Raw genomic sequence first — 57,671 nt, 5'->3', positions numbered from 1 at the left:
CATCGTTAAAATCGACGACTTAGGCTTGCATATGATGCAAAAAGACGGCGATTTTACCCAAAAAACCGGTAAGGTCTTATTTGCGGCAGCCCCCAAACTGATGAAGTTTTTATCAATCGCTGGTACTTTAGCCATGTTTTTAGTCGGTGGCGGTATTTTGGTACACGGCATCAACTTTTTGCACCATGAAGTTGAAGATATTGCGCATTTGACTGGCATATTTGAGAGCTTTACCACTGCCTTATTAAATGGCGTTATCGGTTTTATTATTGGCGCTGCGATTGTTGCGCTATTTACGGTTATCAATAAGATACGTCATAAAGACGAGCCTTCTATCCATTAAGTTTGTTTTTCAAAGATTAGGATTATCAAAACGTGGCATTGATATATAGTGAGTGAAAAGTAATATTGATACATCACGCACTGCTGATATCAATTTTTCTTGCTTGCTGTGTCTGCGCAGACAGAGGCTACAAAAAATTGATATCAGCAATACCGTCGCGTTTTTAGGATATTTTGACTTTAAAAGATCTTTATAAAGCTATATTCATAGAAAAGCCCCAAAGTTGCTAACAACTTTGGGGCTTTAATATTTTTTAAAAGATTATTTATGACGGCTATTAGCTTTCGCTATCAGAATCGTCATTTTCTGATTTTTCCGCTTGCGTCGGCTTTTTATGCTCCGCTTTCGGCTTACGCGTCCGCGCTTTTGGCACTTTTGGCGTCGTTAAATTAAACATGCCTTTTTGTGGCAGTAGTTGCTCGGCCACATTTTCGATCATGTTTTTATAACTGGCGATGGTCGTTTTTGACTTCGCCGCCTGGATTTCCTCTTTCGTCGCTTGCTCTGATAGCTGTTCAGTAGACTCAGACGCTTGCTCGTTTTCGCTTTGCTCGACATCAGAGTCAGCATCTTTAGCTTCAGTATCTGCTACTTCAACGTTGTCCGCTTCTACAGCATTAACCTCAGGTTGCTCAGCGTTCTCTGCTTCTAGTGCTTGCTCTACTTTTAGCAGCTCGTCACTATCAGCGCTGACATCTTCTGTCTGACTTTGATTGGCCAGCGCAGTCGCATCTACATTCTGAGCGTCAACGTTAATGTCAGCGTCAGCATTGCTGTTGGCCGCTAAAGCGTCTTTTTTGGCCGCTTCGGCGACTGTGGTTGCAGCTGGCTCCTGATAGTCAGGATGCTGACCACGTGGGTCGTTGCTCGCCCGCTTGCTAATAGGGCGGGGCTGAACGGCTGTTTTACCCTGCGCTGCGGCAAATTGACTGACGGCTTGCGTCATCGCCTCAAAGCGTGCGAGATAGTCCGCTGCTAAAGGCTCATAACCATAGTTACTGAAGTCAAAATCTTGCTTGGCAGTCTTGCCAGTCTCGACTTTAGACTCGTTGTTACTATCTACCTTTACGTTAACAGCGTTAGCTTGCTCTAGATGCAAAGCGATAGCCGCATTAAAGCAATTAATCACGCCTTCAGCGGCTAAACGCGCTTGCGCCTCTGGCAAGGTTGCGCGGATAAACTCACCAACCGTACCGCGGATAGCTGGAACGTTCACAGCGCGTTGCTCATTTACCACAGGCGTTTGCTCATTCGACGTTGTAGTTGACGAGACTTGAGCCTGCTGACGACGAACTACGCGAGGATCATTGCTGGCTTGACCGAACTTTTCAGCCGTTACATAACGCTTGGCAAATAAAGCTTCATGGTCAATCTCAAACGCTGCTTGATTGCTACTATCAGTATTATCTGTATTAGCATCAACATCAGCAGCAGTTTTCTGCGCTTCGGTAGGTGCTACATCATCAGCTTTGTCGCTAGTTTTGACAGCACTACGACTTTTAGAGGTCGATTGCTCATCCGCTGCTGGTTTCGTAGCCTCGACATTACGCTCGTCTACAGAGTTAGCGTCAGACTTTTGTACTTTGTCTTCAGTGGTGCTTGTCTTAGCGTCGTCCATTTTTGCTGCCGCTACCACCGCATCGGCACTTGCAGGATTGTCACTTTTAGCAGCGTCGGCAGTCACAGTTTGCGTACTGGTTTTTGGACTACTATCAACCGAGTCACGGCTGTTTTTAGCAGCTTGACTGTCAGTCATTTGCTCAACGGCTTCCTGCTTATCCGCTTTAGCAGCGTCGGCAGTCACAGTTTGCGTACTGGTTTTTGGACTACTATCAACCGAGTCACGGCTGTTTTTAGCAGCTTGACTGTCAGTCATTTGCTCAACGGCTTCCTGCTTATCCGCATTTTCCGGAGTGCTGTCTTCCTTACTTGCTTTCTGCTTATCAGCTTCATTGCTAGCTTTCTCAGCGCTTTGCTTTTCAGGCGCTTGGCGCGTTGCTGTTACCGATTTGCTGTCATCTAAAGACAAATGCACAACTTCGGGTGACTTGAGCTCCGTAGCCGCTTCATTGACCTGTAACACCACTTCATTAGGGTCTTGGTTGCGGCGGGTACTGGTCTGATTTTTGTCATTGCTATGACTGGTCTCTTTATTGCTGTGCTCGTTATTCGCACTTAACGTCTCACCGCGCTCAATTTTTCCGCGTGAGGAGCGCTGGCTGTTTGATTTACGCTTGGCACGCGTTTGCTCATCTGTTGTATTAACGTCTTTTCTAGCAGCGTCATTGTGCTCGGTATTACTATTTCCATTTCCATTACGACCGCTGTCTTGACGGTTGTTGCGATTACGGTCATTAGGGCGTCGATTATCATGCTGACGTTTATCTTGGCTGTCAGCTTGCTTGTCGTCAGTACTAGTTGAGCGGCTGTCTTCTACATTGTTGCTAGCAGCATTACCATTGGGCTCATCTGACGGCTCTTTTCTTTGACGCATTTTAGAGGGTCTTGATTTACGCGGCTTGCGTCTTCTTCTGTCTTCAGCGTCGTTGCTATCATCAGTATTGCTATTAGCGGCTTGCTGAAGATTAGTATTCGGCTGTTGCTCAGTGTTCTGCTGATTGCTCGACGTTTGCGGCGCTGCTGCGGCTTGAGTGTTAGTGTCTAAGGCGCTGTTGTCGATTTGTCCAAACGAACCAAGGCTTTGAGCGCCAGTATTTACCAGTGCTTCAATCGCTTCGGCGGCATCATGGCTACTGACTTTAGGCGTCGTCGATGCTTGTGGCGCTTGGGCAAATAGGTTGGATAACCAAGCGACTGCTTGAGGTTGGGCGGTAGTCGCGTTATTATTTTGCGAAGCTACTGGCGCCGCGGTAGTCGCAACAGTTGGCGTACTTTGTGACTGAGTTTGAGGTTGGGGTACACGTGTTGCTACATTGCTAGCGCTAGCATTGGCATTGCTACGATGGTCATTGCTATGACTGGTCGTGCTTTGCTGCTGTTGCTGTGCATGCTGCTGACTATTGGCACGAGGAGTCGCTTGGCTGTTTTTATTGCTGCCATTATCAGCTACTTGACGGGGCTGGCGCGTCGGCTGCTGCTCAGGGCGCACTGAATCAGCCGTCTGCCAATCGACGTTATAACCTAGGTCGCTATGCTCTTGTTGCTGGGTATCGGTAATACGCTCATAGCTCGATGGGGCAAAACCATCACGATTAAAGTGCAGCTTAAAGTTTGGCGATTCTAAATGCGCGTGTGGCAAAATCGTGATACGCGTACCACTGTCTTGCTCAAGGTAGACCAAGGCATCACGCTTTTCATTTAATAAGAAAGCAGCGATATCAGTCGGTACTTCTGCCTGTACTTCACCTTGACGTTCTTTTAAGGCGATTTGCTCAATTTGACGCATAATCGATAGTGACAGCGAACGCAAATCACGAATCATGCCGTTACCATGACAGCGTGGGCAGATATAGCCAGTCGATTCTTCTAGTGATGGGCGAAGACGCTGACGGCTCATCTCCATCAAGCCAAATTTAGAGATATCACCGAACTGTACGCGGGCGCGGTCATATTTGGTAGCATCAACTAAACGTTTTTCAACTTCTTTTTGGTGTTTATTGTCATTCATATCGATGAAATCAATGACAATCAAGCCGCCCATATCACGCAAGCGCAATTGACGGGCAATCTCATCGGCGGCTTCTAAGTTGGTATGATAAGCAGTTTCAGCAACGTCTGAGCCTTTGGTTGACTTGGCTGAGTTAATATCGATAGAGACCAAGGCTTCAGTTTGGTCAATAACGATTGAGCCACCTGATGGCAAACGTACTTCACGCTGATAGGCCGTTTCGATTTGTTTTTCGATATTAAAGCGCGAAAACATCGGCTCATAATCGGTGTATTTACGTAGCTTTTCAGCTTGTTTTGGCATCACCGCGTCGATAAAACCTGCCGCTTCGATATAAGCGTTTTCGTTATCGATCCAAATCTCAGCAATATCATCACGTAGATAATCACGCACGGCGCGCGTCACGACGCCAGCTTCTTGATGTACCAAACGCGGTGAAGGATATTTTTGATTTTGTTCTTGGATGGCTTGCCAGATATTAAGCAAGTGATTTAAATCGTGTTGCAAGTCTTCTTGGGTTTTGCCAATACCGGCGGTACGGATGATAACGCTCATGCCTTTTGGCAAATCTAAGCTGCCAAGCATACGCTTCATATCTTCACGCAATTTACCCGAGATTTGACGTGAAATACCGCCGCCACGAGGGTTGTTTGGCATTAACACCAAATAACGACCTGCTAGTGACACGTAAGTTGATAAAGCCGCGCCTTTATTACCACGCTCTTCTTTTTCAACTTGGACGATGAGCTCATCGCCTTCTTTGATCAGTTTTTTGATGTTTTCATCGCGTGGATTGCCGCTTAAATATTCAGCAGAAATTTCACGAATCGGTAAGAAACCTTGACGCTGTGAGCCATATTCGACAAATACCGCTTCAAGCGATGGCTCGACACGGGTCACATGACCTTTATAAATGTTGGATTTTTTTTGTTCGCGGGTACGGTTTTCTAAATCGAAATCGTAAAGATGATTACCTTTACAAAGGGCAACGCGAATTTCTTCGTTTTGAGTAGCGTTGATTAAAATGCGTTTCATGTTTGAATCCTATGAGTACGCATAACAACGACGGGGCAGGCTTTCGGGCAAGTGAGCAAGTGAGGTTAAGGGTAAATCAACCTGAGTAGATGTTAATGAGCGGTAGAACGTAAAGCAGAAATGACGGCAAGCACATGAGCTTTTCGTAACTGCTGTTAACCTAAAATGTATTAGCCATTTATCCTGCTAATGTCGGTAACGTTCGTATAGACAAGGTAGGGTGTAAAGCTACTATCTATATCATATTATGAGTAGGCCTGGTCTAACGATTAAGGCACGCGCGGGTTTGTGGTCTTTTTGACAGCCATTTATCCAAGTTTAATTCGCACACCTTGTAAGGGCGGCGATGGATAAGGACTGAGATTTAAGAGGTCACAATTACCAAAAAAGCATCGTGTTGTCACAATTAATCAATCAAGGTCTAGCAATCATAGCGCTGTTAATAAAGAACTGTTTTATCGGTAAGTGCTAGTGCATAAAACAGTGCCGTGCAGCGGTTATCCTTTTAGGTAAAGCAATTGGTCATTCTTTATTTATCGTTCTTTTGGCTATCACGTCAAAAATATCTGGGGTAACTCAAAGCTAGGTGGCGCTGCTCTAATCATCAGCGGGGCGTACTTGGCAAACAGAATAAATGACCGGCTTATCGGCGCGGTGTCTCTTGTCTATCCTACTTCGCGTGCTCTGTTTGACCACCAATACTTAGGCAGCTATCGATAATCAATCAATGATGCTCGATTCTGGCTCTAAGCGACCCATACTTGCTCAACTGTGCGCTAAAGGACTGGCTGATAATTAGTTATGCGTGATAAATAATTATCAAAATAAGTCGTGGTTAGGCGGTAGTGAGTAAATGTTATGTTGTTATCGCGCGATAAAATGGTTATTAGCCAATTCATCAAAGCGATGTCGTTTAATATCAGCGTGTTTTGTCTTGATAAAAAACTATATTACTAAAAAACGTTGTACTAAAAATTTTGGGTACTGATACATTCTATATATAGATGATTATCAGCGTTGTTCTTACAATTTATGGGGCATTATAGGGTATATCAAGGGATATAACACCCTTAAAATCAGATGAAACGCACAAGTTTGGCAACCTTTATAACAGCTATTGCCTGACTAACCAGTAGTAGCAAAGGCGTAATATTGTCTGTAACAACAAGGAATTATTGTCGCAGCCTCTGCTTAATTGGCGCTCAACATGCTAAACTATAGCAAATCTTTGTGTAAATACCTAACTAAAAATGACAAACTCAAAAATGCCAACCGAACAGCCTATCCACGAAGCGCCCGCTATCTTTAATAGTAAAACGCGCCCGCAAAGTGCCGACGACGAAATCAGTAACTTTGAAAAGGTCAATTACCTTGAAGTCACGCGCCATCAGCACGACCAGCGCTTAGACAACTTTTTGCTCAATCGCCTAAAGGGTTTGCCAAAATCCCACATCTACAAGATGATTCGCTCAGACGAAGTGCGCGTTAATAATAAACGCTGTAAAGCGCATGACAGATTGCAACGTGAAGACGTGGTACGTATAGCGCCTGTACAGCTGGCGACCCGTGATAAACCGATTATCAGCGCTGAATTTGCCAATAGCTTATTGGCGCGAGTGGTCTACGAAGATGAGGGTCTAATCGTACTTAATAAGCCTGCTGGTATTGCTGTGCATGGCGGTAGTGGTTTAGATTTTGGCGTTATTGAAGCCATGCGCGAAGTTACAGGTAAAAAATATCTCGAGCTGATTCATCGTATCGATAAAGATACTTCAGGTCTGCTGATGATTTCTAAAAAGCGCTCAACGTTGAAAGTGCTCCAGCAGCATCTTGTCGATAGAACCATTCAAAAGCATTATCTTTGCCTAGCGAAAGGTCAACCTGCGCTCAATGAGCAGCGTATCGACGCGCCATTACTGCGCTATACGCTGGCTAGCGGTGAGCGCCGCGTAAAAGTAGATGCGCAAGACCCACAAGCCAAAGAAAGCCAGACCGATATCATTGTGCATGGCCGCTTTACGCTGAACGATCAGCCAGTGAGCCTGCTTGAAGCAAAACCTTTGACCGGTCGCACCCATCAAATTCGCGTACATTTGGCGCATATCGGTCATGCTATTTTAGGTGATGATAAATACAATGTGCATGACAAATCGGGCGTGCATCGTTTGTGTTTACATGCGTGGCGTTTAGATATTCCTGGCTATGAAACCATTACCGCGCCATTACCAGATGAGATGAAAGATTGGTTACCAGCAGATATGCAGCTGCCTGAATAAGTTTTAAAAATTTCTTTTTAAAGGCTGTTTAAAGACTGATAGTCAATGCAGTTTTGAAATGACTATTTAACACAATCGTCACAGTTGCTTATTTGCGCATACATTCGCCAAATAAGGACCTGTGACATTTTTATATTTGCCATTTGTTATTTGTAAAGGGTTAGTCCATGACAGCATCTAGCGCTAACAAAACAGCGCCAACCAATACTTCTGAATTAGCAGCTGAGCATCATTTAGCTGATAAAACGCTGATTATTTTTGATTGGGATGGTACCTTGATGGATTCGATTGGCCTAATCATTGAGTCGATGCATGTAGCAGGCGAGGCGCATGGCTTTACGACTACCGATCAGGCCGTCAAAGACATTATTGGGCTAAGCTTAATGCACGGCATTGAGATTTTATATCCGCAAGCAAGCGATACGCAAAAGCTTGCCATTCAGCAAAGCTATGCGGATTATTATATTCCGAACAGCCATCGTACGCCGTTTTTTATGCCGATAGACGATATGCTCCTGACGTTAAAGCAGCAAGATAAACAGCTTGCGGTCGCTACCGGCAAAAAAAGAAAGGGGTTAGATCGAGTATTAGAGGCTTCTGCTAGCCATCACTATTTTACCATCACGCGCTGTGCTGATGAATCCGGCTCCAAACCTGATCCGCAAATGCTGAGCGATATCTTAGACTACACCAAGCAGTCAATCTCGCAGGCAGTATTTATCGGTGACAGTATCTACGATATACAAATGGCCAATCGTTTGGGCATGACCAGTATTGCGGTCAATTATGGCACAGCGTCAAGCAGCGAGCTTGCTGCCGAGCAGCCAACTTATCAAGTGGACACGCCGCAAGAATTAGTGGCATTGTTATGTGCATAAATTAAGTGCTTAACCAAAACCCCATTTAATCTTAACAAATAGATTTTTCAAAAAATACCCATAAAAGAAGGGTTTATCGTTATAAATGATAAACTCTTCTTAATTTCTGCTTAGCGTTTGCAAAAGCGGCGGTCTTTAAATCAGGTTAGCCTTTAAATAAGCCTCTAAATCATCAAATACGATAATTTATTCAGTACCTTTTTGCTTATCAGCGCTTTGGTCGCTAGTTTCTATTCTATTTTCTTGGTTTTCAATAACAGACGCTTCAGCATTTTTATCCTCCCTGGCCTGATATTGATACCAATTACCCATGACGCCTGCCAGCTCATCAAGACCTTCTTTTCTTAATGCGGAAAACAACTGTATCGTGCAGTCTAAACCCAACTGCTTAAGTCTTTTACGGGTATTAAGCAGCGCAGTTTTAGACGCGCCATATTTAAGCTTATCGGCTTTGGTGAGCAAAATATGCACGGGTAACTCGCCATCTTTTGCCCAATGCAGCATTTGCTCATCAAAGAATTTAAGCGGATGACGGATATCGGTCATCAGTACCAAACCTGCCAAACTTGAGCGTGAGACCAGATATTCTTCAAGCTCAACCTGCCATTCTTTTTTCATCTCAAGTGGCACCGCCGCGTAACCATAACCCGGCAAATCAACCAAACGCGTATCGGTATCGCCGATACTAAAAAAGTTAATCATTTGCGTACGCCCAGGCGTTTTAGACGAACGTGCCAGTTGGCGCTGATTGGTTAGGGCGTTGATAGCGGACGATTTTCCCGCGTTCGAGCGACCAGCAAAAGCGACTTCGAGCCCTACATCGGGCGGACAAAGGCGAAAAGTCGGCGCTGACGTCATAAATTCAGTTTGCTGAATGCGCTGACGGGCTTTGGTATTAAAATCCGCATGTTCGGCGGCGACATCTTTAAACGGGGTACTCATAAATGACTCATTAATCTTAAAAAATTAGATACGGTAGTGAAAAGTTTGTGAATAAAGCAGAGCGCTGAGCGATGCCTAAAATAGATGAATGGTAAAAATCGGTAGTTAATAATATAAGTGTTTTAGGATAATGCCTATTCTATACTATTACATCGCTTAGTTATTGAAATAAAGGCAATTACCCTCATATTAATGACAACATAACCGTAAATAAAATCGTGTTTGAGTGGAAGTTTTTATTTAAATAAACGTTGTTAACAAAGCTAAACCATATTTATATATATTAATATGACATATATTGTTACAATATTTAGTCAGATAAAGTGAATGATCATTGCACGATAACCGCTTAATAAAATTATGGATTAAGCGAACGAAAAAGATATGAGGTGTCTTATGTTCTCAATCACCGACATTTTTGCCAAAAGCTATCGTTTCTTAGCTGCCAGTAGTGCTGCTTTAATCATTGGTATGGCGACGATCAGTAGTGCAGGCGCCGCCGATATTGCAACATCCTATAATAACTCATGTGCCGCCTGTCACGATAGTGGCGCACTTAATGCGATTAAAAAAGGCGATAGTGCCAAATGGCAACAGCTTATCAAACAAAAAGGTATGCCAGCGCTGGTTAAGTCTGTCAAAAATGGCATGATTCAAATGCCAGCGGGCGGCTTATGCCAAGACTGTAGCGATGACGATTACCGTAAGCTTATCGAGTATATGAGCAAGTAGTAAATGAATAATAAATAGCCAAGCAGTAAGTAGTTTTGTATGGCTAAATAAATGTAATGATAAATGATACGAGGCGCAGGGTGAGTAAACCTATTGCGCTTTTTGTTTTTTTATTAAGTGAATAAATATCGAACAGCCAGAAAAAATAACCAATGCTACGATTAAGTAGGCAAATAGTAAAAAGTCTTGCTATAATAATCCAAAATAAACCCTGATATTAGTAAGTACTTTCGGGCTGCTTGTGATAAAGACCGCGTAATACATAGCGTAGCTGATTAGATGCTATCTTTGTAGTGGGTGCGGCTTTTGATAATGCAATCACTCTAAATAATGCTTACGTCGAGTTAGTAGGATTTGTATCAATGAAAAAGTTAATCGCTGCCGCCAGCTTATGTGTTGCAAGTTTCAGCGTACAAGCTGCTATTATTGTTCCTGAACATGACGTCAATGCAGGTAAGCAAATTGCAGAAACCGTTTGTGCGGCTTGTCATGGTGTTGATGGTGTCAGTCCTGTGCCAGCCCAGCCGAATCTTGGCGGTCAAAACGTAAAGTACTTATATAAGCAATTGGTCAATTTTAAATCAGGCTACCGTAAAAACGGTATCATGCAGTCACAAGTTGCCAATTTATCTCAGCAAGATTTAGCCAACGTCGCAGGCTATTATGCCAGCCAAAAACCTTGGGGCGTCGCATTTGGTAATCCTGCGACGACGCAAGAAGCGACTAAGCTGTTTTTAGGTGGTGACAAATCCCGTGGCGTGATCGGTTGTGCAGGCTGTCATGGTCCAGATGCTGCGGGTAACGTTTGGGCTGCATTTCCGCGTTTAGGCGGACAGCACGCTGAATATATTGCCACTCAGCTAAAGCTTTTCCGTGCTGCTGGTCGTGTTGATGATATCGATAGCGATGAGCAAAAACGTGTTAACGATGCGGAAAAAGAAGGCGAGATGGGTATGATGCAGATGGTTGCGGCAAAACTATCTGATCGCGATATTCGTATCTTGTCAGATTATGTGAGCGCGATTCACTAATCTGCTACCTATGTAGCGGCTCGCACTTTGACGCGCTTAGTGAGATTATATAATAAGTGAAGCAATTTGCTGCCGCCGTTATGATTTAGCTCTTAAACCCCGATTTCGGGGTTTTTTTATAACTGTTAGTCCTTATATAATTTGCATAAGCTTTGATAACCCTTATAAGAATTAAGCGCTTTCATATGACGCTATCATAGAAAATATAGATGTCTATCAGTACTTTATAGCCTTAACTATTATTCACTTTGAATCGCTTGGATTTAGATTATGATGATTCGCTATGCTTCTTACTTTATCGCCGCGTTGCTACCGCTATTGTTATTTCGCTGGTTTGCGCCCGCATCCATAGGCGAGATTGACTTTTGGTTGCTGTGGCTTGTGGCGATGGTATTGGTTTCGCTGCCCGTTGTGTATGCGGAAATTGCGTTGGCTTATCGTAGCGCTGAAGCACCTTTAGCGGGTATGCAAAAGCTTACGCGTGAAGCCGATGCCAGCACCTTTTGGCGCAGTTTTGGTTGGCTCGCGGCACTGGTTTCTATCCTCATTGCGGCGCTTGTCATATCGGGAGCAAGCACCGGCATTTTAGCCGCCTTGACGGAGCTCAATAGCGTACCTAATATACCAAGCTTCGCCATTGCTGCAGGATTGATGGTTATCGCCGTCTTATTAAGCTTACTAGGCGTGGCACCGTTACCAATAGGCTTGGGTTTAATGCTGGTCGGTTTATTATTGGGTGTGGCCAACGGTCTGCCAAATATCGCTTTTGCCATGACCGATGTCAGCTTGAGCGAGTGGGCGCGCGCCGTGGCGTTGGCATTAGTGAGCGTCGGTGCGGGTACAGGTTTATACTGGTTTGGTCAACACCTAGTGAGCAAGCAAACGGTCACGGCGGTAAGGGCTGATAATCACAATGCGCAAACCACTCGTAATAGTGCCGCGCAAGCATATCGCGCAACCAAGCTGGTATTACCGATTTGGATATTACAGCTAGTGGTTGGTGTGGTCGCTTTATTTATCAGTGGCATGGCGCTACCACCGATTGGGCAGTTACTTTATTGGGTTGGGGTGCTGTTTGTGGTCAGCTATTTGCTCCATTATAGTACGCAGCAATTGGCGCATAAATTTGGTTTGCTAGTCAGTGTGGTGTTAACGTTTGTGCTAGCGCTATTGTTAGTTGTCGCCATACCGACCAATTGGCTAGTCGGTATTTTGGTGATTATCAGTAGTATCGCCGTGCTGTTATTGTCCGTCTTTGCTGGTTGGCAGATGAAAATTAGCCACTTGCGTAAGTCTTTAAACTTTGGCAATGAAGCTTTTTATAACTTGTGGCGGGTGGCGATACGCCTTATTGTGCCGCTGGCATTACTGTTAGCGTTAATCGGTTGGGTGATGCAGTGGTTAAGCTGAGGACTGCTGCTAACCATAGTACAGCTGATAAAGATGAGGTTAACGTTAACCTAACTCAGGCTGAGCAGAGTGATTTGATAACAGTATTTCTGGCGTATGCAGAAGAGGCGACGCGTCAGCATTATCAAACTGTTCAAGTTAGGCAGGGCACAACTTTGTATGAGGCCTTGGCTCAGGCAGGTTGGCTAAAACAGTTTGAAGAGCTAGCAAGCTGGTGCGAGCAGGTTGCCAATACGATGACGCCAACGGCTAAGCGCTGGCATGTTGGGGTATACGCGCAAAAGCAGCCACTCAATTATATATTGCAGCCGTCTGATCGGGTAGAGGTATATCGCAGCTTAAGCGCTGATCCCATGTCTCAGCGCAAAAATAAATCTCGCGGTTAGTTTTTAGAAATTTCTATCAGACTTATGATGCAGGCAGGCTATCGATACCTTCAATGCGGGTCACTATACCATTATCATCGAAATAAACAATCAAATGCTGGCTGGCATTTTTGACATCGGCGATACCTTTACGGCGACCTTCTGTTCCGGCTTTATAGTCGTAAATGTAGTCCCAGCGTTTTGGCGCGAGCGTGTCTCTGATTGCTGGGCTACCAAGAATATAAAGCACCTGATTTTGATTCATACCCACTTGCACTTTTTGCGCTTGCGCTTGGGTAATGGCAGTGCCTTGGGGCAAGTCAATCTTATAGACACTCAGTAACGAGCAGCCAGACATAGCCACAGTAGCACCGAGCATAGTCGTCATGGCAATCTTACGTAATGCGTTTGCAGAGCTTAACGAACGAAAATTAAAGGTCTTTATCATGGTAAAATGACTCATAAAAAATGGGTTAGGCGCCGCTAAAAACCGATAATGTGGGTCTTGCAGGCAATCTTGCACAAATGATACGTCATTTACTTGCAATTGCCTACCACTTACGACATTATTTACCAAGTGCTATTTTACCGCCTTTATTATTTATATTTTAAATTCAAACACTTGGCAGCGATTTTTCGCAAAAAATGCTCTGCATAATCGTTCATTTTTTATTGTTTTTATATTTTATCAGCACTTATTATTAACTATTGATGTTTATTTAACTCCTGTTTTTTGAATTCATTTGCTAAGACTTTCATAGTCAGAAGGGATATTATGGCTTCTTTTACCAATCAAGATTTACGTAAAGCGGGTTTAAAGGTAACGTTACCACGTATCAAAATTTTAGAGCTGCTCGAAAGTGCGGAGCTGCATCATATGAGTGCTGAAGAGGTATATAAAGCACTGATTGACCAAGGTGAAGATGTGGGGCTGGCAACCGTTTATCGCGTATTAACCCAGTTTGAGCAAGCGGGTATCGTTGAGCGCCACAACTTTGAAAACAATTTATCAGTGTTTGAGATTACTCAAGAAGAGCATCATGACCATTTGGTTTGTGATGTCTGCGGCAAAATCGTCGAGTTCCATAACAAAACCATTGAAGAAGAGCAGACCAAAGTAGCGGCAGAGCATGGCTTTAAGCTATCTGGTCATTCTTTGGTGCTGTACGGTATTTGTGATAATCAAGCCTGTAGAGACAACGCTAAGTAAGCGTTTTAGAAAAAAAATTATCTGATATTGATAATTTATAGTCTATTACTATTCAAGTATTAACTTAAACGCCAAAAAAGCCCTCACATTTGATGAGGGCTTTTTTATGGGGAATTCTAGGTAAGTAGTGCCATATCAAGTGATATCTAACGATAAACTATCGGCGCCTTCATCTAAGTTGACGTTGCCATTTTTACCACTTAACTTAATCTTTAAGCGTAAATCGTTAGGGGAGTCAGCGTGCAGAATGGCTTCTTTATAAGTGATTTCACCATTTTTATATAAATCAAACAGCGCTTGGTCAAAGGTTTGCATGCCGCTATCACGTGAGCGCGTCATGACATCTTTGATTTCGTGCACCTCGCCTTTACGGATGTAGTCGCTGATCAGCTGTGAGTTTAATAAAATCTCAATAGCGGCGCGGCGTCCTTTACCATCAGGCGTTGGAATCAATTGCTGAGCGATAATAGCTTGCAAGTTTAATGATAAATCCATAAACAACTGATTATGGCGACTGGTTTCAAAAAAGTGAATGATACGGTCAATCGCTTGGTTGGCGTTATTGGCGTGTAAAGTTGCAAAGACCAAATGCCCCGTTTCAGCGTATTGAATCGCGTAGCTCATGACTTCGCGGTTACGAATCTCACCAATCAAAATCACATCAGGCGCTTGGCGCAAGGTGTTTTTAAGACCTGCCTCAAAAGAATGGGTGTCGATACCAACTTCGCGCTGGGTAATGATACAACCGCGGTGCTTATGCACAAACTCAATCGGATCTTCGATGGTAATAATATGACCGTGTGAATTCTGGTTACGATGGCCAATCATCGCCGCAAGGGTAGTTGATTTACCCGTACCTGTAGCCCCAACCAACAAAATAATACCGCGCTTTTTCATGGCCAGCTCTTTTAGCGCTGGGGGCAGGCGTAGCTCTTCAACGGTCGGGATTTTATTTTCGATTTTCCGTAAAATCATCCCTGCCATGTCGCGCTGAATAAAAGCACTTACCCGAAAGCGCGCTTGCTGCGCTTGATCTGAAATCGCAAATTGACACTCGTTGGTTTCGTCAAATTCTTTTTGCTGGCTTGGGGTCATCACCCCTTTGACCAATCTCATGGTTTGCTCAGCGGTTAACGGCGTTTTACCCACCGGCAAGATTTTGCCATTGATTTTCATGGACGGCGCGACATCAGCAGTAATAAAAAGGTCAGAGCCGTTTTTATTAATCATTAATTGTAAAAGCTTATCAATGTCCATAACGTACCTACATTTGGAATATATAGTTTAAAACTGCTGCAATAAACTTTTAAAGCGGGCAATAACAACAACCGTTAAAATAAATAAAGCTGAGTAAGAGTTTTTCATCGTTTACCTATAACTTTAACAAAAATTTATATTAAAACTTTTAATACTATGTAAACCCATACTAAATAAAGGCTTCAGGCTGCTTGGCATAAGGGCGAGCGACATCTTTACTGATTGTGCCTTTTGAAACCAAGTTTTTAAGCGTTTGATCAAGAGTAATCATGCCTTCACCAGCACCAGTTTGGATAGCAGAATACATCTGCGCGATTTTATTCTCACGTATCAAGTTACGAATCGCAGGCGTGCCCAGCATGATTTCATGAGCAGCAATACGTCCGCCGGTTTGGCGGCGTAGTAGCGTTTGTGAGATGACCGCTTGTAGCGACTCTGAGAGCATCGCCCGTATCATATCTTTTTCGGCTGCAGGGAAGACGTCAATCACGCGATCAATGGTTTTGGCAGCAGAGCTGGTGTGCAAGGTGCCAAAGACCAAATGCCCTGTTTCAGCGGCGGTCAATGCCAAGCGAATGGTCTCAAGGTCACGTAACTCACCAACGAGGATAACGTCTGGATCTTCACGTAGAGCCGAGCGCAATGCTGGCTCGAAACCCAAAGTATCGCGGTGGACTTCACGTTGGTTAATCAAGCTCTTTTTAGACTCATGAACAAATTCAATCGGGTCTTCGATGGTTAAAATATGCTCTTTACGGGTTTCATTGATATAATCGATCATGGCAGCAAGCGTGGTAGATTTCCCTGAACCCGTTGGCCCCGTGACCAGTACCACACCGCGTTTAAAGTCGGATACTCGTTTAAAGACGTCACCCATACCTAAGTCTTCCATAGTGAGAACTTTAGAAGGAATGGTTCGAAAAACAGCGCCAGCGCCGCGGTTTTGATTAAAGGCGTTGACACGAAAACGTGCTAGATTTGGAATCTCAAAAGAGAAGTCGGTCTCAAAGAACTCTTCAAAGTCAGCGCGTTGCTTATCATTTATGATGTCATAAATAAGCTGATGCACCACTTGATGCGTCATTTCAGGCATATTAATACGGGTCATCTCACCATCGACACGAATCATCGCTGGCATACCGGCTGAAATATGTAAATCCGACGCTTTGTGCTTAACGGTAAAGCGCAACAAGTCTTCGATGTTTAAACGATGCTTTTCAGCCATAGTGGAATATCCCTATTGATAGACAAAAATGAGCCAAACAAGAATGGACAAAGAAACGCTTAGAAATTATGATACTTTACGATTCTATGCCACTATTTAACCATCTACTATATGCATAAAATGTAAAAATAATCCAAATATACTTTGTTTTGTTAATATAAGTTTATGTCTGTTTTTTATCAAAATTTTAACTGCTTAATTTCATAGCTCCTTCTATTTATAATTAATAAAATAATCACCTAATATTTCTGTGAGTTTTTTATGAACACTACCTCTACACCACAAAACAACGCTACGAGTTTAGCTGATAAAAAAAACAATGAAGATGATTTTGATGCGGCAGAATTGATTGCAAATTGGCAGCAAGTAAGCGAGCAGGTGGCGCAAGCATCTGTACAGGCGCAAAGGCAGAAAGACGAGATCACTTTATTAGCAGTGTCTAAAACCAAACCTGCTGAGATGATTGCGACGTTGGCGCGTCAAGGGCAACGAGATTTTGGTGAAAACTACTTGCAAGAGGCTATTGAGAAAATACAAGCTTTACGACAACAGCCACAATGCGAACACATCGTTTGGCACTATATTGGCAGTATCCAGCGTAATAAAACCCGTGATATTGCTGAGAATTTTGATTGGGTGCAAACGCTTGAGCGTGAGATTATCGCCAAACGTTTACATGAGCAGCGCCCAGCCGAGCTGCCAGCGCTTAATGTGTTGATACAAGTCAATATTGATAACGAGGACAGTAAGTCAGGATGTTTGCCAGCTGAGCTGCCAAACTTGATAAGCACGATTAAAGATTACGAGCGCTTGCAATTGCGCGGGCTGATGATTATTCCAGCGAAAGCTAATACCGACGCCTTTGCTCGAACCAAACAATTATTTGACAGTATCAAGCGAGAATATCCGGAATTAAAGCAGTGGGATACGCTGAGTATGGGCATGAGTGATGATATGAGCGCCGCGATTGCCAATGGTTCTACGATGGTACGCGTTGGCACAGCCATATTTGGCGCGCGTGGCTGATTATTCTAATGTCATTAAATCCATTAATTGAGGGTCAAACTACGCCAATCTCAACTTATCGTAGGCCTTTGATTTTTATAGAATTTAAAATTTTAATTGTTTTAACTGAAATTTTAAAAACTAAGTAAACCAATACCTTAGAAAAATAAGTTGAGAGTGGGGTTCAAACTCTCTAAATTTATACGGTTATTTATCGTGAAGTGCACTTTAAAATGCAGCTTTTACAAAACTTTTTCTTCAAGTTTAGTGACGAGTAGCTGGGTAATTTTCAGATTGTCAGTCGCGATTATCTCAAAGCGATAGTTGGCGTATTCGATGGTATCGGTTTTTTTAGGGATTTTACGCAGCATATACATCATAAAGCCGCTAATGGTTTCATAGTTTTGACTGTGCGGTAAATTAACGATATCGAGCGCGCGAACCACATCTTCAATGGGCGTCATACCATCGATGAGCCAAGAATTATCAGTACGTTGCACGATAGGCTGCTCCTCAACCGTGACTAGCTCACCCATGACAATACTCATCACATCGCGTAGGGTAATGACACCAACTACCAAGCCATATTCATTGACGATCACGGCAAAGTCAGCGCCGGTCGATTTAAACATCTCCAACACTTCAAACAAAGACAAGGTGTCAGGTACAAATAACGCCGGTTTTAATAGCGCTTTATCGGTTAGGCTAACTTCTTGCTGATTGAGCACCAAAGCTAGAAAGCTGCGCGACTCTACATAGCCGATAATTTGCTCTAAATCGTCTTCCTCGCAGACTAAAAACTTATTATGTGGCTGGGCAATCATTACCTCAACCACTTCTTCGGTGCTGGTTTTGCTATCAAAATAGACGATATGCTCACGCGGATTCATGACCGAAGTAACGGTACGTTCTTGCATCTCAAAGATATTTTCAATCAAATGATGTTCTTGTTTTTTAATTACCCCAGCTTCGGCGCCCGCGTCCATCACCGCATAGATGTCTTCTGGCGTCATATCATCTTGGCGTGTGGTTGAGATACTAAAAAACTCAAAAATCAGGTTTGCTGCGCCATCAAAGACCCAAATAACGGGCTTAAAAATAAATGTCAGCGCCATCATAGGGCGTACCAGCCGCACTGCAAAAACTTCTGCATTAGACATCGCCAAACGTCTGGGCATCAAATCGGCAAGTAGGGAAAATAAGCTGGTAATCACGACGAAAGAGATAACCGATGACACCGCTTCATTCTTGACTAACAGCTGTAAATACGGGCTAATCGCCGACTCACCAACCGCACCAGCTGAAATGGCGACAGCATTAAGCACGACTTGCACTACCGTAATAAATCCACCAGGATTTTCTTGCATATGCAGGACATCAAGGGCGCGGACTTCACCTTCTTTTGCCATGATTTGCAGCTTAATCTTGCGACCAGCAGCGATAGCAATTTCTGCCCCAGAAACAAAGGCACTCAAAGCCAGTAATAATAAAAGAAAAATACTAGCGGTTAGCAAACTCATGACGGACTCGGATAACGATAGGTAGGGTAGTTAAATTGAAAGTAGTTGAAATATAGAAAAGTAGAGAACTGGGTTTAATTATTTATTCAAAGAGTTTTATATAAAGAAAACTTTATCAATAAAAACTAAAAAAGCTGGGTAAGTACCCAGCTTATTATAAAACATTCTGATTATATTATATCAAATTATATAGAAACGTAAAGTTATTCAACCTTTTAGCCTTTATCTAAAGGATAGTGTATTCAGACTACAGAGACATCTAAAAGATTGAAATAGCAACTTTAGTCGTTGACGCTTAGCCTTTTATCGACCATTTATTGACTAAAGGAAAACGGCGTTCACGGCCAAAGGCTTTATGGCTGATTTTAGTCCCAATCGGCGCTTGAGCACGTTTGAATTCGCTATTATCAACCATCTTAATCACCTTAGCGACCAAATCGGCATCAAATCCTTTATCGACAATATCTTGATAGCCCATATCTTCGTCGATATACGACATCAAAATACCATCTAGCACGTCATAGTCTGGCAAGCTGTCTTGGTCTTCTTGATCAGGACGTAGCTCAGCCGATGGCGGACGTATGATGACGCGCTCAGGAATAACTGGCGTGTCTTCTAAACGGTTGCGGTAGCTGGCAAGCTTATAAACTTGCGTTTTATAAACGTCTTTTAGTACGTCAAAACCACCTGCCATATCACCGTATAAAGTCGAGTAACCAACTGCTAGCTCTGATTTATTACCCGTAGTGATGACTAAATGCCCAAATTTATTAGACAAGGCCATTAGTACCACACCGCGAGCGCGCGCTTGGATATTTTCTTCGGTGGTATCAGCAGGCGATTTGTTAAATAATGGCGCTAAAGTATGACGGATGCCTTCAACGGCATCAAAAATCGGGCAAACCGTATAAGAAACGTTTAAGCGGCGCGCTTGCGCTTGCGCGTCCTCTAAACTGATTTGAGAAGTATATTCGTACGGCATCATTACCGCATAAACTTTATCAGCGCCCAGCGCATCGACAGCGATACACAAGGTTAACGCAGAATCAATACCGCCCGACAAGCCAACGATAATACCAGTAAAGCCGGATAGGTTGACATAATCACGCAAACCGACGACCAACGCTTGGTACATCTCCGACTCGCGGCTCAATGACAACGGCGCTTTTGTTTGCGTATCGAATTTTGCGGTTTTTACGTCAAACGTCGTCAGCATAAGCTGATTCATAAAGCGCGACGCTTCATGAGCAACGCTGCCGTCAGATTGGATGGCCATAGAGCCGCCGTCAAATACCAAATCATCCTGCCCGCCAACGGCATTAAGATAAATAATCGGCAAGTTATTTTCGCGGCTACGTTTGGCGAGCATGGTTTTACGATTGTCTTGTTTTTCAATTTCAAACGGTGAGGCATTTAAGCAGGCCACAAGGTCAGCACCTTGTTTTTTAAGCTCGGCAATCGGACCTTTTTCCCACAAATCTTCGCAGATTAGCAGACCAATGGTGATGCCTTTATAGTCAAATAAGACTTGATTGCGACCTTTATCAAAATAACGACGCTCATCAAAAACGCCATAATTTGGTAAGATTTGCTTATGATAAAAGCCTTTTTGATGACCGTTATGCAAAATCGCAGCCGAGTTAAAGGTACCATGATGATCGACATGCGGATAGCCCACGATCATCACGATATCATCGATATCACTCAGGCTAGACAGCGCGCTTTTGACACGGCCAGATAGGCTAGGACGTAGCAGCAAATCTTGCGGAGGATAGCCTAATAAAGCAAGCTCTGGGAAAATGATGACATCAGCGCCTTGCTCACGGGCTTGTAGGGCAAGGGCGCGCATTTTTTCAGCATTGGCGGTGATATCGCCGACCAAAAAATGCGATTGTGCTAACGCAAAAGTAACGCTGTCTTGCGATTTAGAGCCTGTATTGGCCTCGTTTGACGAATTAAAGTTGGGATTGTCAGTATCTTTGGTGGTGTCTTTTGACATTGTTATTGTTCCTATCAATAGGTTGTGTAAATGTATTGAATCTAGCTGGGTTTTAAATAAAACCAAAGCAAAATAGGTTATGAAAGTAATGCAAAATATGAGTATGCACTTATGCCCCCATATCAAGGCTCATAAATCGTGAGCCTATGCTGAGCGCGGCACTTGGATAGCCATTAATACAATGAATATCGGTATTACTAAAATATGCGGCGCTGCTCTAAATGGTAGTGCTTAAAACCGCTTAGAATAGGGCAATCAATAAAGGTTTTCAGAAATAGTGTTAATAACGCTAGGGCTGATTTTGCTATAAACCAATAACAGCAAACCTGCTTAACAGCGTTTAAATGTGCAAATTAATCCCTTTAGTATAACATCAATTGTCTGCACAAATAGAACTGCACAGTGATTTAGCGCGCAAGTTGTCAGCGTACAAGTAATTAAAAAGCAGATAAATAACTATTGTTTTAAAGCAATGATTCTAATAAGGTATTTTTGAAAGTACCTATTAATACTTAATAATATTGGTGCCGATAGCGTGCAGGTAATTGTAAGTAAAGATTACAACATAGCCTTATTTATTTGGCAGGCTTTGAGGCATAATAAGCCGTTATTATGTTTGGGCTTACTCTTCTAAATATAGAGAAATGGCAAGTTAAGAGCGATTTTATGAATCACAATTATTTTTATAGATGAATACTGTTTTTTATAACCAAATAACATGTTTATAAAAGCGCGCTATGGTACGGTAGCGCTATTATTAGACTTATTTTCCGCAATGATTTCGCCTAATTTATGAAGCAAATATCTCGCAAAGCTGACAACGTAGAATTTATAACGCAACACACTCGCTAAGGGATATAAATAATGGACACGGTCTGTGATTTTTATCCACCTATTTATAAACGTTACAGCAGCGCCAAATTGGCTGTCTGCTGCCCGCTCTTGGTTTATACGCTATGATCGAAAACTGGACAAAAGAATTTATTATTCAGCGCTTATTGGCTATTACTTTGCTGGTGGTGCTGATTGTATTGTGCTTTCAAGTCGTACAGTTTTTTATTGTACCGGCACTGTGGGCAGCGATTTTGGCGTACGTCACCTTTCCTATTTATAATTTTTTTCATCAGCGCGTTCGCTTTAGCTCAAACTTTAGCGCTGCTATTATGACGGTGAGCATCACATTGATGATAGGTCTGCCGCTCGTTGCTGGTATCTTTATTTTGCAGCAAGAAGCCTTAAGCCTGATTAGCAACTTAATTTATCGTATCAAGGTTGGCTATTTGGATGTGCCAGACTCTATCAAGGACTTACCCGTCATCGGACAGCAAGTCAAAGATGTGTTGTGGAGAATTAATAAAAACCCAGAAGGCACGCTAGAGGCCTTTCGTCTGTGGGTACAGTCGCATCTATATTATGGCAAAGTCGCGTTCGATGTCGTTTTCAGTGGTCTTGCCAAAATGGGGATGGCGCTGATGACGCTGTTTTTCTTTTATCGCGATGGTACCAGTTTGGTACGTCAAATCCGCCAAGCCTTACGCAATATCATTGGCAATCGCATCGATGGTTATATTGATTCGGTCGGTACGACCACGCGCGCGGTAGTCTATGGCATTGGTTTGACCGCATTGGCTCAGGCTTTGCTCGCTGGTATTGGTTATTATTTCGCTGGTGCACCAAGTCCTATTCTACTGACCATTGTCACTTTTATTATCGCTTTAATCCCATTTGGTACGCCATTTGTTTGGGGCGGGGTATCGATTTGGTTATTAAGCCAAGGTCATACCGTAGAAGGGATTGGTTTGGCGCTTTGGGGTATACTGGTTATCAGCTGGGTTGATAATCTTATACGTCCTATCGTCATCAGCGGTGCGACCAAAATTCCTTTTATTATTATTTTCATCGGAGTATTGGGCGGTCTGACGGCGTTTGGTTTTGTCGGCTTGTTTATTGGTCCTGTGGTATTGGCAATCGGCCTTGCAGTATGGCGTGAATGGATATCGCAGCATAAGAATGATTTATTTGCGCAGCACGAAGATATGCTTGCTGACGCCCAGCTGCAACCAAAAGTTACGGCACAAAATAATAAAGACGAAAATATTGTTTCTACGGATTAGGGTATGTGCTTAATTTAAACAGCAATTTAAAAACTATTAAAACCAACCTATAAAAAATACACCTTGCTAATCCAGCAATCATTGATAATAAACCTTTAGAAATAGGGATGTTTAAAAATGCCACATGCGAGCGCTTCAAATAATGAAAATATGCGTCCTCTAACTATCGTTGCTGATAGCAATATCGCTAGCCTTGATGAGTTTTTTAATGCGTCGACGCTTGGGCAACATAATAAACGACCAGTAAATATTATTAGCGTTGCTGGGCGCGCGATCAATGCCGATTTGCTTGCAGAGTGTCAACCTGATGTGCTGTTGATACGCTCGGTGACGCCAGTAGGCGAGCCGCTATTGGCAAACAATAATAGCGTTCAATTTGTTGGTTCGGCGACGATTGGAACCGACCATGTCGATCAAGCCTATTTGGCAGCGCGCAATATCACCTTTGCCAATGCCGCAGGTTGCAGTAAGCACTCGGTTGCGCAGTACGTATTGACCGCTATCTTAACTTTACGTCCGCAATATTGGCAGCAATCGACGCCGCCCGCGACCTTGGGCATTATCGGACTGGGTAATATTGGTAGTACTCTTGCGCAATATGCCCATGATTTAGGCTGGCAAGTATTGGGTTACGATCCGCTACTGCCTGCATCGAACATCAATAACGCCAGCTTTGAGCAAGTATTGAGCCAAAGTAATGTAATTAGCTTGCATGTGCCGTTAACCGATAAAAAAGATGCCACTAATCCTAATGGTAGCGACTATCCAACTCGTCATTTAATTGATAAAGAAGCATTGGCTGCGATGCCAGTAGATACTTTGTTGATTAATAGCGCGCGTGGACCAGTGATTAATGCCGGTGATTTGCAGGCAGATATTGCCCGTACTGGACGCCAAGTGGTGCTTGATGTGTTTGAGCATGAGCCTGAGATAGCGGAAAGTTTGCTATCGAAACTTGCGATTGCCACAGCACATATTGCTGGCTATACCTTGGAGGGTAAGCTCCGCGGTACGCAAATGATTTATGATGCGCTGTGTGAAAAATTAACAGTGACCCCTGTGCAAACCATGCATAAATTGCTGCCACTCAATATGTTTTTATGGTCTGAATTAAAGGCGCATCCAGATAGATTGGTGAAATTTTATGACATCATGGCAGATGATGCGGCACTGCGAGATAAATTAATAGACGGACAAATAAAGGGTACTGACTTTGATCAATTGCGCCGAGATTATCATTTACGTCGCGAATGGCAGTTTTAGAAGACAACCAGCTTTAAAGATTAAAACTCAATTTCAAAGCCTATTTTAATTATTTGATTTTTTATTCGAAAACTACAGTAGAGAGTAATGACCCAAGCAAATAACCTTTCCTCTAAACCCAGTTATGCGCCAACGATGACATTAGCGATGGCACAAAGGCGCGCGCAATTTATCAATGCTATTCGGCAGTTTTTTGCCAGTCGCCACGTGCTTGAAGTGCAGACGCCGTTGCTCTCACAAGCGGGTAATACCGATACCTTTTTACAGTCGGTAGCGGCGCAGGTCACGTATCAAGATAAACCTTGTACCTATTATCTGCATACGTCGCCTGAGTTTGCCATGAAGCGCCTACTTGCCAGCTGGCAGATGCCCATTTATCAGATTTGTCCGGTATTTCGTGATAACGAGATAGGCGTGCGCCACAATATTGAATTTACTATGCTTGAGTGGTATCAGCCGAACTATAGTCTAGAGGACATGGGCACTGAATTGGGCGAGCTATTGGAAGCGCTTTACGGTTATCCGATTGTGCTAAGCCATTATCGTTACGTCGATGCCTTTATGGATTTTGTGGGTATTCATCCCTTAACGGCGAATCTTGCCGCGCTACAAGCGGTGGCAGAAGACAAAGGTTTAACAGGGTTTGATTTTAATAGTGCAGAAAATGGTGCCAGCAATAGTGAAGAAGATATTCGCCAAAGTTGGTTAGATTTATTGTTTAGTCATGCCGTCGAGCCAAATTTGGGGCACGATTTGCCGACATTGATTATAGAATATCCGCCTGCGACGGCAGCACTAGCAAAGACGGCCATCGATAAAGACGGTAATACAGTGGCCAAGCGCTTTGAGCTGTATATTAACGGTATTGAAATTGCCAATGCTTATGATGAGCTGGCGGACGGGCAGGCGTTAAGAGCGCGATTTGAGCGTGATAATCAATTGCGCAAGCAGCATAATCTGCCGCAAATGCCAATCGATGAGCATTTATTAGCAGCATCTGATGACTTAATACCTTGTAGCGGTATCGCTGTCGGTATTGATAGATTACTGATGGTCATCACAGGCGCTAGCAGCTTAGAAGACGTCATTCCATTTCCAAGTGGCCTAGCTTAGTTGCTTGCTAGTAGATTTTGACATAGTCGCCAATGATTAAAAAACCCATAAGAAAAAAGCGCGTAAACCAGGGCTTACGTGTTTTTTTATTTTTGTACTTTTTATTACACTACAAACTACTTATTATTTGTTATAGCTTTTACTTACTAAAGTTTAGCCAGCGCTGCATCGATGGCAGTCTCACCATTATGCATACTAAAGACTTTTTTAATCGTATTATCAGCATTAAGTACCGCTGCTAACGTCATGGCCACATCTTCAATAGCGTTTTCGCCCGCATTATCATCATTAATAATGATTTTACCCGTACCAGCGCGTTCTTTTAGCGCACCTGCTTGTACAATGGTGTAATCAAGACTGCTATTCTTAACCAACCACTGATCGGCGTAATGCTTAGAGATATAGTATTCTTTTAAATCGGCAATACCAGGCTGGTTCCATTTACTGGTATCTAGGGAAAATACCGTGCTTAGCATGATATAGCGTTTGATACCTTTATCTTGAACCGCTTGCATCGTCTTAACCGCGCCATGCAAATCGACTTCTAAGACATCTTTCCCACCAGAGCCGGCAACAAAATAAACCGCATCGATATCTGATTTAATTTGCTGTTGAATGGCGTCTTTCTCAGCAGTAATATCTAAATCTAACTGACTATAATTGTTATCGCTAAATAATTTTTCATCTTGACGGGTTGTGCCAATCACTTGATGGTTATCCGCTAATAGTTGTTTAACCAAATCAGAACCCACTCGACCGCTAGCGCCAATTACTAATATTTTCATTATCATTCCTATTATTATATGAATTTTATATGCTTTATCTTTATTTAAAGATTTATGTTTTAAAACTGATTATTCAAGAACCGTTTAATCAAAAACTATTTTTTTAAAATAATTTGTTTTAAGAGCTGCATATAGCCTAACAATAATGACGAGCACACTTCGTTATGAAGCGTGCTGATTGCATAGTGTTTGGTTATGGAGTGTATAGGGTTTGCAAGAATGGACTTTGTGAAGGTTAATATTTAGAGAGATAAGAAATTTTTTAAGAAGTTTTAAAAAGTAGGGTTTTCAAATTGATAAGTAAAAGAAATGACTGCACCAATTAACGAACCAAGCGATTAAGACCATCGGCAAAGGCTTTCTTGTCGCGGTCGCCGTAAGGTTTATGCCCGCTCATTTCTTGCAATTCAAGCACGCCTGTACCGCGCATGGTATCCATAAAGTCGCGCATATTGAGCTTTTGCTTGATATTGTTTTTATCATAAACCACACCGCGGGTGGTCAAAACCATACCGCCTTTATCCAAAATGTCATTGGCCAAAGGAATGTCGCTAGTAATGGCCAAATCACCTGGCTGGATTTGCTCGACGATATAATCATCAGCTTTATCAAACCCTGACGGCACCACGGTCATGACAAGCAGCGGTGATTTGCGCAATTTAATCGGCTGATTGGCAACAAATATCGCCATCGTTTGGGTACGTTCAGCCGTTTTGATGATTAAGTCTTTAGCAATCAATGGCACCGAATCGGCATCTACCCAAATCTGCATTATTTCTCAGCCTTATCGGTCTTTAATAATGCCTCTGCTAAGGCATCTTTTTGACTACCTTTCACGTCACTTTTAGTATTTTCTAAAGTACGCTCAGTTTCGGCATTGGTAGATTGCTCTGGTACAGATACAAGTGCTTGCTTATCGGTCATGGTTGGCGCCAGTTTTTTATCAAGCCCCACTTTATTTGGTAAGACGGCAACCAGTTTTGCTAGCGCAGGTTCTAAATCCGCCACGTCATTTGGCATCAAGGTGATATGGGCAATTTTACGGTCTTCGCGCTCAGCCTTATGGTAGCTATGATAATGGGCGCCATCGATATTGAGCACCGCGCTGATATCAGGATATTGACCTAAGACGTTGAGCATAATTGCTGGATGGACGTTGTCGGTATCGCCTAAGGGCAGATTGACCACCGCGCGGATATGGTTTTCAAATTGACTGGTAATCGCACCTTCGATACTCCAGTGTCCAGAGTTATGGACGCGCGGAGCAATCTCGTTGGCTAGCAGATAATCGTTACCGCGCGCATCTTTACTCACAAACAGCTCAAGCGCCATCACACCGACATAACCCAAGTGATTCATCACCGTGGTAATGGCATCGGTTGCTTGCTGAAATAAATGGCTGGTACCAACGGCTGGGGCGCGAGTTTTGGCTAAGATACCATGATGATGGTGATTTTCGACCAAATCATAGCAGCGCACCTGACCATTTTGCGCGCGTACGGCAATGATAGACACTTCACGGCTAAAGTTAATAAAGCCCTCTGCAATTAATGGCGCAGGCGTTGGGGTTAATGAACCTTTACCGCTAACCGCGTCTTTTAGCTCATGCCAAGCGGCTTTGATATCGCTGTCTTCTTTGATGACAAACTGACCCTTACCATCATAACCGCCGCGGCTGGTCTTGAGCACTATCGGCAATCCTAGCTCAGCGCAAGCTTGCTTCAATTCAGCTTCAGAATTGACCGCCATAAATGGTACGGTGGCGATATCAAGCTCATTAAACATGCCTTTTTCTTTTAAGCGATCTTGGGCGATATCAAGGGCAAGCGGTGGCGGAAACATGCCTTGTTTGCTGCCTGATTTTGATAGATGCGCTAACTGCTCGACAGTCGCCGTTGGCGTGTTTTCAAACTCTAAAGTAAAGACGTCAGCTGCCGCGATAAATTCATCTAATTGCTCGCTAGAAAAAACTTTTCCGTAAAGGCTGGCAGGGCAGTCGGCGTTGTCTTCTAAAAACACGCACTGATAACCGAGCGGCAGGGCAGCTTGGGCGAGCATCATACCAAGCTGACCGCCGCCTAAAATACCGATGGTACGGATGGTTTGGGTAACAGGATAAGCATTGGCGGTAGTCATGGCAGGCTCTTTACATTTAAAATGAATAAGGATTTTTAGTAAATGATTGGCTAAAAATTAAGGTTAGAAATAGGAAAAGGTGCACCGTATGCACCTTATCTTTAGTAAAACTCATTTGGCTATAAATATCAAGTTTAGCGCATGGTAAGTATCAAATATTACTAGCAAGAGTATTGATAACAGCAGTTTTTGCTAAAAGGTTAACTCATCTTGCTTACTTTATTGATTAATAATACCGGGTGTTGGACTTGCAAGAATGGTCTCTGTTTGCGCTTGACGCATGTTATCAAGCTTAGTGGCAAGCGATTCATCATGCAAGGCCAGCACCTGAATGGCAAGGAGGGCCGCATTATAGGCACCAGCAGTACCAATGGCTAAGGTGCCAACAGCCACGCCCTTTGGCATTTGCACGATAGAAAGCAGACTGTCCCAACCGCTAAGCATCGATGATTTAACAGGCACACCAAACACAGGCAGCGGCGTTTGACTGGCACACATACCGGGCAGATGCGCGGCGCCGCCCGCTCCAGCGATAATCACCTGCAAACCGTTATTTTTCGCGCTTTTGGCATAATCGAACAATCTATCTGGCGTACGATGGGCTGACACCACTTCACATTCAAAGGCAATATCAAAGTCAGCAAGCAACTGCGCCGCTGCACTCATGGTCGCCCAATCCGACTGCGAGCCCATGATAATGCCAACTTTTGGTTGACCAGCAGGGGAGGTAATGGGGCCGTTTTGCTCAATAGCAGCGTTTTGTGTAGTAGGGTTCACAGTAGCGGAGGTGGTGCACATGCTTTGATATCCTCAAAAAGACCATCATACAAAAGTTTTGCTGCCTTCGTAAAGCCAAGTTTGTCGTTTAATGTCAAAGCTGACTAAATAGCAGTTTTTTATGTCGCGGTTTTATCGATTTATAATGGGCCTTCATCATGGCGATATTGCACAAAGTTACTGGCTTTCAATGGTAATGGCAGCTCAGTATCCAGCTGATAACAGGTCATATAACCGCTATCTATGGCTGCTGAATAATCGGTGCAAACCACTTGGTTGCTCAATGGTTCAGGATTGCCAGTGAGCCAATAATGCCCAACAAACACGGGTTTGTGCGTTTTAAGGGCAAATTCAATGTTCTCTGCCATGGCATCGTTTGGAATCTGCGCCAAGCCCGATTTTGGCGCACGGGCGATTTCATGTATAGGCCGCTTATTTAGCTCATCAAGCCACCAGCGCACGCGTACTTGTGAGCGCGCTGCACCGTCTTTATCGACCATAACCAAACCTTCAGGTAACGCAGTTTCCACACCTTTTAACACACGCTCAAGCGCCTCATAGGCGGGGCTATGTTTTTGTGAGCTGGCAATGACCGCTTCGGGGGTTAGGCAATTATCAGTAGTTAATAAAGGTTTTAATACCGCCATGCTATCGACATCCCAGCAAGCGTGGACAAAACAGGCATAATCGGTCTCAAGCCAAAGCGGTATCTCATAAAAGCGCTGCAACCAGTATTGATGCGCTTCTGAGCCAAAGGACACTTCGGCTAAAAACGCTTCATGTTGGCGTACATGAACATCGCTATGCGAGCGTAAATAGCGCTCGGGCTGCTTTGGGTCAAGCATCGCAAAAGCCAAGGCGTTGTATTCATGATTGCCCATCACCGCATCGGCCACGCCTGCATCTAGCATCGCAAAAACAATTTCAAGAGTAGCTACCTGCTGCGAACCACGGTCAATCAGGTCACCAATAAAGAGCGCCCGATGCCCTAACGGCGGTACAAAGTGGCTGCCATTATGCACATAACCCAATTGTTTTAGCAGCCCAATCAACTTGTCTGCATAACCGTGAATATCACCAATAATATCTATAATCATAATTCTTTATCAAATTCTTAAACATGTTGTTAAATACAAATTAGGGCAAAACATCAAACGTTATCAATTAGCAAATTTAAAACTAAAGATTCTAAAACTAACCGCTCTAAAGGCCAGGCGACAATAGCGCATTTAAAAAGTGTGGCAAGACGCGAGGTTCTAAAATAATGGTCGCAATCACTCCAAATGCGCCGCCCCACATATGCGCCATGTGATTGATATTGGAGCCGCCGCGTTTATCGGCGTAAATACTATAAGCGACGTAAGCGACAGCAAAAACTATCGCTGGAATAGGAATAATGGCGAATAGATAAATTTTTTCCCACGGAGCCAGCAAAATAAATGCAAATAGCACCGCTGAAACCCCACCCGAAGCACCAAGGCTCAAATAACTGGCGCTTTTTTTATTTTTAAGATAGCTTGGCACCATGGCAATCACGATAGCCAGCACATAAAAAACCACAAAACCATAACCGAATAAAAACGGCTGATATAAGCCTTCAATAGCCCGGCCAAAAAAGTACAGGGTGAACATATTAAACAGCAAGTGCATCGCATCGGCGTGAATAAAGCCGTGGGTCACAAAACGATCCCATTGACCGTTATTCACCGCCGGCGGATAAAAAATCAGCCGATTAAACAGGGTTTTGTTTTGCCACGCCAATAAACTGACAATAACCGTAATAATGATAATAAGCGTCGTGTGGTTGAACAAAGGAGAGTCCTTAGGCCGAGCCTGATAGGGGGCAGTGTTATAGAGCGTAGTGCTTAAAGACCAAATAAGTTGGATAAAAAATAACTAAATATGGATGCTGAAAATAGCTAAGGCTTACACCAACAGTAATAACAGTAATAACAGTAATAACAGTAATAACAGTAATAACAGTAATAACAGTAATAACAGTAATAACAGTGATGCTAAGGCAAAAAACCAATAGACGACAAAATTATGCTTTAATAATCGTTTATATTGAATAATATTACAGCGTAACAGGCAACTAAGTAATGCTTCGTATACTGACCGTAACGTTTAACGACAGAATAAATATTTACCAAAAATAAATCATTAATCGGTGATATTTATCCAGTTTTACGTTTGTTGAAATTTTAAAAAAAAGGGTGGTGTGTCAGAAAGTATGCTGAGGAGATGAAAGGAGGGTGACAGCCGAAGCAAGATGATATATTTGAGGTTATGAAGACACAAATAGATATCATATGCCCCGACTGTCACAGCTCCAGTTTTTCGATACACGGCAAAAAAAGCTATGGCAAGCAGAACTACCAGTGTAAGGACTGCAAACGTCAATTCATTGGCGACCATGCCTTAACTTATCATGGCTGTCACTCTAAAATAGAAGACATCATACGGCTAATGACGGTTAGAGGTTGCGGCGTCAGAGACATAGCCCTTATAACCTCTATTAGTATTGGTAAAGTCCTTAGCACCATAGGCTCATCGGTCTATAAGATTACACCTAAAAAGCGCTATTATGAACGCTTAGAGATTGATGAGTTTTGGACTTACGTGTATCGCAAAAAGCGTAAAGTTTGGCTTATTTATGCTTATGACCGCGCTACCAATGAGATTGTTGCTTATGTTTGGGGCAAACGTGACCTGAAAACAGCTAAGAAGCTAAGAGCCCGTCTTAAACAACTGAAAGTCAGCTATGGTTCTATTAGCATGGATAACTGGGATAGCTTTATAACCGCATTCAAGCCTGACAAGAAACAAATCGGCAAGCAGCATACGGTAGGCATAGAAGGTAATAACTGTCGCCTTAGACACCGATTGCGACGAGCCGTTCGAAAGACCTGTTGCTTCTCAAAGAAGTTTGATAACCACTTTAAGGTGTTTGATTTGGTATTCTTCTATGTCAATTATGGCTATGTCTGATGCCAGCATACTTTTTAGAACACCACCTAAAAATGAACTTTACAGGTGAATAGATTGTAAATAATACATGATATGACTTAGCCAGATTTGTGGGTATGAATTGACATCAGTAAGCCAAAACCTGCCATTAATGTCACAATAGCAGTACCGCCATAACTGATAAAAGGTAAAGGCACCCCAACGACAGGTAAGATGCCGCCGACCATGCCGACATTGACAAAAACATACACGAAAAAAGACATCGCAATTGCACCTGCCAGCAGTCGACTATAAACATCAGGGTGCGAAAATGCGATATATAAAGCACGCATAAGCACGCAAGCATAAATAAACATCAACAATATCACGCCAAGCAGACCAAACTCTTCAGAAAAAGCGGCAATAATAAAGTCGGTGTGACCTTCTGGTAAAAAATGTAGATGCGACTGTGTGCCTTCTAAATACCCTTTACCGGTCAGACCGCCCGCGCCAATGGCGGTTTTGGACTGAATAATATTCCACCCGGCCCCTTGGACGTCAGCTTCAGGGTTGAATAGCGTTAAGACGCGCGTACGTTGGTAGTCATGTAATAAAAAGTTCCAAGCAAATGCCACCAATGGTACGGCTAAGGCTGCTGCACTAGCAATCAAGCGCCATGATAGACCAGCCAAAAACAATACAAAAATGCCACTGGCGGCGACCAGCAAGGAAGTACCAAGGTCAGGCTCTTTGGCGATTAATAATACCGGCACCACAATTAACGCTAAGGTGATGGCAATACTTGATAATGAAGGCGGTAAGTCACGTTTGGATAAAAACCACGCACACATCATTGGCATACCAAGCTTCATAAACTCTGAAGGTTGAACGCTACCAAAACCAGGTAAGTTAATCCAGCGCTGCGCACCCATACGCACCTCGCCAATGATATCGACCAACACCAACAATATCAGCCCCAATACATAAAATATGGGCGTAAAGGTACGATAAAGGCTAGGCGGTATCTGCGCCATAGTAAACATCACCGTAAATGCCACGCCATAACTGATGACTTGGCGGATGACCATATCAGTGTCTTGGCTTGCTGCGCTATATAAAATCGTCAAGCCAATGCAACAAACGGTCAATAGCAATAAGGTCAGCCACGGATCAATATGGATACGTTGCCAAAGCGTCGGCGCACGACCTTGACCAAAGTGATGGCTTTGACGAGAAAAACGGTACTGGAGGTTAGAAGGCATAGGTGATATGTGACTGACAATTGGCGTGAAAGAAAAGTCTGCTTTGACAAACAATAAGTAAGCAATCAGCGAGAGTAAAATGTTTATTTAATAGCGTGGTCATGGATTTGTTAGAAAATTCAGTAATCTACCCGTAATAAAGTAACGACAATATAAACATTATAAGGATAAGTGTTAATAACGAATCAGTGACCATCAATTCGCTGCGATAGTTTAGCTTGCTTGCTTAAAATTTGATAGTATCGATAAAACGTTTTTAGCGGTAGTTTCTGGTAATGATAAAGACAAAAAAATCTATTTATAGGCACATTTATAAGCCTATTATCGTCCTAGGTATTTGTGCCAGCAGTATTTCTGTGCACGCCGCTATTATAAGTGATAATAGTGAGCGCCGCATCCAAATCCGTCATGGCAGTAGTGCGACCAATAATAGTGGCAATGCTTATATCACGCCCGCTAGCAGTTATGGCAGTCAAAGCAATAGCTATAGCGGCGGCGCAACCATCTTGAGTGAAGGCGCTCGTCGGTCAAATGGTATTAGCGGCGACAGTATGCAAGGGCTGATTCAAAAAAAACAGCGCGAGTTTAACTTCGATAGCGCAGTATCGATAGAAGAAAACAAACGCGTCATTACCAACAGAGGGACACCACGTTATAGCAGCGGTAATAATAACTTTGGAAATAGTAATTATAATGATTTTACCAGTATGGATTTTAATGTATGGTTAAATAGTAATAGTTACCGCGCAAGCCAAGTGGCCAATTATCAACGCTATTTAAGCTCACGTGTTGGCGCAAGAAATGTACCGCCCTTATCTCAGCTGTTGACGACCGCTCGTAGTTGGGATAAATGTGGTTATGAGCCTTATCAGCTACCACCGCAGGAGTTATGGGCAAATATTGTACCGACCTTGCAGCTTTATAGTCAGCTAAAACGCCAAGGTATTTTACCTGCCAGTACCGAGATACGTTCAGTATATCGCAGTCCGGGGTTAAATAATTGCGCGGGCGGGGCGAGTGCGAGTAAGCACATGACCGCAGGCGCGATGGATATCTGGGTGCCTGAATATGAAGGCAATTTATGGCAGCTAAGTCGCATGCAAGATAGTCTCTGCGAGTTTTGGCAATATCAAGGGCAGTCGCATAACTTTGGTTTAGGACTCTATTCTACCGGTGCTATTCATCTTGATACCGATGGTTATCGCAAATGGGGCTTTAATCATGCCAGTAGCAGCTCCGCTTGCCGCTATTAAAAGCAGTCTCTTCAATTAAAAAAGCTCAGCCAGTGATTACTGATTGAGCTTTTTTATTGAGCTATTTTTTAAGCGTCTGTATGAATAAGCGATGGATGCTACGACTTTTTCTTAGCTTTCTTCTCATCCCATGGATTGACCTCACCAACAGTCACAATCAAAAAGTTATCAGGCTTTAGAGTATCGCGCAGGGTTTGGTTGACTTCTGAGAGTTTAACCTGTTCGATGCGATTGACATAATTGGTCAGGTAGCTGTTAGGTAGCTGATAAAAATTCATCATACCAATTAAGCTGTTGATTCCAGCATTACTGGCAAATCCCATCGGAAAGCTGTTTTTTAAATTATCCGTGGTCAATTTCATCTCATCGCTGGTAATACCTTTATCTAATGTCTCATTAATCACATTTAGGCTGGCATCAATTGCTGCGCGTGCTTTGTCATTACGGGTTGAAAATCCAATTTGATAAGGACCACGCGCCAACATCGGGTTCATAGAACCTGAGATGCCATAAGTATAGCCGAGGTTTTGCCTGACTTCGGTCATCAGACGCGCGTTAAAATCGCCCCCTGCTAGCACTTCATTACCGACGGCAAAGTTGGTTTGCTTTTGCTGCGCTTGCGGGTCGGTGGCCCGTTTTTCGCCCAGTTGTCCCATCAATACCGTGGTTTGGGTGCTAGGAAACGGAATATGAATATGTTGAGGCTGGGTTAGTGGCTTTGGTTCGGGCAGGGCCGCCGCCGCTTGACCCGCTGGCAAGTCTGCCGTTATTTCTTCCGCCAAATTTTTCGCTTGTGCCAAAGTCAAATTACCAGTCATGGCAAGCGACGCATTGGCAGCGACTAGATAGCGATTTTTAAAATCAATTAGCTGTTGTCTATCAATATTAGGAACGCTTTCAAGCGTGCCAACCGATGGATGCGCATAAGGGTGGTCGCCATACAATGCCTTACTAAAGGCGATACTGGCAAGACTGCCAGGGTCTTGCTTTTGCTGTTGTAAACCGACCAATAAGCGTGCTTTATTACGGGCTAAGATTTGCTCATCAAATCTTGGTTCAGTAAGCATTTGCGTCATCAAGTCAACCGCAGGCAGTAGATGTTTATCATCAGATAAGCTACGCAACGAGACAATAAACATGTCTTTATAGGCGCTACTACCTAAACTGATACCCAAAGTTTCGACCGCCCGCGTGAACGCGTTTTCATCTAAGCGTTTGGAGCCTTGTTCAAGCATCGTCGCGGTCATATTGGCAATACCAAAGCCTGATTTACTGATAGTACCGTCACGTGCGCTACCGGCGTTAAAGCGCAAGTCAATATCGACGATGGGCAAGGTAGTGGTCGGCACGAAAAGCACAGGAATACCGGCTTTGGTCTTAAAGCTCTGTATGTCTGGCACCGTGACTTCTAAAGGTTTGGCATTTTCAAGACTGCTCAGCTTAGACAGAGCGGCAATTGGCGCACTGGTATCGACTGCAGCAGCTGGCGTACGAGCATCTTCGCCACCTGCCATATCTGCCTGCGCAATAGTAGTCAAGCTCATCATCCCAAAGAAGGCGCAAGCGCTCAGATAAGGGAGCTGCTTAAAATGAGATGATAATTTATTTCTTTTGAGAAAAGGTGTTTGAGTCATGTCTTTCTTCTTATTCATAAGGTCATCAGTATCGGGTTTTTGCCAAGTTAATTGGATAGCACATTGATGTTATTTGGCTTTGCTAGCCGCTTCTTTAGTAGCGCTATCGGTAGCAACATTTTTATTAACAGTGTCTTTGCTCATTTTATTTTGGCTAACTTTATTTCTATTGGCAGTCTCTTTAGGTGGGATGATATGCATGACCGTTAAATTATCTTTGACCAAATACTTTTTACTTGCCGCTTGGATATCTGCAATGGTTACGCTATCAAGCTTGGTTGGCAATTTGGCCAGTAACCTGTCATCAAGACCGATAGATTGCAGCGAGCCAATCATACGCGCCTGACCTTCCATGCTGTCCTGTGCGTATACCAAACCGGTGACAGTATTGGTTTTGGCACGTTCGATTTCATCGGCAGCAATCGGGTCGGTAGATAGCTTATTGATTTCATTGATAATGGCTTGTTGTGCCTGCGCTAAACTGACGCCTTCGCGCGGGGTTGCTTGTATCAAAAACAGCCCATCGCCGCGATCGAGCAAATCGTAAGACGTACCAACTGTGGTCAGCAGTCCTTGCTCGCGTACCAGCCTGCTCTCGAGGCGTGCTGATAGACCACCATCTAATACATCTTGCGCAAGCGAGAGTGCATACGCTTGCTTCTCATTGTTAGCGCCCGCTGTTACCAGACTGGGTACGTTATAACCCATCAGCAAAACCGGCACTTGTACCGTTTGCTCAGACTCTACCTGCTGATAACCGCGAAAACCCTTTTGTGTGACCACAGGACGCTTAGGTAACGCGCTTGGCTTTAGCTCCCCAAAATAGCGTTTGACCTGCGCTAATACGTCGGTTGGCTCAACATCGCCGACGATAACCAACGTGGCATTATTAGGTGCGTACCAGATTTTATACCAGTCTTTTAAATCGTTAAGGGTGATTGATTCAAGCTCATTCATAGGGCCAATGACCGATTCGCCTTTCGGACTGTTTGGCATTGCCAGCAAGCGAAATGACTCATAAGCTTTGGCAATCGGATTGTCATCCGTACGCTGACGACGCTCTTCCATGACCACTTGATGCTCTTTGGCAAACGCTTTGTCATCAAATATTAAGTTTTTCATGCGATCTGCTTCTAGCTCTAAGGCTAACGGCAAGCGATTGGCAGGGAATAGCTCGTAATAACCGGTAAAATCGTAACTGGTAAAGGCATTATTGACGCCGCCAAATTTGGCAATCAAACGCTCATAATCGTCGCTTGATACATCAGCGGTGCCTTTGAACATCATATGCTCAAGCACATGCGAGATGCCGCCTTTATCGAGAGGCTCATCTGCTGAGCCGACGCGATACCAAATTTGGGTCATGACCACAGGCGCGCGGTGGTCTTCTTTGACCACTATCTTTAAGCCATTTTCGAGCTGGTATTCATGGCGACCAGACATATCCATGGTCAATGCTGAAGGTTGCTCAGTGTCTTTAACCAGTTGGTTTTTATTTACCACATCTGTGGTCGTAGTATTTTTATTTTTAGCGACTTCACTCGCCGAAGAAATCGCGCTGGTTTGGCAAGCCGCAAGGGTAGTCGCCATCGCTAAAGCGCAGGCAAAGCGTAAAGAGATAGTAGGTAAAGGTGAGGACATGATAGGTTCTACTTATATAAAAGGTAGCTGATAAGTGATTTAGTTAGAGAGTGAGAATGGCGTATATTTATGATTAGATGAATATACCTATTTATGATAAACATAACGCCATTATAAAGACTTGTGTGCTCCAACCATGACGCTGGCAGTCGGTTTAAATTCTTGTGTAGTGCTACAGCCAGTTGAGGACAACGCGATAGTAGCAACAAGCAAGGCGGCGCCCATTTGGGTCATTTTTTTATAATCGTTCGATAGTGATAACATAGGTCATTTCCAATATAAGTGGCCAAGTAAAGTAAACGAAATAGGGTGGCATAATCATGCTAAGGGTAGGCGAAGTTTGGCTTATTAAAGGTCAGATTTTTGTGTCTAAACCTTAAGCGAAACTTGCTTATACAGTTATAAGATTTATAAACCTCTCATTAGGAAGGTTATTCTTAATTAGTAAGCGTTTTTATTATGAATTTATGAGTTTTTATAATTTAACCATGCTCTACGATGCTAAAGGCTAAGCGCCGCTTGAATTATGCTAAACTAGGCTAAAAATAATCGTCCGTTAATCATCAAAGGCGGGCGGCACATCATTTTAAAAACTACTGATAATGATAACTTTTAGGGCAAGCTTATGAATAATCCCAATAATAGCAATCGTGTGGTCATCAACCTTGACGGCGGTCTTGATGATTTGGATGACGATGATATTACCTTACCCAGTCTGCCAGCGCAATCGGTGCCTATCATCGAGGAGTCTGAAGATACTCCACTTACTGATACAGCGGCAGACCTACCACTAGCGACGCCGATTATTGAGACAGAAAAACAAAGCCCTGCTGCAAATACTATAGAGGGTACTGTAGAAACGACGGCAAAAAGTGCTGCAAATACAAATACTGCTGCGTCGCAGTCTACAACCTCAATTCCTACGATGCCTTTGCAAGATCATCTGGGCGATAGTGCGAGCGTCACCTCTAAAAATAACGATAGCAGCGCTATTGATAAAGCAAAAACTGAGTTACAGCAGCCGACAACAGCGCCAGAAGAATCGCAACAGTCAGAACAGACTGAGGAAAATAAGGAAAAAGGCAGCTGGTTTAATCGCATGAAGACGGGGCTGAGTAAGTCACGTAAAAATCTTGCCGAAGGGATGGTTAGTATCCTTATCGGTGGCAAAGAGATTGACGATGAGCTCTTAGAAGAAGTGGAAGACCAGCTGTTGGTCGCCGATATCGGGGTCAATGCCACCAATCGTATTATTAAAAGCCTGACTGAGCAAACCGCCCGTGGCGATTTGATTTATGCCCATTCATTATATAAAGCACTGCAAACTGAGCTGGTCGATATCTTAACGCCAAAAGTTGCGCCATTAGTCATCGATACCAGTAAAAAACCTTTTGTTATCTTAGTAGTAGGCGTCAATGGTGTTGGTAAAACGACGACTATTGGCAAACTTGCTAAGCGGCTGCAAGGTGAAGGAAAGTCCGTCATGTTAGCGGCTGGCGATACCTTCCGTGCCGCGGCGACTGAACAGCTACAAATTTGGGGTGAGCGCAATCACATTCCTGTCGTTGCTCAAGGTCATGGTTCTGATAGCGCCTCTGTTATCTTTGATGCCATGCAATCTGCCAAAGCAAAAAATATCGACGTGTTAATCGCTGATACGGCAGGGCGCTTACAAAATAAAACCCACCTGATGGCGGAGCTTGAAAAAGTCGTGCGCGTCATGCGTAAAGCTGATCCAAGCGCGCCGCATGAAGGTATGATTGTCCTCGACGCTGGCACGGGTCAAAACGCCATCAATCAGGTCGAGTTATTTAATGAAGTCGTACCATTAACCGGTATTACCATTACCAAGCTAGACGGTACGGCAAAAGGTGGTGTGGTGTTCAATATCGCTGAAACCACGGATGTGCCGATTCGTTATATTGGGGTCGGTGAGTCGATTGATGATTTGCGCGCCTTTAGTCCAAAACAGTTTGTCGCGGCCTTATTTGAGACCGATGATAAAGAATAGCGCTTGCTGGTTTTTTTCAATGAATAAATAAGTGTCAAAAATATGAGTGTTTAGAGGAAAGAATCATGATAGTCACCATCGCAGCGGTTGAGTCGCACCAGTTGGCATTGATTGCTAGTAGGCATGGGCATAGCAGCCCTAAGTTGGTTGAAGTCAATTGGCTGCAGGTGGGCGATTCTTGGCACAGCTCAAAATCTATTCCCAAGCTTAAAAAGCATTATGGGCTTGTCGATAAGGATTTTACCTTTATCGCTCAAAATAATTTAAGCAAAAGCGAGCCTGCTGAGGCGCTACTTTTAGAAGCGCTTGAGCAATTAGCAGCCTATTTTAAAGGTGAGCGTCAAGCATTTGACTTGCCATTAGACATAAGCTTAGGAACTGATTTTCAGCAATGCGTCTGGCAACAGCTGCAACAGATACCGCATGGTGAAACGATTAGTTATGCCACACTAGCGCAGCGAGTCGGTAATCCTAAAGGCTTTCGCGCGGTAGCCAATGCCAATGGCAAAAACCCCTTTAGCATCATCATTCCTTGTCACCGCGTTATTGCGAGCGATGGTAAATTGGGCGGTTATACCGGCGGCTTAGATAAAAAAACATACTTGCTGACGCTCGAAGGGGTTGAGGTTAAACGCTAAGATTTTTTTTACTACGCCAAAAATTCTGACTATAAGTTTTTTGGCTATTTAGAACATTTGCCGCAGCCATTGCAATCCTTCGACTTTTTAAAGATTACCTTAGTCCATACGTAATAAAAAGATAAAACAACGATTATAAATACCAATAAATATTCGACCCATGTACTCATCATTACCTCTCTAAAATCCAAAAAAACTTCCTGTCACCCGATAGGTGAGCCACGCCATCGCATAAGCCAATATAAATAAATAGCTGGCGATGGCGATGGTTTGTTTTAAAGACTTGGTTTCGCGGCGAATAACGGCTAGCGTAGCTAAGCACATCGGCGCGTAAACATAAAATGCCAAAAATGAAAACGCAGTAGCCAATCCCCACTGCGTATGAATGATCGGGATGAGCGTTTGATTGACGGCCTCATCGCCGACGCTACCGACCGCATATACCGTGCCAAGCGCGGCAATGACGACCTCGCGAGCGGCAAGCCCTGGGATTAAAGCAATACACATCTGCCAGGTAAAACCAATGGGCGCAAAAATCGGCTCAATCATATGCCCAAGCATGCCCGCAAAACTATAATCAATCGCTGGGTTTGTCGCGCCAATCGGGGCGGCAGGAAAAGTCACCAATACCCATAATATTACCGTCAGCGCAAAAATGACTGTACCGGCTCGCATTAAAAAAGCACTTATCTTGTCCCAAAGCTCACTGGCAATATGTTTGATATTTGGCAGACGATAAGTAGGAAGCTCCATCAATAAGGGAAATGCTGCCGCTTTTGCCGTCGTGCTATGAAAGCGTTTGAACAGCCACGATACAAACGCCGCTGAAAAAATACCGGCGATATACAATACAAATAAGGTCATACCTTGTAAGTTGAAAACACCTAGGACGGTTTGATTGGGAATCACCGCTGCAATAATCAGCGCATAAATCGGCAAACGCGCCGAACACGTCAGCATGGGCAATACCGCAATCGCCACAAAACGTTCTTTATGATTGGGAATAGTACGGGTCGACATAACCGCTGGCACCGTACAAGCGAAACCTGACAACAAAGGGATAAATGAGCGTCCAGATAAGCCTACTTTAGACAATAAGTTGTCCAGTAAAAAAGCGGCGCGCGGTAAATAACCTGAGTCCTCTAGTATTAATAAGAATAAAAATAGCAGGGTGATTTGTGGTACGAACACCACGACGCTACCCACGCCAGCAACGACGCCATTGACGAGCAGGCTTTGTAATATCCCATCTGGTAGCCAGTCGACTAACAGCGCTCCAAGACTTGCTACCAGCCATTCAATGCCTTGCATCAGCGGCTCTGCCCACGCGTAGACAGCTTGAAAGATAACAAAAAGAATCGTTAATAGAATAATGACCCCAATGACGGGATGCAATGCCAAATAATCTATGCGCTCATGCCACTTTGGCAAACGTTGTGCGCTTATCACCGCTCGGCTCAAAATATCATCAGCACTCTTATACATCGCTTGCGTATCAGGGTTAATGTTATTAAAGCCATTATCAATATGATTACCACTGCTATCAGCTTTGAAAAAACGCACGGGCTGAGCTTTATGCTTTATATGCTCAATAAACTCATCTGCCAAAACCAGCAACTGCTCACAGCCTTGACGCTTGATTGCCACCGTCTTGACGACAGCAACGCCCAGCTCCTTTGATAGTATGGCTTGGTCAACTATCAGTCCTCGGCTTTCTGCTACATCGCTCAGATTGAGCGCGACTATGATTGGCAAATTTAAGCTTTTGAGTTCCAGCAGCATCCGTAATGACATCCGCAGGTTGGTCGCATCAGCCACAAAAATTATCCCATCTGGTATCGGCTCGCCCGCCATCTGGCCAAAGAGCACTTGACGCGTAACTTCTTCATCAAGGCTGGTGGTCTTTAGGCTATAAGTACCCGGCAAATCTATAATATTGACCGTAGCATGCCCAAGCAGTGTGGCACTGCGTTTATCGACAGTGACGCCAGAATAATTGGCCACCTTTGCTTTAGAGCCTGTCAGCACATTAAAAGTAGCGGTTTTACCACAATTAGGGGCGCCAACTAAAGCAAGATTGATAGGGCGGGTTTTGGCTTGTGTTTGCGTACTTGGCATTTAGTCAGACATCGCTTATTTATTAAGTTATCAGTCATTAAGGTGCTACAACCTACAACAGCCTTAATACAGTAAGTCAGGAGCAAGTTAGTAAATTAGACCGAATACTTACCTTGAATCTATAGCGATACAACTGATTTTTATGAACTCATCGGCGCGTAAGCTAAACTGCGCACCGGTACTCAGTTGCACCGCATAAGGCGGCTTGCCAAACAGACCTTTGGCAACGATTTGAATAGTGGTATTAGGCAGAAAACCTAAATCTTTGAGTCGTTGACTGATAATGTTATCCATTTCACCAAAGCGCTCATTGGCGATGATATCATCAATAATAGCAGGCTGATGCTTAGCCAAATCGAGTAACGAGCACAGATGGGTAGCTTTAGAGTTAAGCGTATGAATATTGACGGCAGTGGCGGCTGAATAAGAGGGCAGAAGGGAGGTGCGCATAAAGAATCCTTATCCATTCTTATATGTTAATGATAATTATTACTGTTAAAATCGAATTATATGCCTCACTTATTGACGATACAATACCTATAAAGGATGATGCAAATAACAAAAAAAACCAGAGAGTATGACACTGTCTGGTTTTTATTTTTTGCTACGGATAATATGGTTTTTGACGTATGCTAGTTAAATTTGCCAAGGTTTTTTGCTAGTAAATCTTAGACTAAGCTCAGACACATTAGGCTACTGTTCAAGCTGCGCCATGACTGCATCGGTAAAGCTCACATTACTATAGACTTCTTGCACATCGTCAATATCTTCTAGCATATCGATCATTTTCATCACTTTTAGCGCGTCGTCGATATTATCAATCTCAGCGCTGGTGGCAGGTGCCATAGTGACTTCGGCATTATCAGAGACAAGCCCTGCTGCATTGAGCGCATCTTTTACTCGACCGAAATTTTCCCATTCAGTAATAACCAGCAAGCTTTCACCATCGTTTTCGATGTCCAGCGCGCCAGCGTCCAAAGCCGCGAGCATGACTTCTTCTTCTAAGCTGACATCGTTAAAAACGATTTCACCGCGTTTGGTAAACAAATAAGCGACCGAGCCTGAGGTGCCAAGGTTGCCTTCATTTTTGGTAAAGGCATGGCGCACTTCACTGACCGTACGGTTCAGATTGTCAGTCATGGTTTCTACCAGTACCGCGACGCCGCCGACGCCATAGCCTTCGTAGCTGACTTCATCCATATTGTCATTGTCATCGCCGCCTGTACCACGAGCAACCGCGCGGTTGATGGTATCTCGAGTCATATTGACTGATAAAGCCTTTTCGATAACCGCCCGCAAGCGTGGGTTTTTATCAGGGTCGGGGTCACCTTGCTTGGCAGCAGAAACAATTTCACGAATAATCTTGGTAAATATTTTACCTTTTACCGCATCCTGACGGGCTTTACGGTGTTTGATATTTGCCCATTTTGAATGGCCTGCCATATGACGTCCTTACGTTTTACGGGTTGTTTATAGTGCGTATAAAAAGTTAGTAGGCTATGCCTTGTTAACAACTTTTCATACTTGATAAGGTATTGTTATTATATGATTGTGCGGTTAATACAGTGTAATAGACCTATCGGCAAGTTAACGATATGTATGTCGTTTGGCGCGCTTTTTTGCTACACTGCTATCTTCTTTGTCTTGAGCGACTATTGCCTAAGGCGATGAAAACCGCTAGTAAAATATTGGCAGTATTATAAACCACTTTAGCGCATTTTGACCAACCTTAGCTTGCCCATATCAGCTTAAAGCGTTCGGTTTTTTATAACCATTGATTTTGTGACTATACCGACTTTATGAAGCAACCAACCGCCGAAGCCATTACCCATTTGCGTAACCGCATTCATATCATTATCGAAGGCACGGATACCCGTTTGGGTAAGCTGTTTGATATTGTATTATTGATTGCGATTTTGGCCAGTGTTGCCGTGGTAATGCTCGATAGTGTGCTATATATGCGTTTGCAATATGGTACGCTATTTCGTTATGCAGAATGGTTTTTTACCATTTTATTTACCATTGAGTATATTTTAAGGTGGTTTTCGGCGCCCAATCGCTTTCGTTATGCGTTTAGTTTCTTTGGCATCGTAGATTTATTGTCGGTATTACCCAGCTATTTAAGCCTTGTATTTGGCGGCGTCCAGTATCTGCTCGTCATTCGCATCCTGCGTATCTTACGGGTATTTCGGGTACTCAAGCTCAATACCTACATGCAGCAAGCGGGCTTTCTTGCCTCAGCACTTAAAACCAGCCAACAGAAAATCACGGTATTTTTCTTATCACTCGTTTTGCTAGTGACTATTTTTGGTTCGGTTGTTTACGTGGTAGAAGGGCCAGAAAATGGTTTTACCAGTATTCCTATCTCTATTTATTGGGCAGTGGTGACGGTTACGACCACGGGCTATGGTGATATGTCACCAAAAACGCCAATCGGGCAAGCGATTGCATCGATGGTGATGATCACCGGTTATGCGATTATTGCCGTGCCGACAGGTATTTTTACCGCCGAGCTGGCACGTAACATGCGCCCGCAGCTAAACCCGATTGCCTGTCCAAACTGCGGCAAATTCGGTCACGCCGTAGGAGCGGATTTCTGCGATCGCTGCGGTCATGCGCTGCATGTTTAGTAGTCTATATATTCTGTAACCAGCGGCGATAAATCGATAACCACGCCTAGATTGACCAAATTCCAATACTGACCTGAAATGGTACGGTCAAGCATCATCGTCGTTGCTGATGGCTGAAACTGACCAAAATACTTTAACGAGGTGCGCATTTGGGCAATGGCTTCATGATGGGTTTGGCTGCTGCCAAAATCAAAAGGGCCTTGCTGATAAGGTTCTATGGATAAGGGTTTAAGTCCAATCTCTAACCACTCTTTATAAAATTCACCCGGCACAACTTTATCATCATCGCGGCGGATATCAAGGGCAATCAAGTCTTGCTCAAGCGCGGTCACATCACCTTTTAAGGCATGCTTAGCAAAGCGGAGAAATAATTGTACTTCGCTGTCACTATAACTGCGGATACCACCAAAATCATAAGCCACAACGCTACCATCGGTGCGAAAAGCAAAGTTGCCAGGGTGGGGGTCGCAGTGCATACGGTATAAACCAAATAGCTGTCCAGCGCTAAAATGAAACAGGCGCTTAGCGATTTTTTGCTTAATGTCGTTATCCCATGTCGCAGCAACAGCAAGCGGCTCACCCATCTCTTCAGTCAAGGTCAAAATGCGCTTGGATGAATGGCTACTGATCACTTTGGGGATAATTAGCCCTTCATCATCGGCATGAAAGGCGCCAAATACCTGTAGATTGTGCGCCTCTTTAACGTAGTCGAGCTCGTCATGCAAACTTTGGCGAATCTCATTAAACAGCTGCTCTTGTAACTGCTTACTCATATTGAGTACGCCAGCTATTTTAAGCGCCATGCGTACTTGTTTTAGATCGCTATCGCAGTTTTCATCGACATCAGGATACTGCACCTTTACCACCACCCTTTGTCCAGACGGCAAAACCGCTCTGTGCACTTGTCCGATTGACGCCGCGGCAAATGGCGCTTCTTCAAATTGGGTAAATAACTCAGCAATAGGCGCTTTTAATTCACGCTCAACTTGCGCGCGTATTTGTCCATAAGGCATCGGCGGCGCGTCTTTTTGGAGTTTTTCTAAAGCGGTCGCCACTTCAGGTGGAAACACGTCTTTATATTGGGAGGCGATTTGTCCCACTTTCATCACCGCGCCTTTCATTTCACCAAGCGTTTCAGCGATTTGCACACCGACGTCTTGCATCAGCGCTGAGCGCGCTTCTAGACGTTTTTCTTCGTCACTTGAGAGGTGCTTTAATGAGTTTTTAGCAGCTTTACCGGCGATACTTGCGGTCATGCCAGCGAGTTTCATAAAGCGTTTTCCGGACGATTTTGCCATTCATATCACCATATCGTGGGTTGTTTTTCATGCGCTAATATTATTACTTTCATCATATCATTGCTGTTTGACTAATGTGCCAAAAGCAACTTGATCGCAACTTCAATGCTAATAGTCTTGTGCTTATTTGACGTTTTCTTGATATAAATAAAGTCATAATCTCTACGTTAACCGTCTAATTTTAAAGCATAAGTATGGGTTAGCCAATAATCCAATGCCATCTGATAACCCAAATGCCCGAGACCGCAAATCACGCCGACGGCTATATCGCTTAAATACGAATGCTGCCGAAACGGCTCACGAGCATGAACATTGGATAAATGCACCTCTATAAAGGGTTTTTGTGTTGCCAATAGCGCGTCGCGTATCGCCACTGAGGTATGGGTAAAAGCAGCAGGATTGATAATAATCGCATCTACTTGTGCAGCGGTTTCTGCTAAAAGACCATAATATTGAATCTCATCGACCAGCTTGCCCTCATGGTTTGATTGGATACAAATCAGCTCGATGTCGTATTTGGCGGCACGCTCGATCAAATTTTTCTCAATATCAGCAAGGGTCGTATGGCCATAGATTTTCGGCTCACGTTTACCGAGCAAGTTAAGATTAACGCCATTGATCAGCAATAATTTATGCGTCAACGTCTTATCATTTTGTTGTAGATTGCTATTTGCTTTTATTGGCTGAGAAGTGGTTGTCATAGTTATAGTTGGCTCTACAATTATTAAGGTAAGTGGGTTGCTATTATTAAAAATAAGCGGCGCCGTACTTTTATGACGGTGCTTTTTTGGAATTTTGAGAAAGAAAATACATTAAATATACGATGTTTTAGTCCTTTATCATAACAGTTTGTCAGCATGGTTATAAAAATAACCGCAAAAACTGCTATAAGGGCTAAAAATCATGTGAAAAGTCTTTATGTTGCCAAAAACCCATGCTATGATATTTTTTACGCAACAAATATTACTTGTTTGTTGCTAGCGCTGATATAAGCAATTAATATAATGCTTAGAGTATTTTGATAGCTGCTTATGTTGGTGAGGACGAATTTACTATACGCTGATTCATAAAGAGAGTAATAACAGGCTTTATGAGGCGATGATGGTATGTAGAGTAGTACTCTTACATTTTGATTTCATAATCTTCAACCCCGTTTATATGCAATGTCGCAAAGGAATTTGGGGTTAAGTGACTTTTTAGGAAGTAATATTATGTCAGCTCGTGAGCAAGGTATCGTTAAGTGGTTTAATGACTCAAAAGGCTTTGGTTTCATTCAACGTGATAGCGGCGAAGATATTTTTGTCCATTTCCGCGCGATCCAAGGTGATGGTTATCGCTCTTTAAAAGATGGCGAAAAAGTTGAGTTCAGTGTGGTTGAAGGCGAAAAAGGCCTGCAAGCTGAAGAAGTCAGAAAAGTAGAAGAGTAATCGCTACCGACATTAATGCCGTTTGGCTATAATGTCGTTACAAACTACTGATATACTACTAAGTCAAGCCCGTCTGTCTTGCCTATGTTGAATAAAACGCAGCATATTTGGTAAGTTTAGATGTTAGGCTTGGCTTTTTTATGCATGCTTGTTTTATTGTTTGTCTGCTTAGCGCGGATATGCTATTAATGGCAAGCAAATTATACAAAAGGATATTTTTTTTGAGTACTTTTAAGACGTTTACCGATTTGCCGTTATCAAATGCCACTTTGCGAGCTGTAAATGATTTAGGCTTCACTGAATTGACGCCCATTCAAGCACAGATATTACCGCATACATTGGCAAATCAAGACGCTATCGGACAGGCGCAAACCGGTACTGGCAAGACGGCAACGTTTTTATTGACTATTATGGAAGCACTGCTTAAGCGTCCCTTTGCTGCCGATGAAAAACGCTATTTGGGCGAGCCAAGAGCCGTGGTTATGGCGCCAACGCGTGAGCTTGCCCAGCAGATATTTGATGACTGTATTGCTCTGACCAAATATACCTCGCTTCACAGCGTTTGTATCATGGGTGGTACCAATTATGAAACTCAGCAGCATGAGCTTGAGCGCCAATATGTCGATATCTTAATTGCCACTCCAGGGCGTTTGATTGACTTGATGCACAAGGGCATGGTTTATCTCGATCGCGTTGAAGTGTTGGTATTAGATGAAGCAGATCGTATGCTCGATATGGGTTTTATCCCAGATATCAAACGCTTGGTTGGTCGTATGCCGCCCAATACCGATCGTCAAAGTTTGCTGTTTTCTGCCACCTTTAACCAAGATGTGATGAATCTTGCCTATCGCTGGTTACATGAGCCAGAATTTGTAGAGATTGAGCCTGAGCATAAAACCAGTGAATTGGTCGATCAGCATTTTTACTTATTAACCGAAGATCAAAAGCTCGCTGCGGTCGAGCGTTTCATCACTGATGAGACAGTAGAGAAGGTGATAATTTTTGCCAACCGTAAAGACCAAGTGAAGCGTTTGTATCATAAGCTGCGTCAGGCGCATAAAATCGTCATGTTATCAGGCGATGTGATTCAGCAAAAGCGTGAAAAATATCTGCAACGCTTTAAAGATGGTCATGCTTCTGTGCTGGTCGCAACTGATGTGGCAGGACGCGGCATCCATGTGGATGATGTCAGCCATGTGATTAATTATACTTTGCCAGATCAGCCAGATGATTACGTACACCGTATTGGTCGTACGGGACGCGCCGGACAAACCGGTATCAGTATCAGCTTTGTCAGCGAAGACGATGCTTTTAATATCCCAGCGCTAGAGAAGCATTTGGATACCAAGTTTCACCTTGAGCAATGGCAGGAATGATTTTATTAAAGCAACTTTTATTTTGATAAATATTGCTGCATAAAAAAGCCCTTAACGTCATCATGATGTTAAGGGCTTTTTTATAGGGTCATGATATTTTTTATGCTGCTATTGAGAAGATTCTGGCATAGCTTCGTGATGATGGCTATTCATTTGCTGCTCATCTGTCATATTATGCTTATTGTGATTCATAGCGTTATCTGCATTACCTGCATCATGTGGCATATCATGCATTGAGCCATTCATAGCGGGCGTCATCTCGTGCTGCATATTGTTCATATTATGATGGGCGGTGGTCGCTGTTGTCGCTTCAGAGGAAGTATTGCTATCGGCCATCATAGCGGCGTGGCTGCCATGATTCATTTGAGCATGCTCGCCATGTCCATTACCGCCGCCGTGGCCACCATGCATGCTAGCCATTATCATAGGAACAAAAGCAACCGCTAAGCCAGATAACACCATGATAGCGCCATTAATTTGTCTTAAACGCATACGGCCAATTTTTTCACGTAGCCAACCAACTGTCTCGTGGGTAGCCACTAACATCGGTACAGTTCCTAAACCAAAGACAAACATCAATGCCGCACCACCCAGTGGGTTATGAGCAACGACAGCGATAAGTAGCGCACCATACACCAAGCCGCAAGGTAAAAAACCCCATAATAACCCTGCCGCTAAAGCACGCGGAAAGGTATTAAGTGGAAATACTTTTTGGCGAAGCGGACTAAGGAATTGCCAAAAACGCATGCCGACGCGCTCAAGTTTGGCTAAAAATGGCGCGCCAAGCATGGTGACGCCCACAAAGACCAATACCAAACCTAATAAGATACGAGGCATACTGTTTCCCGTCATCAACGGCTCTAAAACAGTGGTGCCAACAAGTCCAGCAACCAAGCCCAAAAATGCGTAACTGCTTAAACGTCCGAAATGATAGGTCGCTATCAAAGCACGGCGCTTAGCAGGGCTGACATCTTTCATCGATAAACTAAATGCCGCGACCAAACCGCCACACATGCCTAAGCAATGCGGTGAACCTAAAAATCCCATTAGTAATGCCGCAACGAGTAAAGCTGTGGTCATGGGGGTTTCTCCTAAAAACGGTAAAGGGTGAGCCTGCTTTTATCCTTGCCCTAAAGAAATGATAAAAACAGTCAGGTATAAATGAGATATAAAAGGCTAAAGGATTGAGTTTTATTGATAGATATTTGCTTTATTAAGACGATATCGGTAAAAGGTGAATCGGTAGCACTCAATCGTCGATTCTGTTGGAGTCTGCTGGATCATTGGTTTGCGGTGCTTGAGGGGTATTCTCGTTAGGCTCATGGGCTTGAATGGTTTGGCGACGCTCTTGGCGATCATCCAAGATAATGCGCTGCGATGCATTATCTAAATCTTCAAATTGGTTTGATCGAACCGCATAGCGTATTGCCCAGATAGCGACCACGAACAGCATTAAACTTAAAGGAATTAATAAAAATATACTGAGCATGGCAAACCTCTTTCATAGCAGTTTCTTATATTATACACTTATTGCAAGTGTTATAAATGTTCTATAAAGTTCAAAAATAAGACAGTGGATAATGGGGCAATAATAGGTATCTAATGATATTAAAACTAAAACAGTAAATGCCAGCTGGCTATTGCTCAGTAGGGTTTTTAGCGACATTACCCCTTGGGGTTAATAGTTGCTGCGAGGTCACATCATTTGCTTGGCGACAGTTTGTTTGCGGACGAATGACATCACGTAAGTAAGCGGCAACTTCATAAACTGCCCGCCGCGAATGGCTTAAGTTTTGCGCTGGTTCCATCCAATCACGCCGCACCGGTAAGGGCGCGTTAATTGGCGTACTATTAATGCCATTTAAAGCAAACTGTCTGCGCGCGCGCGCCATGTGATAGCTGTCGGTGATAAGGTACACATGATACAGAGGAATGCGCTTGGCAGTAAAACGCGCATTTTCACAGGTATTCATACTGGCATTTTCGCTGATAAGCCCGTCAATACCGTGTTCAATAAGCCATTGACCAAGCCAAGGCGCTTCGGCGCCGCTCAGGACGATAGGTAGCGGCAAGTCATGATAAGCGGTTGCTGCTGTACGGGCGCGATTAAGGCTATAACTATTGAGAATAGTTTGATTGTTATTGTCATTGGTCAAGCCGCCGCCCAACACCACATAAGCGGTCGGCGGAGAACTCATGGCGGCAGGTTGCATCTTTGGTACGGGTAAATGTGCTAAGAGATAAACCACCGCTTGCGAAAATAGCGGGGTAAACAAACTGATAAGAACGAGAATAACGGCCGTTGAGCCAAGCAAAAAAGTGGCATTAATAATACGAAACAGCTTTATCATACGCTCAGCTGAACGTAAATAAGAGCGCCATAAGCGCTTGGACCATGATCGCTTAGACCACATGCTCATCAAATCCAATAGAGCCGTCAGCATTTACCCAAACCGGCTCGCGCGCCAATTCAATCGCAAACTTCTCATGGACAATGTCAGCGATATGCTGCTGCGCTTTTGCCACATCCGCTTGCGCCGCTTGATATGGGCTGTGATTAGTCAACACTAACGCTTGCTGCTGATGGGTGAGTATTGGCGCTAAACCATGCCCCTTTAGACCAGCCTGTTCAATTAACCAGCCAGCTGCCACCTTAACCATGGCATCGGGCGTTGGATAGCCAACGATGGTAGGATGGATGGCTTTTAGCGCTATAAATTGCGCTTGAGAAATAATAGGATTTTGAAAAAAGCTGCCGCAATTGGGTAGCTGCTTAGGGTCGGGCAGCTTCTGCTGGCGAATATCTATAATCGCTTGCATGACATCAGCAGGATTGGGCTGGCTGCGTCCTCGCTGCTCGGCATAGCGCTGCGCGACCGTCTGCACATCGCCGTAGCTGGCAAGGATTTTGCTGGGATCGGTATGCAGACGAAAACCAACGCGCGTAATCAGCCAAGTATTGGGCGTACGCTTAAAGAGGCTGTCGCGGTAGCCAAACTCGCAGTCTGCTGCTGTTAGCTGATGCCAAGTTTGGGTTGGGAGATGATAGGCACGCACGTACTCTAGACAGTCTTCTAACTGCACACCGTAAGCGCCGATATTTTGTACCGGCGCTGCGCCAGTCAAACCCGGTATCAGTGCCAAATTTTCTAGGCCATACCAACCTTGAGCAACCGTATGCATGACCAAGTCGTGCCAATTTTCACCAGCCATCACTTCGATATCGACATAACTGTCTGTCTGCGCTGTCACGCTAATACCGCGCATCTGTGGTCGTAAGACAATCGCATTTAGCTGTGCGGGCAATAAAACGTTACTGCCGCCTGAAAGAACGAATAACGGCTTAGTAGGTGCTGCCTCTTTTTCATAATTTGCCATAAAGGCATCAAGCTGTGCCTCATCCGTTAGTGGGACGACCACATCCGCTACAGATGCTAATGCCATGGTATTGCTATGCGACAAATCGACTAAATTATCCTGCGATATATTCACTGCAAGATGGGTTGATGTCGCAGGTTGAGCACAGAAATCATGGCGTAAAGCTGAGGTCATAACATAGCCTATAGGGCAAATAAACAAAAAATCATGCGGTGTTTATTATAAAGGATGAGCGGCATAAAAGTAGCAGAAATATAGCACTTTATCGCTAACTATTATTGAGTGTGGTTAAACATTTAGCGCTAAGAACTATTAAACTAAGCAGTTTTCCAACTTTCAATCCAAGCTTGCGAACTGGATTCAATACGTTCAATCACTTCTTCGAAAGCATCGGCGTCCCCTTGATAAGGGTCTGGTACATCGTCGCCGCCGTAAGTTGGGTCTTCTTCACTAAATAATGCCAGTTTGGCAAGCTTGCCATCTGTATCGCTGATACTGTCTTTTATGGCTTGTAGGTCAGCTAAGTTTTGCGCATCCATCGCCAAAATTAAATCAAACTTACGAAAGTCGTCAGCGCTCACTTGACGCGCGACCAGCTTATTGATGTTGTAACCATGGGCTTTGGCGTGGCGCTGTGCCCGCTCATCTGGCGCATGACCAATATGCCAGTCTCCCGTACCTGCTGAATCCACTTTCATCGCCAGCCCTGCAATCGCTGCTTGCTGACGGAAAATCTCTTCGGCGGTCGGTGAACGGCAAATATTCCCCAAACAAACCACTAGAACAGAGGAAGGAGTAGACGCTTTGATTGGCATATAAAGACCTTTTATCACAACAAAAAAACATGCTATCAAGACCAGCATGATAATGCGGTTGCTTAGCATGTTATCGAATAAATGAATTGGTGGTTAGCGTAACGGTTAATACCTTGAATGGCAAGAGCAGAGGTAAACAATAGGGTCACGCTAGGCAATAAATAATAGAATATTGCTGTTACTGGCAGCCTTTATTCTTGCTTGTTTTTAAAGCGTTGTAAATCACGACGCTCTTTTTTATTGGGTTTATTATCAGGGCGGGCAAGATTGGCCAGTTTGCGCTGTTCGGCATAGTAGGCGCGGCGCTCTTCGCTTTCCTCAGTTTCAGAATACAGCGCTTGGGCGGCAGTTGCATTACCACGTTGGGCACTTAGCGCTTCGACAATCACGGTTTTTTCAGTCATGGCGGTGGCTGAGCCTTGGCGAATACTGAGTTCATCTCCGATTGCAATCTCTTTACTGGTTTTGACACGGCTCCCTGCATAATGGACGCGACCGCTTTCGATAGCTTCTTTGGCAAGGGTGCGGGTGCGATAAAAACGCGCAGCCCATAACCATTTATCAAGACGCATACGTACCGTATCTGGTTGGCTATGGCTTGGCTGATTGTGGTTTTTGTTATGTTTACTCATCAAAACCTCATAAATATCAATAAACTAAGATAATAATGGTGGTTTTTTTGGGAATTAAAAGAGTGATAAGTGATTAAAGTTTTTCAAAATGGGTTTTTGTGGTGAATAAGTAAAATAAATTAACCATTGTTATGACGGTCTTGTATTGCATGAATAGGAAGTCTAGAACTTAAAAATCAATGACACCACTGTTTTTCACAAGGAATGCCGTCATTATTACCATCCATTTTTGTATTAGGACAGTGCTGTATAAAGTAAGTCGCTTCTGCGCATGAGGTCATCTGAGAACAATGTCGCCTGCCATCACACGCAAAGCTTGGCGCTACCGCTGATTGCGCTGTTAATACTGGCTGTGACGTTACAGCTGGATTTGCTACTGAGCTTGATGATGAACTTGCCTCTAAATCTACATACGTTGGCGGGATATCATCCAAATCAGCCGCGGTAAAAGCAGCAACTGAAGTATCAGTATCAGCCGTAACATTATTGCTAGTTGTGGTTTTAGGTTGCAGCATCTTATAACCCACGAGAGCTAAAACTAGCAATAATATAAAAATCAGTATCTTTTGAATCACGGCTTATCACCTAATAATAATCGTTGCAAATGAATGAACATTATAAGTAAATAATCATTATTCATTTATCAGAGCCAGCTTTTTAATCGCTAAAAAACCGACCTGATAAGTGAAAGATTGTCTATGCTGTACTATATTGTGATTACTTTAAGAACAACTGATAGCCGATATTGTCGTTGAGCATGGTGCAGTCATAGCCGATATCAAGAAGCGCATCTTGTAGCTGGCGAGAGTTGCCCTCAGAAGCTTGTAAGCCAACCAATACGCGACCTTCAGCGGCACCGTGGTTGCGATAATGGAATAAGGTAATATTAAAGTCATCGCCCAATTTTTCTAAAAAGGTCAATAAAGCGCCCGGACGTTCTGGGAATACTACGCTTAATAATTGCTCATTTTCGACATGGGCATGACCGCCAATCAAATGACGAATATGAGATTTGGCGATGTCATCATCGGTTAAATCATGCGCTTCATAGCCGTCGGCTGCCAATTGGTTGCTAATCGTTTGACGCTCTTTCTCGCCTTCTTTTAAGGCGATACCGACAAAAATAGACGCAGGTTCCATAGAGTCGGGTGATTTTTTGCTATCGGCACGATAGTTAAACTCGGTGATATTACGGCCATGTAGGCTGCGGCAAAAGTTTAAAAACGCGCCGGTTTGCTCAGGAATCGTTACGCCAAAGATGGCTTCTTTTTTCTCACCAATCTCCGTACGCTCGGCGATATAGCGCAAGCGGTCAAAGTTCATGTTGGCACCGCAGATGATACCAACGCAGTTTTTACCTTGCAAATTGTTGGCTTCGATATATTTTTTCATTCCAGCAACCGACAAAGCGCCAGCAGGTTCAACGATACTACGGTTTTCTTCAAAGATATCTTTCACCGCCGCGCAGACTTCATCATTGGTACAAGTGACCACGTCAGTCTCGACTAAGGGACCTGACACATCGCCCTTTTGCATACGCACGATATCAAAAGGCAGCTCGCCAATTTGAGCAACGGCGACACCATCGACAAACAGTCCGACTTGTTTGAGTTTAACCCGTTCATTTGCTTCAAGCGCCGCCTTAAGAGATGCTGATTGTTCTGCTTCGACCGCGATGACTTTGACATGCGGCGCTACTTCGCCCAAAAATGCTGCCACGCCAGAAATCAAACCACCACCGCCTACGGCAACGAAGACATAATCCATGTTGCGCCATTGCTGGGTCAATTCCAGACCAATAGTGCCTTGCCCTGCAATCACCAATTCATCATCATATGGCGGGATAAAGGTTAAACCCTCGGTCTCAGCACGATTAATTGCATAACGGTTGGCTTCATCAAAGCTGTCGCCATGCAAATCGACATTACCGCCAAGCGCGCGTACCGCATCGACTTTGATATCCGGTGTGGTGGTTGGCATCACAATGATGTTATTTAGGTCTAGTTTACGAGCAGAGTAGGCAACGCCTTGCGCATGATTACCTGCCGAAGCACAAATGACGCCGCGCGCTTTTTGCGCATCGCTCAATTGGCTAATACGGTTATACGCACCGCGCAATTTAAAGGATTTAACCGGCTGCAAATCTTCGCGCTTAAATCGAATATCATTAGCAAAACGTTGGGTCAGCTTCGGTGCAGCTTCAAGTGGTGTTTGAATGGCGACGTCATAGACGGTGGCTTGCAAGATGGCTCGTACCCAATGTGACAGCATAATGATTCCTAAACAAAGAGAAGATGAATAAAAGAAGTGCAAATGGTTATAAATTGGTATTTGATAATAAACAGCAATAAACCAGTAAAGATAAGCACAAAAACGAAATAGATTAGCCTATGCTGATTTTCACTATCTTGCAAGACACAATTGCAAATTTCGTCGAGAGTTTATTAAAGGTTAAATGCTCATTTATAAATACATTAAAGTAAGTATGCGCTATGAGAGGGTTCAATGAGTATTTAGAATAGGTTTTACGCTAACATCGCCTAAAGCCATCGGTTATAATAAGCCCGCCTTTTATTTCTTTTATCATTTTAGCTCTTTTATCATTTTAGCTCTTTTAGAGTAAGACGTTTATTTTTCCAAGGATTTATGATGAGTGATCAGCAAGCACAAAAGCAAGCCGCAGCCAAAGCTGCCCTCCGCTATATCGAAGACGACATGATACTTGGCGTAGGGACGGGCAGTACGGTAAATTGTTTGATTGAGTTATTGCCGACGTTAAGGCTTGCTGGGGCGGTCGCAAGCTCACAGGTCACCGAAGATAAACTACGCGCCTTGGGTATCGAAATCGTCGATTTAAACTTTGCCGGTCAGCTTGATGTTTATATCGATGGTGCTGATGAGGTAAATGAACATTTGCAATTGATTAAAGGTGGTGGCGGCGCGCTGACACGTGAAAAAATCGTCGCTGCCGCATCCAATAAGTTTGTCTGTATGGTTGATGAAAGCAAAAGTGTGCAATGCTTGGGGCGCGAATTTCCCGTACCGATAGAAGTACTGCCACAAGCGCGCTCGTATGTAGCGAGGCAATTAGCGCGTTTGGGCGGGGAGCCGGTTTATCGTGAAGATTTTGTCACCGATTATGGCAATGTGATTTTAGATACTTATGACTTAGATGTCAGTCAGCCACTAGCGCTTGAGCAGCAATTAAATAATATCGTTGGTGTGGTCTGTAATGGTATCTTTGCTGCCAATCAAGCTGATGTGCTGCTTAGAGCGGGCAGTGATGGCGTGACCACTTTGACGCGTTAATTTAATAGCGTCATAATTTGTTTTTATCCTCTTTATCCTCTTTATCCTTATCTAAGGTGGTTGTTTGATAAGGTGGGTCATTCTCATCATCGGTCAATGAATCGGTGAAAATGATCTGCCTATTTTTAAGTCTTTTATATGCCTTTATATTAGACTTTGTGACAAAGATAGCAGAATGATAATAAGTCCAAAAAAACATAGGAAAAATAGCGTAAAAGAAAATTTTACTGACGTTATCAAAACCAAGAAAGCCTAA

General features: G+C 43.7%; 51 protein-coding genes (1 of these 51 running past the window's edge). 20 read left to right on the top strand and 31 right to left on the bottom strand.

The window, feature by feature from the left end; all coding sequences use genetic code 11:
• Positions 1-343 carry the 3' portion of a DUF808 domain-containing protein gene (locus CXF58_RS11550; protein ID WP_068406389.1) on the top strand. 581 nt of this gene lie to the left of the window's left edge, so 343 of the gene's 924 nt are visible here — the last part of the coding sequence; its start codon lies off the left edge, out of view; its stop codon occupies positions 341-343.
• A 277-nt stretch (positions 344-620) separates the two neighbouring features.
• Here the strand turns inward: CXF58_RS11550 and CXF58_RS11545 are convergent, their stop codons facing one another.
• Positions 621-5,006 carry an Rne/Rng family ribonuclease gene (locus CXF58_RS11545; protein WP_102077574.1) on the bottom strand — a complete coding sequence of 1,462 codons (4,386 nt, stop codon included), beginning with the start codon at positions 5,004-5,006 and terminating at the stop codon, positions 621-623.
• 1,250 nt (positions 5,007-6,256) lie between these two features.
• Here CXF58_RS11545 and CXF58_RS11540 point away from each other — a divergent pair.
• Both CXF58_RS11540 and CXF58_RS11535 read left to right on the top strand, forming a co-directional pair.
• Positions 6,257-7,282 carry an RluA family pseudouridine synthase gene (locus CXF58_RS11540; protein ID WP_226928766.1) on the top strand — a complete coding sequence of 342 codons (1,026 nt, stop codon included), beginning with the start codon at positions 6,257-6,259 and terminating at the stop codon, positions 7,280-7,282.
• A 167-nt stretch (positions 7,283-7,449) separates the two neighbouring features.
• The gene (locus tag CXF58_RS11535) at positions 7,450-8,160 is read left to right on the top strand and encodes an HAD-IA family hydrolase (protein WP_068406392.1); all 711 of its coding nucleotides are present in this window, start codon (positions 7,450-7,452) and stop codon (positions 8,158-8,160) included.
• A gap of 186 nt (positions 8,161-8,346) precedes the next feature.
• Here the strand turns inward: CXF58_RS11535 and yihA are convergent, their stop codons facing one another.
• A complete protein-coding gene (gene yihA, locus CXF58_RS11530) occupies positions 8,347-9,102 on the bottom strand; it encodes a ribosome biogenesis GTP-binding protein YihA/YsxC (protein WP_068406395.1) in 756 nt (251 codons plus the stop codon).
• Between the two features lie 396 nt (positions 9,103-9,498).
• On the opposite strand from yihA, the gene CXF58_RS11525 reads away from it, so the two are divergent.
• The 4 genes from CXF58_RS11525 (at position 9,499) to CXF58_RS11510 (ending at position 12,661) form a co-directional block, all read left to right on the top strand.
• Complete coding sequence (locus tag CXF58_RS11525; RefSeq protein WP_068406397.1) at positions 9,499-9,834, top strand: c-type cytochrome; 336 nt, start codon at positions 9,499-9,501, stop codon at positions 9,832-9,834.
• Positions 9,835-10,196: 362 nt separating this feature from the next.
• Complete coding sequence (locus tag CXF58_RS11520) at positions 10,197-10,865, top strand: c-type cytochrome (protein WP_068406399.1); 669 nt, start codon at positions 10,197-10,199, stop codon at positions 10,863-10,865.
• 270 nt (positions 10,866-11,135) lie between these two features.
• Positions 11,136-12,275, top strand: a complete 1,140-nt coding sequence (locus CXF58_RS11515; protein WP_068406401.1) for a hypothetical protein — start codon at positions 11,136-11,138, stop codon at positions 12,273-12,275.
• Positions 12,263-12,661: an RnfH family protein gene (locus CXF58_RS11510; protein WP_227514961.1), complete on the top strand. Its 399-nt coding sequence runs from the start codon at positions 12,263-12,265 to the stop codon at positions 12,659-12,661. The genes CXF58_RS11515 and CXF58_RS11510 overlap by 13 nt, the downstream gene beginning before the upstream one ends.
• 22 nt (positions 12,662-12,683) lie before the next feature.
• Here CXF58_RS11510 and CXF58_RS11505 read toward each other — a convergent pair whose 3' ends face one another.
• Positions 12,684-13,103, bottom strand: coding sequence for an outer membrane protein assembly factor BamE (locus tag CXF58_RS11505; protein ID WP_068406454.1), 420 nt, complete (start codon positions 13,101-13,103; stop codon positions 12,684-12,686).
• 312 nt (positions 13,104-13,415) lie between these two features.
• On the opposite strand from CXF58_RS11505, the gene fur reads away from it, so the two are divergent.
• The gene (fur, locus tag CXF58_RS11500) at positions 13,416-13,850 is read left to right on the top strand and encodes a ferric iron uptake transcriptional regulator (protein ID WP_068406404.1); all 435 of its coding nucleotides are present in this window, start codon (positions 13,416-13,418) and stop codon (positions 13,848-13,850) included.
• Positions 13,851-13,985: 135 nt separating this feature from the next.
• Here fur and CXF58_RS11495 read toward each other — a convergent pair whose 3' ends face one another.
• Both CXF58_RS11495 and CXF58_RS11490 read right to left on the bottom strand, forming a co-directional pair.
• Positions 13,986-15,107, bottom strand: a complete 1,122-nt coding sequence (locus tag CXF58_RS11495; RefSeq protein WP_068406407.1) for a PilT/PilU family type 4a pilus ATPase — start codon at positions 15,105-15,107, stop codon at positions 13,986-13,988.
• Positions 15,108-15,276: 169 nt separating this feature from the next.
• Positions 15,277-16,332: a type IV pilus twitching motility protein PilT gene (locus CXF58_RS11490; RefSeq protein ID WP_068406410.1), complete on the bottom strand. Its 1,056-nt coding sequence runs from the start codon at positions 16,330-16,332 to the stop codon at positions 15,277-15,279.
• A gap of 261 nt (positions 16,333-16,593) precedes the next feature.
• Here CXF58_RS11490 and CXF58_RS11485 point away from each other — a divergent pair, with 261 nt between their 5' ends.
• Entirely contained in the window at positions 16,594-17,358 is a 765-nt protein-coding gene (locus CXF58_RS11485) for a YggS family pyridoxal phosphate-dependent enzyme (RefSeq protein ID WP_082894340.1), read from the top strand.
• A gap of 221 nt (positions 17,359-17,579) precedes the next feature.
• Here CXF58_RS11485 and CXF58_RS11480 read toward each other — a convergent pair whose 3' ends face one another.
• Positions 17,580-18,857, bottom strand: a complete 1,278-nt coding sequence (locus CXF58_RS11480; RefSeq protein ID WP_068406411.1) for a polyamine export protein PaeA — start codon at positions 18,855-18,857, stop codon at positions 17,580-17,582.
• 295 nt (positions 18,858-19,152) lie between these two features.
• Positions 19,153-20,856 (bottom strand): NAD+ synthase, encoded by a 1,704-nt coding sequence (locus CXF58_RS11475; RefSeq protein WP_102077573.1) that lies wholly within the window; start codon positions 20,854-20,856, stop codon positions 19,153-19,155.
• 956 nt (positions 20,857-21,812) lie between these two features.
• On the opposite strand from CXF58_RS11475, the gene CXF58_RS11470 reads away from it, so the two are divergent.
• The 3 genes from CXF58_RS11470 to epmA all read left to right on the top strand — a co-directional run bounded on the left by CXF58_RS11470 (position 21,813) and on the right by epmA (position 25,346).
• Positions 21,813-22,970, top strand: coding sequence for an AI-2E family transporter (locus tag CXF58_RS11470; RefSeq protein WP_068406415.1), 1,158 nt, complete (start codon positions 21,813-21,815; stop codon positions 22,968-22,970).
• Positions 22,971-23,120: 150 nt separating this feature from the next.
• Positions 23,121-24,233, top strand: coding sequence for a 4-phosphoerythronate dehydrogenase (locus CXF58_RS11465; protein ID WP_068406459.1), 1,113 nt, complete (start codon positions 23,121-23,123; stop codon positions 24,231-24,233).
• Between the two features lie 87 nt (positions 24,234-24,320).
• Complete coding sequence (gene epmA / locus CXF58_RS11460) at positions 24,321-25,346, top strand: EF-P lysine aminoacylase EpmA (RefSeq protein WP_068406417.1); 1,026 nt, start codon at positions 24,321-24,323, stop codon at positions 25,344-25,346.
• Between the two features lie 146 nt (positions 25,347-25,492).
• On the opposite strand, the gene CXF58_RS11455 is transcribed toward epmA, so the two are convergent.
• From CXF58_RS11455 to CXF58_RS11430, 6 genes are all read right to left on the bottom strand, one after another.
• Positions 25,493-26,131, bottom strand: a complete 639-nt coding sequence (locus CXF58_RS11455) for an NAD(P)H-binding protein (protein WP_068406419.1) — start codon at positions 26,129-26,131, stop codon at positions 25,493-25,495.
• A 322-nt stretch (positions 26,132-26,453) separates the two neighbouring features.
• Entirely contained in the window at positions 26,454-26,903 is a 450-nt protein-coding gene (locus CXF58_RS11450) for a YaiI/YqxD family protein (RefSeq protein ID WP_102077572.1), read from the bottom strand.
• Entirely contained in the window at positions 26,903-28,267 is a 1,365-nt protein-coding gene (locus CXF58_RS11445; protein ID WP_068406426.1) for a 5-(carboxyamino)imidazole ribonucleotide synthase, read from the bottom strand. The genes CXF58_RS11450 and CXF58_RS11445 overlap by 1 nt, the downstream gene beginning before the upstream one ends.
• Positions 28,268-28,486: 219 nt before the next feature.
• Entirely contained in the window at positions 28,487-29,065 is a 579-nt protein-coding gene (gene purE, locus CXF58_RS11440) for a 5-(carboxyamino)imidazole ribonucleotide mutase (protein WP_082894341.1), read from the bottom strand.
• A gap of 119 nt (positions 29,066-29,184) precedes the next feature.
• Positions 29,185-30,141: a metallophosphoesterase gene (locus CXF58_RS11435; RefSeq protein ID WP_068406431.1), complete on the bottom strand. Its 957-nt coding sequence runs from the start codon at positions 30,139-30,141 to the stop codon at positions 29,185-29,187.
• A gap of 106 nt (positions 30,142-30,247) precedes the next feature.
• Entirely contained in the window at positions 30,248-30,856 is a 609-nt protein-coding gene (locus CXF58_RS11430) for a rhomboid family intramembrane serine protease (RefSeq protein ID WP_068406432.1), read from the bottom strand.
• A gap of 477 nt (positions 30,857-31,333) precedes the next feature.
• Between CXF58_RS11430 and CXF58_RS11425 the strand changes: the two genes are divergently transcribed.
• Entirely contained in the window at positions 31,334-32,035 is a 702-nt protein-coding gene (locus CXF58_RS11425) for an IS1 family transposase (RefSeq protein ID WP_102077571.1), read from the top strand.
• Between the two features lie 77 nt (positions 32,036-32,112).
• Here CXF58_RS11425 and rodA read toward each other — a convergent pair whose 3' ends face one another.
• A complete protein-coding gene (gene rodA, locus CXF58_RS11420) occupies positions 32,113-33,255 on the bottom strand; it encodes a rod shape-determining protein RodA (protein ID WP_102077582.1) in 1,143 nt (380 codons plus the stop codon).
• Between the two features lie 275 nt (positions 33,256-33,530).
• Between rodA and CXF58_RS11415 the strand changes: the two genes are divergently transcribed.
• Positions 33,531-34,508 (top strand): D-Ala-D-Ala carboxypeptidase family metallohydrolase, encoded by a 978-nt coding sequence (locus CXF58_RS11415; protein WP_102077570.1) that lies wholly within the window; start codon positions 33,531-33,533, stop codon positions 34,506-34,508.
• Between the two features lie 98 nt (positions 34,509-34,606).
• Here the strand turns inward: CXF58_RS11415 and CXF58_RS11410 are convergent, their stop codons facing one another.
• The 3 genes from CXF58_RS11410 to CXF58_RS13865 form a co-directional block, all read right to left on the bottom strand.
• Positions 34,607-36,160: a M16 family metallopeptidase gene (locus tag CXF58_RS11410; protein ID WP_102077569.1), complete on the bottom strand. Its 1,554-nt coding sequence runs from the start codon at positions 36,158-36,160 to the stop codon at positions 34,607-34,609.
• Positions 36,161-36,211: 51 nt separating this feature from the next.
• Complete coding sequence (locus tag CXF58_RS11405) at positions 36,212-37,783, bottom strand: M16 family metallopeptidase (RefSeq protein ID WP_102077568.1); 1,572 nt, start codon at positions 37,781-37,783, stop codon at positions 36,212-36,214.
• A 111-nt stretch (positions 37,784-37,894) separates the two neighbouring features.
• Entirely contained in the window at positions 37,895-38,047 is a 153-nt protein-coding gene (locus CXF58_RS13865) for a hypothetical protein (protein WP_156508480.1), read from the bottom strand.
• A 661-nt stretch (positions 38,048-38,708) separates the two neighbouring features.
• Between CXF58_RS13865 and ftsY the strand changes: the two genes are divergently transcribed.
• Both ftsY and CXF58_RS11395 read left to right on the top strand, forming a co-directional pair.
• Positions 38,709-39,794 (top strand): signal recognition particle-docking protein FtsY, encoded by a 1,086-nt coding sequence (ftsY, locus tag CXF58_RS11400; protein ID WP_219621731.1) that lies wholly within the window; start codon positions 38,709-38,711, stop codon positions 39,792-39,794.
• Positions 39,795-39,859: 65 nt separating this feature from the next.
• Positions 39,860-40,432: a methylated-DNA--[protein]-cysteine S-methyltransferase gene (locus CXF58_RS11395; RefSeq protein WP_102077567.1), complete on the top strand. Its 573-nt coding sequence runs from the start codon at positions 39,860-39,862 to the stop codon at positions 40,430-40,432.
• Between the two features lie 180 nt (positions 40,433-40,612).
• On the opposite strand, the gene feoB is transcribed toward CXF58_RS11395, so the two are convergent.
• The 3 genes from feoB to CXF58_RS11380 form a co-directional block, all read right to left on the bottom strand.
• A complete protein-coding gene (gene feoB / locus CXF58_RS11390) occupies positions 40,613-42,550 on the bottom strand; it encodes a ferrous iron transporter B (RefSeq protein ID WP_102077566.1) in 1,938 nt (645 codons plus the stop codon).
• Between the two features lie 108 nt (positions 42,551-42,658).
• Entirely contained in the window at positions 42,659-43,000 is a 342-nt protein-coding gene (locus tag CXF58_RS11385; protein ID WP_102077565.1) for a ferrous iron transport protein A, read from the bottom strand.
• Between the two features lie 243 nt (positions 43,001-43,243).
• Positions 43,244-43,993, bottom strand: coding sequence for a YebC/PmpR family DNA-binding transcriptional regulator (locus CXF58_RS11380; protein ID WP_102077564.1), 750 nt, complete (start codon positions 43,991-43,993; stop codon positions 43,244-43,246).
• A 356-nt stretch (positions 43,994-44,349) separates the two neighbouring features.
• Between CXF58_RS11380 and CXF58_RS11375 the strand changes: the two genes are divergently transcribed.
• Entirely contained in the window at positions 44,350-45,180 is an 831-nt protein-coding gene (locus tag CXF58_RS11375; RefSeq protein WP_068405178.1) for an ion transporter, read from the top strand.
• Here the strand turns inward: CXF58_RS11375 and CXF58_RS11370 are convergent.
• Together CXF58_RS11370 and aroQ are read right to left on the bottom strand one after the other, a co-directional pair.
• Positions 45,177-46,478, bottom strand: a complete 1,302-nt coding sequence (locus tag CXF58_RS11370) for an ABC1 kinase family protein (protein WP_102077563.1) — start codon at positions 46,476-46,478, stop codon at positions 45,177-45,179. The two genes, CXF58_RS11375 and CXF58_RS11370, sit on opposite strands and share 4 nt — an antisense overlap.
• 167 nt (positions 46,479-46,645) lie before the next feature.
• Positions 46,646-47,179, bottom strand: coding sequence for a type II 3-dehydroquinate dehydratase (aroQ, locus tag CXF58_RS11365; protein WP_102077562.1), 534 nt, complete (start codon positions 47,177-47,179; stop codon positions 46,646-46,648).
• Between the two features lie 510 nt (positions 47,180-47,689).
• Between aroQ and CXF58_RS11360 the strand changes: the two genes are divergently transcribed.
• Together CXF58_RS11360 and CXF58_RS11355 are read left to right on the top strand one after the other, a co-directional pair.
• A complete protein-coding gene (locus CXF58_RS11360) occupies positions 47,690-47,905 on the top strand; it encodes a cold-shock protein (RefSeq protein ID WP_068405185.1) in 216 nt (71 codons plus the stop codon).
• Between the two features lie 221 nt (positions 47,906-48,126).
• The gene (locus CXF58_RS11355) at positions 48,127-49,281 is read left to right on the top strand and encodes a DEAD/DEAH box helicase (RefSeq protein WP_102077580.1); all 1,155 of its coding nucleotides are present in this window, start codon (positions 48,127-48,129) and stop codon (positions 49,279-49,281) included.
• A gap of 108 nt (positions 49,282-49,389) precedes the next feature.
• On the opposite strand, the gene CXF58_RS11350 is transcribed toward CXF58_RS11355, so the two are convergent.
• From CXF58_RS11350 to ilvA, 8 genes are all read right to left on the bottom strand, one after another.
• Positions 49,390-50,361, bottom strand: a complete 972-nt coding sequence (locus CXF58_RS11350; protein WP_102077561.1) for a sulfite exporter TauE/SafE family protein — start codon at positions 50,359-50,361, stop codon at positions 49,390-49,392.
• Positions 50,362-50,530: 169 nt separating this feature from the next.
• On the bottom strand, positions 50,531-50,770 hold the full coding sequence (ccoS, locus tag CXF58_RS11345; protein WP_068405191.1) for a cbb3-type cytochrome oxidase assembly protein CcoS: 240 nt from the start codon (positions 50,768-50,770) through the stop codon (positions 50,531-50,533).
• Between the two features lie 148 nt (positions 50,771-50,918).
• Positions 50,919-51,695, bottom strand: coding sequence for a YdcF family protein (locus CXF58_RS11340; RefSeq protein WP_102077560.1), 777 nt, complete (start codon positions 51,693-51,695; stop codon positions 50,919-50,921).
• The gene (gene murB, locus CXF58_RS11335; protein WP_102077559.1) at positions 51,685-52,833 is read right to left on the bottom strand and encodes a UDP-N-acetylmuramate dehydrogenase; all 1,149 of its coding nucleotides are present in this window, start codon (positions 52,831-52,833) and stop codon (positions 51,685-51,687) included. Before murB ends, CXF58_RS11340 begins: the two co-directional genes overlap by 11 nt.
• A gap of 143 nt (positions 52,834-52,976) precedes the next feature.
• Positions 52,977-53,474 carry a low molecular weight protein-tyrosine-phosphatase gene (locus CXF58_RS11330; protein WP_102077558.1) on the bottom strand — a complete coding sequence of 166 codons (498 nt, stop codon included), beginning with the start codon at positions 53,472-53,474 and terminating at the stop codon, positions 52,977-52,979.
• Between the two features lie 191 nt (positions 53,475-53,665).
• Complete coding sequence (locus CXF58_RS11325; protein WP_102077557.1) at positions 53,666-54,106, bottom strand: RNA-binding S4 domain-containing protein; 441 nt, start codon at positions 54,104-54,106, stop codon at positions 53,666-53,668.
• A 176-nt stretch (positions 54,107-54,282) separates the two neighbouring features.
• The gene (locus tag CXF58_RS11320) at positions 54,283-54,621 is read right to left on the bottom strand and encodes an excalibur calcium-binding domain-containing protein (RefSeq protein WP_102077579.1); all 339 of its coding nucleotides are present in this window, start codon (positions 54,619-54,621) and stop codon (positions 54,283-54,285) included.
• A gap of 202 nt (positions 54,622-54,823) precedes the next feature.
• Positions 54,824-56,377 (bottom strand): threonine ammonia-lyase, biosynthetic, encoded by a 1,554-nt coding sequence (gene ilvA, locus CXF58_RS11315; protein ID WP_102077556.1) that lies wholly within the window; start codon positions 56,375-56,377, stop codon positions 54,824-54,826.
• Positions 56,378-56,755: 378 nt separating this feature from the next.
• On the opposite strand from ilvA, the gene rpiA reads away from it, so the two are divergent.
• Positions 56,756-57,415 carry a ribose-5-phosphate isomerase RpiA gene (gene rpiA / locus CXF58_RS11310; protein ID WP_102077555.1) on the top strand — a complete coding sequence of 220 codons (660 nt, stop codon included), beginning with the start codon at positions 56,756-56,758 and terminating at the stop codon, positions 57,413-57,415.
• Positions 57,416-57,425: 10 nt separating this feature from the next.
• On the opposite strand, the gene CXF58_RS13860 is transcribed toward rpiA, so the two are convergent.
• The coding region (locus CXF58_RS13860; protein WP_180952578.1) for a hypothetical protein at positions 57,426-57,671 on the bottom strand (246 nt) is incomplete at its 5' end.

It is taken from the genome of Psychrobacter sp. Sarcosine-02u-2 (genome assembly GCF_002836335.1).
In the GTDB taxonomy this organism is placed as follows: Bacteria; Pseudomonadota; Gammaproteobacteria; order Pseudomonadales; family Moraxellaceae; genus Psychrobacter; species Psychrobacter faecalis.
Note: the sequence above shows the minus strand (reverse complement) of the source record. Positions and strands in the feature narration are given on the sequence as shown.

What these genes read in the sequence shown, in the direction of transcription:
- CXF58_RS11540 (WP_226928766.1), top strand. Translation starts at nt 6,257, where the DNA reads ATGACAAACTCAAAAATGCCAACCGAACAGCCTATCCACGAAGCGCCC.
- CXF58_RS11410 (WP_102077569.1), bottom strand. Translation starts at nt 36,160, where the DNA reads ATGAATAAGAAGAAAGACATGACTCAAACACCTTTTCTCAAAAGAAAT.
- ccoS (WP_068405191.1), bottom strand. Translation starts at nt 50,770, where the DNA reads ATGCTCAGTATATTTTTATTAATTCCTTTAAGTTTAATGCTGTTCGTG.
- CXF58_RS11535 (WP_068406392.1), top strand. Translation starts at nt 7,450, where the DNA reads ATGACAGCATCTAGCGCTAACAAAACAGCGCCAACCAATACTTCTGAA.
- CXF58_RS11455 (WP_068406419.1), bottom strand. Translation starts at nt 26,131, where the DNA reads ATGAAAATATTAGTAATTGGCGCTAGCGGTCGAGTGGGTTCTGATTTG.
- CXF58_RS11480 (WP_068406411.1), bottom strand. Translation starts at nt 18,857, where the DNA reads ATGAGTTTGCTAACCGCTAGTATTTTTCTTTTATTATTACTGGCTTTG.
- CXF58_RS11405 (WP_102077568.1), bottom strand. Translation starts at nt 37,783, where the DNA reads ATGTCCTCACCTTTACCTACTATCTCTTTACGCTTTGCCTGCGCTTTA.
- CXF58_RS11370 (WP_102077563.1), bottom strand. Translation starts at nt 46,478, where the DNA reads ATGGCAAAATCGTCCGGAAAACGCTTTATGAAACTCGCTGGCATGACC.
- rpiA (WP_102077555.1), top strand. Translation starts at nt 56,756, where the DNA reads ATGAGTGATCAGCAAGCACAAAAGCAAGCCGCAGCCAAAGCTGCCCTC.
- feoB (WP_102077566.1), bottom strand. Translation starts at nt 42,550, where the DNA reads ATGCCAAGTACGCAAACACAAGCCAAAACCCGCCCTATCAATCTTGCT.
- CXF58_RS11520 (WP_068406399.1), top strand. Translation starts at nt 10,197, where the DNA reads ATGAAAAAGTTAATCGCTGCCGCCAGCTTATGTGTTGCAAGTTTCAGC.
- CXF58_RS11385 (WP_102077565.1), bottom strand. Translation starts at nt 43,000, where the DNA reads ATGCGCACCTCCCTTCTGCCCTCTTATTCAGCCGCCACTGCCGTCAAT.
- CXF58_RS11525 (WP_068406397.1), top strand. Translation starts at nt 9,499, where the DNA reads ATGTTCTCAATCACCGACATTTTTGCCAAAAGCTATCGTTTCTTAGCT.
- ilvA (WP_102077556.1), bottom strand. Translation starts at nt 56,377, where the DNA reads ATGCTGTCACATTGGGTACGAGCCATCTTGCAAGCCACCGTCTATGAC.
- CXF58_RS11330 (WP_102077558.1), bottom strand. Translation starts at nt 53,474, where the DNA reads ATGCCAATCAAAGCGTCTACTCCTTCCTCTGTTCTAGTGGTTTGTTTG.
- CXF58_RS11445 (WP_068406426.1), bottom strand. Translation starts at nt 28,267, where the DNA reads ATGACTACCGCCAATGCTTATCCTGTTACCCAAACCATCCGTACCATC.
- CXF58_RS11450 (WP_102077572.1), bottom strand. Translation starts at nt 26,903, where the DNA reads ATGCAGATTTGGGTAGATGCCGATTCGGTGCCATTGATTGCTAAAGAC.
- CXF58_RS11470 (WP_068406415.1), top strand. Translation starts at nt 21,813, where the DNA reads ATGATCGAAAACTGGACAAAAGAATTTATTATTCAGCGCTTATTGGCT.
- CXF58_RS11350 (WP_102077561.1), bottom strand. Translation starts at nt 50,361, where the DNA reads ATGACCACAGCTTTACTCGTTGCGGCATTACTAATGGGATTTTTAGGT.
- CXF58_RS11320 (WP_102077579.1), bottom strand. Translation starts at nt 54,621, where the DNA reads ATGCTGCAACCTAAAACCACAACTAGCAATAATGTTACGGCTGATACT.
- yihA (WP_068406395.1), bottom strand. Translation starts at nt 9,102, where the DNA reads ATGAGTACCCCGTTTAAAGATGTCGCCGCCGAACATGCGGATTTTAAT.
- CXF58_RS11475 (WP_102077573.1), bottom strand. Translation starts at nt 20,856, where the DNA reads ATGTCAAAAGACACCACCAAAGATACTGACAATCCCAACTTTAATTCG.
- CXF58_RS11435 (WP_068406431.1), bottom strand. Translation starts at nt 30,141, where the DNA reads ATGATTATAGATATTATTGGTGATATTCACGGTTATGCAGACAAGTTG.
- CXF58_RS11375 (WP_068405178.1), top strand. Translation starts at nt 44,350, where the DNA reads ATGAAGCAACCAACCGCCGAAGCCATTACCCATTTGCGTAACCGCATT.
- rodA (WP_102077582.1), bottom strand. Translation starts at nt 33,255, where the DNA reads ATGCCTTCTAACCTCCAGTACCGTTTTTCTCGTCAAAGCCATCACTTT.
- CXF58_RS11340 (WP_102077560.1), bottom strand. Translation starts at nt 51,695, where the DNA reads ATGTGGTCTAAGCGATCATGGTCCAAGCGCTTATGGCGCTCTTATTTA.
- fur (WP_068406404.1), top strand. Translation starts at nt 13,416, where the DNA reads ATGGCTTCTTTTACCAATCAAGATTTACGTAAAGCGGGTTTAAAGGTA.
- CXF58_RS11465 (WP_068406459.1), top strand. Translation starts at nt 23,121, where the DNA reads ATGCGTCCTCTAACTATCGTTGCTGATAGCAATATCGCTAGCCTTGAT.
- purE (WP_082894341.1), bottom strand. Translation starts at nt 29,065, where the DNA reads ATGTGCACCACCTCCGCTACTGTGAACCCTACTACACAAAACGCTGCT.
- epmA (WP_068406417.1), top strand. Translation starts at nt 24,321, where the DNA reads ATGACCCAAGCAAATAACCTTTCCTCTAAACCCAGTTATGCGCCAACG.
- CXF58_RS11360 (WP_068405185.1), top strand. Translation starts at nt 47,690, where the DNA reads ATGTCAGCTCGTGAGCAAGGTATCGTTAAGTGGTTTAATGACTCAAAA.
- CXF58_RS11395 (WP_102077567.1), top strand. Translation starts at nt 39,860, where the DNA reads ATGATAGTCACCATCGCAGCGGTTGAGTCGCACCAGTTGGCATTGATT.
- ftsY (WP_219621731.1), top strand. Translation starts at nt 38,709, where the DNA reads ATGCCTTTGCAAGATCATCTGGGCGATAGTGCGAGCGTCACCTCTAAA.
- CXF58_RS11415 (WP_102077570.1), top strand. Translation starts at nt 33,531, where the DNA reads ATGATAAAGACAAAAAAATCTATTTATAGGCACATTTATAAGCCTATT.
- CXF58_RS11490 (WP_068406410.1), bottom strand. Translation starts at nt 16,332, where the DNA reads ATGGCTGAAAAGCATCGTTTAAACATCGAAGACTTGTTGCGCTTTACC.
- CXF58_RS11485 (WP_082894340.1), top strand. Translation starts at nt 16,594, where the DNA reads ATGAACACTACCTCTACACCACAAAACAACGCTACGAGTTTAGCTGAT.
- CXF58_RS11325 (WP_102077557.1), bottom strand. Translation starts at nt 54,106, where the DNA reads ATGAGTAAACATAACAAAAACCACAATCAGCCAAGCCATAGCCAACCA.
- CXF58_RS11425 (WP_102077571.1), top strand. Translation starts at nt 31,334, where the DNA reads ATGAAGACACAAATAGATATCATATGCCCCGACTGTCACAGCTCCAGT.
- CXF58_RS11495 (WP_068406407.1), bottom strand. Translation starts at nt 15,107, where the DNA reads ATGGACATTGATAAGCTTTTACAATTAATGATTAATAAAAACGGCTCT.
- CXF58_RS11505 (WP_068406454.1), bottom strand. Translation starts at nt 13,103, where the DNA reads ATGAGTCATTTTACCATGATAAAGACCTTTAATTTTCGTTCGTTAAGC.
- CXF58_RS11380 (WP_102077564.1), bottom strand. Translation starts at nt 43,993, where the DNA reads ATGGCAGGCCATTCAAAATGGGCAAATATCAAACACCGTAAAGCCCGT.
- CXF58_RS11515 (WP_068406401.1), top strand. Translation starts at nt 11,136, where the DNA reads ATGATGATTCGCTATGCTTCTTACTTTATCGCCGCGTTGCTACCGCTA.
- aroQ (WP_102077562.1), bottom strand. Translation starts at nt 47,179, where the DNA reads ATGACAACCACTTCTCAGCCAATAAAAGCAAATAGCAATCTACAACAA.
- murB (WP_102077559.1), bottom strand. Translation starts at nt 52,833, where the DNA reads ATGACCTCAGCTTTACGCCATGATTTCTGTGCTCAACCTGCGACATCA.
- CXF58_RS13865 (WP_156508480.1), bottom strand. Translation starts at nt 38,047, where the DNA reads ATGTTATCACTATCGAACGATTATAAAAAAATGACCCAAATGGGCGCC.
- CXF58_RS11545 (WP_102077574.1), bottom strand. Translation starts at nt 5,006, where the DNA reads ATGAAACGCATTTTAATCAACGCTACTCAAAACGAAGAAATTCGCGTT.